The 57,671-nt window shown below is 52.4% G+C and carries 33 protein-coding genes (1 of these 33 only partly in view); 19 read left to right on the forward strand and 14 right to left on the reverse strand.

The genetic code is table 11. The features are described from left to right. Together ACP5D4_RS00825 and ACP5D4_RS00830 are read right to left on the reverse strand one after the other, a co-directional pair. The coding region (locus ACP5D4_RS00825; RefSeq protein WP_428009713.1) for a transposase at window positions 1-829 on the reverse strand (829 nt) is incomplete at its 3' end. 58 nt (window positions 830-887) lie between these two features. Beyond that, entirely contained in the window at window positions 888-1,550 is a 663-nt protein-coding gene (locus ACP5D4_RS00830) for a class I SAM-dependent methyltransferase (protein ID WP_428009714.1), read from the reverse strand. A 77-nt stretch (window positions 1,551-1,627) separates the two neighbouring features. Between ACP5D4_RS00830 and ACP5D4_RS00835 the strand changes: the two genes are divergently transcribed. Next, window positions 1,628-2,380, forward strand: a complete 753-nt coding sequence (locus tag ACP5D4_RS00835; RefSeq protein ID WP_428009715.1) for a DUF1995 family protein — start codon at window positions 1,628-1,630, stop codon at window positions 2,378-2,380. A 33-nt stretch (window positions 2,381-2,413) separates the two neighbouring features. Beyond that, window positions 2,414-3,160: a metallophosphoesterase family protein gene (locus ACP5D4_RS00840; protein WP_428009716.1), complete on the forward strand. Its 747-nt coding sequence runs from the start codon at window positions 2,414-2,416 to the stop codon at window positions 3,158-3,160. A 95-nt stretch (window positions 3,161-3,255) separates the two neighbouring features. Here the strand turns inward: ACP5D4_RS00840 and ACP5D4_RS00845 are convergent, their stop codons facing one another. Both ACP5D4_RS00845 and ACP5D4_RS00850 read right to left on the reverse strand, forming a co-directional pair. Then, window positions 3,256-3,861: an SRPBCC family protein gene (locus ACP5D4_RS00845; RefSeq protein WP_428009717.1), complete on the reverse strand. Its 606-nt coding sequence runs from the start codon at window positions 3,859-3,861 to the stop codon at window positions 3,256-3,258. Window positions 3,862-3,869: 8 nt separating this feature from the next. Continuing rightward, on the reverse strand, window positions 3,870-6,038 hold the full coding sequence (locus ACP5D4_RS00850; protein WP_428009718.1) for a type I polyketide synthase: 2,169 nt from the start codon (window positions 6,036-6,038) through the stop codon (window positions 3,870-3,872). A 60-nt stretch (window positions 6,039-6,098) separates the two neighbouring features. On the opposite strand from ACP5D4_RS00850, the gene ACP5D4_RS00855 reads away from it, so the two are divergent. The 4 genes from ACP5D4_RS00855 (at window position 6,099) to ACP5D4_RS00870 (ending at window position 10,955) form a co-directional block, all read left to right on the forward strand. Beyond that, complete coding sequence (locus ACP5D4_RS00855) at window positions 6,099-7,676, forward strand: alpha/beta hydrolase (protein WP_428009719.1); 1,578 nt, start codon at window positions 6,099-6,101, stop codon at window positions 7,674-7,676. A 4-nt stretch (window positions 7,677-7,680) separates the two neighbouring features. After that, a complete protein-coding gene (locus ACP5D4_RS00860; RefSeq protein ID WP_428009720.1) occupies window positions 7,681-8,523 on the forward strand; it encodes an alpha/beta hydrolase in 843 nt (280 codons plus the stop codon). Between the two features lie 6 nt (window positions 8,524-8,529). After that, on the forward strand, window positions 8,530-10,134 hold the full coding sequence (locus ACP5D4_RS00865) for a glycosyltransferase family 39 protein (protein ID WP_428009721.1): 1,605 nt from the start codon (window positions 8,530-8,532) through the stop codon (window positions 10,132-10,134). 74 nt (window positions 10,135-10,208) lie between these two features. After that, on the forward strand, window positions 10,209-10,955 hold the full coding sequence (locus ACP5D4_RS00870) for an aspartyl/asparaginyl beta-hydroxylase domain-containing protein (RefSeq protein WP_428009722.1): 747 nt from the start codon (window positions 10,209-10,211) through the stop codon (window positions 10,953-10,955). A 41-nt stretch (window positions 10,956-10,996) separates the two neighbouring features. Here ACP5D4_RS00870 and ACP5D4_RS00875 read toward each other — a convergent pair whose 3' ends face one another. Then, on the reverse strand, window positions 10,997-12,196 hold the full coding sequence (locus ACP5D4_RS00875; RefSeq protein WP_428009723.1) for a glycosyltransferase: 1,200 nt from the start codon (window positions 12,194-12,196) through the stop codon (window positions 10,997-10,999). Between the two features lie 204 nt (window positions 12,197-12,400). Between ACP5D4_RS00875 and ACP5D4_RS00880 the strand changes: the two genes are divergently transcribed. Continuing rightward, the gene (locus ACP5D4_RS00880; protein ID WP_428009724.1) at window positions 12,401-13,054 is read left to right on the forward strand and encodes an acyloxyacyl hydrolase; all 654 of its coding nucleotides are present in this window, start codon (window positions 12,401-12,403) and stop codon (window positions 13,052-13,054) included. Window positions 13,055-13,244: 190 nt separating this feature from the next. Then, window positions 13,245-20,759, forward strand: a complete 7,515-nt coding sequence (locus ACP5D4_RS00885) for an aminotransferase class I/II-fold pyridoxal phosphate-dependent enzyme (protein WP_428009725.1) — start codon at window positions 13,245-13,247, stop codon at window positions 20,757-20,759. Window positions 20,760-20,822: 63 nt separating this feature from the next. Here ACP5D4_RS00885 and ACP5D4_RS00890 read toward each other — a convergent pair whose 3' ends face one another. The 3 genes from ACP5D4_RS00890 to ACP5D4_RS00900 form a co-directional block, all read right to left on the reverse strand. Beyond that, entirely contained in the window at window positions 20,823-29,033 is an 8,211-nt protein-coding gene (locus ACP5D4_RS00890) for an SDR family NAD(P)-dependent oxidoreductase (RefSeq protein WP_428009726.1), read from the reverse strand. Between the two features lie 276 nt (window positions 29,034-29,309). Continuing rightward, window positions 29,310-29,711 carry a hypothetical protein gene (locus tag ACP5D4_RS00895; protein WP_428009727.1) on the reverse strand — a complete coding sequence of 134 codons (402 nt, stop codon included), beginning with the start codon at window positions 29,709-29,711 and terminating at the stop codon, window positions 29,310-29,312. 495 nt (window positions 29,712-30,206) lie between these two features. Then, on the reverse strand, window positions 30,207-30,647 hold the full coding sequence (locus ACP5D4_RS00900) for a hypothetical protein (protein WP_428009728.1): 441 nt from the start codon (window positions 30,645-30,647) through the stop codon (window positions 30,207-30,209). Between the two features lie 418 nt (window positions 30,648-31,065). Here ACP5D4_RS00900 and ACP5D4_RS00905 point away from each other — a divergent pair, with 418 nt between their 5' ends. The 3 genes from ACP5D4_RS00905 (at window position 31,066) to ACP5D4_RS00915 (ending at window position 35,065) form a co-directional block, all read left to right on the forward strand. Then, complete coding sequence (locus ACP5D4_RS00905) at window positions 31,066-33,036, forward strand: AMP-dependent synthetase/ligase (protein WP_428009729.1); 1,971 nt, start codon at window positions 31,066-31,068, stop codon at window positions 33,034-33,036. Window positions 33,037-33,100: 64 nt separating this feature from the next. Beyond that, a complete protein-coding gene (locus ACP5D4_RS00910) occupies window positions 33,101-33,550 on the forward strand; it encodes a YlqD family protein (RefSeq protein ID WP_428009730.1) in 450 nt (149 codons plus the stop codon). Window positions 33,551-33,742: 192 nt separating this feature from the next. Continuing rightward, entirely contained in the window at window positions 33,743-35,065 is a 1,323-nt protein-coding gene (locus tag ACP5D4_RS00915) for a dihydrolipoamide acetyltransferase family protein (protein ID WP_428009731.1), read from the forward strand. Between the two features lie 170 nt (window positions 35,066-35,235). Here the strand turns inward: ACP5D4_RS00915 and psb32 are convergent, their stop codons facing one another. Together psb32 and ACP5D4_RS00925 are read right to left on the reverse strand one after the other, a co-directional pair. After that, window positions 35,236-35,955, reverse strand: a complete 720-nt coding sequence (psb32, locus tag ACP5D4_RS00920) for a photosystem II repair protein Psb32 (RefSeq protein WP_428009732.1) — start codon at window positions 35,953-35,955, stop codon at window positions 35,236-35,238. 80 nt (window positions 35,956-36,035) lie between these two features. Then, the gene (locus ACP5D4_RS00925; protein ID WP_428009733.1) at window positions 36,036-37,238 is read right to left on the reverse strand and encodes an RNA-guided endonuclease InsQ/TnpB family protein; all 1,203 of its coding nucleotides are present in this window, start codon (window positions 37,236-37,238) and stop codon (window positions 36,036-36,038) included. Window positions 37,239-37,494: 256 nt separating this feature from the next. Here ACP5D4_RS00925 and serS point away from each other — a divergent pair, with 256 nt between their 5' ends. Further along, window positions 37,495-38,775: a serine--tRNA ligase gene (gene serS, locus ACP5D4_RS00930; protein ID WP_428009734.1), complete on the forward strand. Its 1,281-nt coding sequence runs from the start codon at window positions 37,495-37,497 to the stop codon at window positions 38,773-38,775. A gap of 73 nt (window positions 38,776-38,848) precedes the next feature. Here the strand turns inward: serS and ACP5D4_RS00935 are convergent, their stop codons facing one another. Beyond that, window positions 38,849-40,444, reverse strand: coding sequence for an MBL fold metallo-hydrolase (locus tag ACP5D4_RS00935; RefSeq protein WP_428009735.1), 1,596 nt, complete (start codon window positions 40,442-40,444; stop codon window positions 38,849-38,851). Window positions 40,445-41,049: 605 nt separating this feature from the next. Between ACP5D4_RS00935 and ACP5D4_RS00940 the strand changes: the two genes are divergently transcribed. The 4 genes from ACP5D4_RS00940 (at window position 41,050) to ACP5D4_RS00955 (ending at window position 47,380) form a co-directional block, all read left to right on the forward strand. Next, entirely contained in the window at window positions 41,050-42,600 is a 1,551-nt protein-coding gene (locus tag ACP5D4_RS00940; protein ID WP_428009736.1) for an efflux RND transporter periplasmic adaptor subunit, read from the forward strand. 278 nt (window positions 42,601-42,878) lie between these two features. After that, complete coding sequence (psb28, locus tag ACP5D4_RS00945; protein ID WP_428009737.1) at window positions 42,879-43,214, forward strand: photosystem II reaction center protein Psb28; 336 nt, start codon at window positions 42,879-42,881, stop codon at window positions 43,212-43,214. 373 nt (window positions 43,215-43,587) lie between these two features. Further along, entirely contained in the window at window positions 43,588-46,404 is a 2,817-nt protein-coding gene (locus ACP5D4_RS00950; RefSeq protein WP_428009738.1) for an ATP-binding protein, read from the forward strand. Between the two features lie 49 nt (window positions 46,405-46,453). Beyond that, entirely contained in the window at window positions 46,454-47,380 is a 927-nt protein-coding gene (locus tag ACP5D4_RS00955) for a diguanylate cyclase (RefSeq protein ID WP_428009739.1), read from the forward strand. A 704-nt stretch (window positions 47,381-48,084) separates the two neighbouring features. Here the strand turns inward: ACP5D4_RS00955 and ctpB are convergent. Next, the gene (ctpB, locus tag ACP5D4_RS00960) at window positions 48,085-49,368 is read right to left on the reverse strand and encodes a carboxyl-terminal processing protease CtpB (RefSeq protein WP_428009740.1); all 1,284 of its coding nucleotides are present in this window, start codon (window positions 49,366-49,368) and stop codon (window positions 48,085-48,087) included. A 384-nt stretch (window positions 49,369-49,752) separates the two neighbouring features. On the opposite strand from ctpB, the gene ACP5D4_RS00965 reads away from it, so the two are divergent. Beyond that, window positions 49,753-50,529: a hypothetical protein gene (locus ACP5D4_RS00965; protein WP_428009741.1), complete on the forward strand. Its 777-nt coding sequence runs from the start codon at window positions 49,753-49,755 to the stop codon at window positions 50,527-50,529. A gap of 23 nt (window positions 50,530-50,552) precedes the next feature. Next, the gene (locus ACP5D4_RS00970) at window positions 50,553-51,230 is read left to right on the forward strand and encodes a YdcF family protein (protein WP_428009742.1); all 678 of its coding nucleotides are present in this window, start codon (window positions 50,553-50,555) and stop codon (window positions 51,228-51,230) included. Window positions 51,231-51,350: 120 nt separating this feature from the next. Here ACP5D4_RS00970 and psaB read toward each other — a convergent pair whose 3' ends face one another. After that, on the reverse strand, window positions 51,351-53,582 hold the full coding sequence (gene psaB / locus ACP5D4_RS00975; protein ID WP_428009743.1) for a photosystem I core protein PsaB: 2,232 nt from the start codon (window positions 53,580-53,582) through the stop codon (window positions 51,351-51,353). A gap of 28 nt (window positions 53,583-53,610) precedes the next feature. Further along, entirely contained in the window at window positions 53,611-55,866 is a 2,256-nt protein-coding gene (psaA, locus tag ACP5D4_RS00980) for a photosystem I core protein PsaA (RefSeq protein WP_428009744.1), read from the reverse strand. Window positions 55,867-56,454: 588 nt separating this feature from the next. On the opposite strand from psaA, the gene ACP5D4_RS00985 reads away from it, so the two are divergent. Next, window positions 56,455-57,671, forward strand: the 5' portion of a protein-coding gene (locus ACP5D4_RS00985) for a hypothetical protein (RefSeq protein WP_428009745.1). 232 nt of this gene lie beyond the right edge of the window; only the first 1,217 of its 1,449 coding nucleotides appear in the window; its start codon is at window positions 56,455-56,457; the stop codon falls past the right edge of the window.

The following is a 57,671-nucleotide window of genomic DNA, read 5'->3' on the forward strand; positions in this document are numbered from 1 at the left end:
CTTCTTCACGTCCTTCTTCACGTCCTTCTTCACGTCCTTCTTCACGTCCTTCTTCACGTCCTTCTTCTTGAGCGAAGCGTTCGAGTGGTGTGATGTATGGCATTTTAGTTTCCTCCTCGTATCTGGTAATTTCCGTGTTAAAAGAGCGTTCCAGTTCGTCGGGAAGCATCATTATCCAATTAATCAGCCGGAAGAGTTCGAGAATATCTTGGCGGCTGTATCCCCGCTGATACAAGCTTTTGGTGACTTCGATTTTCCATCGCAGGCGTTCGTTTGGCTGTTGTCGAGTTGCTTGAGTTTTTAAATGTGCGATCGCGACGACGGCGAAGGGATTGGTTTCACGTTCGAGACGCTCCCACTGTTGCCGATCGGCCGATAGATCGAGTAGTTTAACCGTGGGAAACTGAAAACGGGTTTCGCTTCCCCAGAGTTGGTAGGAAAAGCGATCGGGAAGCCAAGAGGGGCGATCGTCGGCTAAAACCACTAACGTGGCGACGGGTAACTCGTAGCAATCGAATATCCGATAATTATAAACGAACATTCTCTGGGCGAAGTTCGTCTCGTATTGACTCTGGACTTCGATATGTGCCAAAACGAGAGCGGGTTGGTTGTCTTTTCGCCAAACTTTGACCAATTTATCGGCGAGTCGTTTTCCGAGTTCGGCATCGCGGACGATTTGCTGGAATTCTGTATCTAGAAATTCGTAATCTCGCGTCCAATCGATATTTGCATGAGCTTCGGGGAAAAAGAACGCCATAAATTCCGGGAAATATCGGTCTAAGGCTTCTTTCCACGGGCTATCGTATTCAAAACGCTCGGGTTGGTTCATAGGTCGATCGCACCGTTTTTCTTGATGATAACTCCGACGGAGTTTCCGCGCGATCGCCCTAACGCTTCAAGGCTAACGTCACGCCGTCGGCGATGGGAACTAAACTCAACATCACGCGATCGTCCCCGTAGAGTTTTTGATTGAAATCGCGAATCGCCTGCGTCCGTTTGTCCGTCTCGTCAGGATCGGCAACTCGTCCGTTCCAAAGCACGTTATCGATGGCAATTAACCCACCCCGACGGACAAGTTGTAGGGATTTTTCGTAATAATTGGCATAGTTGCGTTTGTCCGCGTCGATAAAGGCGAAATCGAAGGTTTCTGCTTGTCCGTCTTCGAGGAGTCGATCGAGGGTGTCCAACGCCGGCGCCAGGTGAAGGTCTATTTTTCCCGCAACTCCCGCTTGTTCCCAATACCGACGGGCGATCGCCGTATATTCCTTATCTACATCGCAGGCGACGAGTTTTCCGTCCTCCGGTAACGCCAACGCCACCGCCAGGGAACTGTACCCGGTAAACACGCCGATTTCCAAGGCTTTTTTCGCTCCCATCAACTGCACCAGCAACGCCATAAACTGACCCTGTTCCGGTGCGATTTGCATTCGCGACATGGGGAGTTTCGCCGTTTCCTCTCGCAACTGAGTTAAGAGTTCCGGTTCGCGAACTGAGACAGAAGTGAGGTAATCGTGGAGTTGGGGACTGAGTCCGAGGGTTTTGTTGGACATCGCAATTCCTTCGGGAGACTTCCCAACCATCTTAAAATAGTGACAAGTCGTCTATTTTACCCCTCATCACTGGCTGCATGACTGAACTACCGCAGGATCTCGAAACCGCCATCGCTCAAGCCCAAGCCGCCACCCAAGCCGCGATCGAAGACGGTTACCGCTTGATTCAAGTGGAAATCGTCTATCCGGAATTGAAGGCGCAACCCATCGCCGAACAGTTTATTCCTGTCCTCACGGAACTGGGATATCAACTGAAAGTCTTTTTCCCCGATACGGGCGCCGCTGCTTTAGCCCGCCGCGACTGGGGCGAGACGCCCTTCCGCATCGCCGATTTGGGGAGTCGTCGCATTTCAATCACGAGTCAGATGGAAGAGGATGATGAATGTTTTCTCCTCATCGAACCCTCGGACGTGGAAATTGAGAAAGTCGAGCAACTGTGCAACGAAGCAGGCGATCGCCCCGTGGTTTTGTTACTTCCCCGCCTCGAAAGTGTCGCCACGGTGGGAATTGGCTATGCAGCCCGACAGTTGCGGGAACGATTTCTCAGTAAACTCACGTCCTGTTATTACGTGCGCCCCCTTCCCGGTGCGGCGGTGTATCGCTGCTATCCCTCCCTTTGGCAAGTTTGGGTGGAAGGGGAAGATGGCGATTACACTATTTTAACGGAAATGTCAAGTAAGCCGGCCGGGGAAGCGTTAGAACGGTTGTTGATGGGTGAAGAGGAAGAGTCGAAAGACGAAGATAATGCCGAGTCTACATCTGCACCCCCCCGTCAACGTCCCGGTTTCTTAACAGAAGTTCAGCGATTTATTCGTGCGCTCACTCGATAGGAAATTTTAGGAGGGGAATATTAGGAGAAATGTATGTCTCGACAAATTGTCATCGGCGACGTTCACGGTCATTATGAGACGTTAATGCGGCTGTTAGAGGCGATCGCACCGGAAACGGACGATCGCGTGAATTTCCTCGGTGACTTGATCGATCGCGGCCCCGACAGTGCCAAAGTCCTCGATTTGGTAATGAACGAACCCTCTTATTCCACGATTCGAGGAAACCATGAAGAAATGATGCTCGCCGCCTTTCCTGATGGAGAAATTAACGAGCATAATTTACAATATTGGCTAATGGCTGGCGGACGCCAAACCATCGACAGCTACCACAATCCATCGGATATTTACGTTCACTTAGACTGGTTGAAAACTGTTCCTCTCTATCGCGATTTAGGGACAGTTTGGCTGGTTCACGCCGGAATCGATCCGCGAATTCCTATCGAAAAACAATCGGCGGAACAGTTTTGTTGGATTCGCGATTTATTTCACCGCCAGCGACAACCCTATTTTCAAGACAAACTCATCGTAACCGGTCATACGATTTCTTTTACGTTTCCTGGCGTCCAACCGGGACAATTGGCGAAAGGAATCGGTTGGTTAGATATCGATACGGGGGTTTATACCCTCGAAAGCGGTTGGCTGACGGCTCTCGATGTGACGTACCATCGCATTTATCAAGCTAATGTTTGGCAAGAAACGGTTCGATCGACCGATTGGGACGATTTAATTGTGGACATCGATCCCAAACAAGTCAAACCCAGACGCTTCGACGTGAAATGAGATGGGGAGAGGGGGAGAAATTGTCAATTATCAATTGTCTTTCCTCTTCACATCATCATCCCATCATCCCATCATCCCATCATCTCATCATCCCATCATCTCCCTTCGATTTCCCGTCGATACCCCCGCAGCGAGTCTTCGATTCCGTTGCGGTAGAGGCGGAAAAAGAGGGAACGGTTCTCCTCGGAACCGGGATCGACGGAAACGCGGTGGGAAATTAAGACGCGATTCTCCTTGGGGAGGGGTTCGATCGACCACACGCCATCGAGTCCCCCGAGATCTCCTTCAACTAGGTGAAACTCGATGGTTCGCAGGTAGGTTTCGACGACGCCGATGCTGACGGTGGCGGTTTGGTTGAAAATAATGCGGTTGACTTGCTGGAAGACGCGGCGATTTCCCTCGCTTTCGAGGAGTTGACTCGCTTTGACGTTGGAGAGAAATTCGCCGAAACGGTTGTAATCCGTTAACACTTCCCAAGCGGTGACGAGGGAACCCTCCGCAACAATCCAGGCTTGATAGTTTCCGTTTTCTCCGAGGATGACGGGTTTTCCGTCGTCGAGAAGTTGGCGTTCTTCGTCCGAGAGGGCGTCGCGGGAATCGATCGCTTTCCCCGACGCGGCGAGAACGCTGAGGGTGGTGTAGTAGGAAAGGGCGGTGAGTTGGGTGGTGAGAGAGGGGGGCGGAATGTCGGGTACAAACATCGGTGAAGTCAGTCTAAGCCGAAGTAGCGGCGTTGGAAGGGATAGGTGGGTAACACTAATTTTGCGCGATCGAACCCGGAATCGAAACCGTTCCAATCGACGGAGACGCCGAAAACGTAAAGTTGCGCCAAGCTGCTGAGGAGTTGTCCCCAGTCGCCGCAACCTTGAAGGCTGCGATCGCCAATTTCGATGGTAAATCCTGGGTGAGATAGGGCGGGTTGGGAGGGTTGACGCAAGGCGGTTTCGAGATTTTCCGAGACTTCTGCGAGGATGGGGTTTCCGAGGATTTGGCTGGGTTCGATTCCCCAGCGTTTCCACAGTTCTATCGTGGCGTAGGTGACGGGGAGGGCTGCATCTGGGGAAGTCAATCGATCGACGAGGGGCGTTTCGAGAATCTCGCAACAGCGATCGATGGCCTGTCGAAAGGTCGGTTCGGTGTCGTAGAGTTCTCTGGCGGGGACAACGGCCGAGTTTTCGCTTCTATATATTTGGCATCTATATATAATGTCAGTTTTTTCGAGGCTGCGCGATCGCCCGCTAAAGACGCCCTCGCTTGAATTCCCCTCTCGCCACTGTTGGAGTTTCTGGCCAAGTTCTTCGAGGGAGGCGGCGACAACCGCCAGACGGTGGTTGAAGTGGGCGCGTCCGCTGTTGGCACTGTAGCAGACATCGCCGAGGTTCAGGTGAGGGCGATCGCCCAAATATTGCAGATAACGATCGACCAGTTCCGCCAACGCCCCGGAACTTTTGGCGGAGAGGGTCAAAATATGCAGGGGGCGATGGCGATGAGAGTCCCGAGATGGCGGTATCGGGGCTTCTTCGAGGATGGCGTGGGCGTTGGTTCCGCTGAAGCCAAAGGAACTGACCCCCGCCCGTCGGGGTCGATCGCTGCGCCTCCAAGGTTGCAGCGTCGTGGGAACCCGGAAGGGGAGATCGTCCCAGGAAACATGAGGATTGAGGCGTTTGAGATGGAGGTTTCCCGGTATCGCCTCCTGCTGTAGCGACAACACCACCGCCACCAATCCCGCAATTCCCGCCGCCGCTTCGCTATGTCCGATGTGGCTTTTCACCGACGCCAGGGTGAGGGGAACGGGGCGAGTTTTTCCGAATACTTCCGCCAACGCCCCCACTTCCACAGGGTCGCCTAACGCCGTTCCCGTCCCGTGGGTTTCAATATAATCGATGTCGTCCGCTTCCAGTCGGCTGTCTTGGAGGGCGCGACGAATCACCCCTTGCTGGGCGGAACCGTTGGGAACCGTTAAGCCGCTGCTGCGTCCGTCGTGGTTGGTGGCGGTTCCGCGAATCAGGGCGAGGATGGAATCTCCGTCGCGGCGGGCGTCTCGGTAACGTTTGAGGACGACGACGCCGCATCCTTCCGCCCGTCCGAAGCCGTCGGCGTCGGCGTCGAAGGTTTTACAGCGTCCGTCGCGGGACAACATTCGCGATTTGGCGAAGTTGATGCTGGTTTCTGGGGAGAGGATGCGGTTGACGCCAGCGGCGACGGCGAGATCGCATTCCCCCTGACGCAAGCTGCGACAGGCTAGGTGAACCGCCACTAGGGAGGAGGAACAGGCGGTATCGACGGCTAGGGCGGGTCCGGTGAAGCCGAAGTGGTAGGCGAGGCGTCCGGCGGCGATGCTGTGGGCGTTTCCGGTGGCCACGTAGGCGTCGATGTGATCGAGATCGACTAAACAGCGGTTCCAGTAGTCGTTTCCGCAGATTCCGAGGAAGGTTCCCGTGGGGCTGTCTTCGAGGGAATCGGGGGCGATCGCGCCGCGTTCGAGGGCTTCCCAGACCACTTCTAGCAGGAGTCGTTGTTGGGGGTCGAGGTGGAGGGCTTCTCGGGGGGAAATGCGGAAAAACTGCGCGTCGAAGTGGTAGGGGTGGGGGACGAAACCGCCATAGCGGCTGTAGGTTTTTCCGGGGGCGTCGGGATCGGTATCGGTGAGGGCGTCGGCGTTCCAGCGATCGCTGGGGACTTCGGTAATGGCGTCTTGTCCGCTGCGTAGCAGTTCCCAAAAGGCTTCTGGGCTGTCCGCCCCGCCGGGAAAGCGACAGGCGAGGCTGATGATGGCGATGGGTTCGCTGCGATCGCCTTCGAGGGCGGCGACTTTGGCTTTGAGGGTTTCGATGGCGAGAAGCGCCCGTTGGGTGGGGGAAAGCGGATCGGAGGTCATTGGAACGGGGTTAATTCGATCGTATTTTAAGGAAACAACGCATTGCTTCTCATGGCAACTATGGCCAAACAAAATTTTAAATTTTTCCGGGTTCTCGCCGTTCTCATCAGCTTGTTGGTTCCCCATCGAACCCTCGCCGCAGAACGGGTTATTTTACGCTACGGGGCGTTTCAACGGTCAATTTCTGTCCGTAGCCTCGAAAATTTTATCGAGGGCGATCGACCCGATTCCGAACTGAAGCCCTACCTCGATGTGATTCTCGGGAATCCACAGCAAATCCAACGGTTCAGCCGTACCTCGTTTCAATTCGACCCGATTAAATTTTCTCAACTCAGCTACAGCTACGCTGGGGAAAATGTTTTAACCGCCGCCGGTCGAATTTTGAAATCTCCCGCAAGTCAAAACGGCTTTTATTCCCTGCGATCGACCTTAATTCAATGTACCCTACATCCGGACGGATTTAGCCTAAAAAATATCCTGAACTTCTTCCCCACTGACTTGGAAATCGACCTCAAAGCCGCCTTCACCGCTTTATCCGAACTGCGTACTCTTCAAGACACCACCCAAGACTTTATTCAAGCTATTCCCAAACCCAGCCGTGACATCGATATTTCCCAATTTCCCGACTTACGGAAACCGGGAGAATTCAACGTTGTTCAAGAAACCCGAGAATTTTACGATGTCGGGCGCGATCGAACTCTCGTTTTCGATTGGTATTTTCCCGAAATTTCTCCTGAAACCACCACCGAAACTCCCGTTCCCCTCATTGTCGTTTCCAACGGCTTAGGGGCGAAACGAAACCGCTTCCAACATCTCGCCCAACACCTCACCTCTCACGGCTATTCTGTCGCCATTCTCGATCATCCCGGTAGCAGCTACCAACGCCAACAAGCTTTTTACGATGGGGTATATTCTGAAAACTTCGACGCTACGGAATATATCGATCGCCCTTTGGATATTTCCTTTTTACTCGATCGCCTAGAAACCCTTTCTAATCCCCCCGTCACTCTCGACCTTCAAAACGTCGGTGTTTTCGGATATTCTATCGGCGGAACCACAGCTTTATCCCTCGCTGGGGGAAAACTCGACTTAGAGAATCTCCCGCAAAACTGCAACTATCAAGACACGCCGTTAAACCTCTCTATTTTATATCAATGTCGCGCTTTGGAACTGGAAAATAGACCCGTTTCCGATTTAGAAGACTCGCGAATTAAGGCAGTTTATTTATTATTTCCCAACGGAAATCGGCTGTTTGGAGAAACGGGGCTGCAATCTGTTAAATCTCCCGTCTTTATGCACGTAACAAATCGAGATTTAATTACGCCGTTACTTCTCGAACAATATCCCATGTTTCAAAAAATTCCCATCTCCGAGAAATACTTCGTCATCGCCGAAAACCTCCCCCATACCTATCTCACCGCCCGGTTCTTTTCTCAAACCGTCGATTCCGAGTTAGATGTCGATCGCCTCGTCGCCATCTCGAAAACCTACATTAACTTTTTAAGCCTCGCCTTTTTCGATCGCTACCTACAAAACAACGAACTCAAAACGAAAAATTCCCCCAACACTTACCTCAATCCCGCCTACCTTCGCAGCATCAGCGAACCGCCCCATTTTCTACATCTCACCCGACAATAACTCCATGTCTTCTATCTTGCTGAAATTATCCAAAGTGACAGCCGCCGTCGTTCTTTTCGCTTTCCTGATATTTCTCGGTTTGAGAGTCGGACAAACTCGTTTGATGTTTTTCCCCTCTCGCTATTTAAAAGCCACGCCGGAAACCGTCAATCTCGACTATCAATCCCTCTGGATTCCCGTTAAAAACCAACAGTTATATGGCTGGTTTATTCCCGCCCAAAATAGCGACGCGCCTGTAATTTTATATTTTAACGGAAATGCCAGTAATATCGGAGATGTTGTTAACAAAGCCGCTCGATTTCACGAGTGGGGCTGGTCAGTTATTTTAGTAGACTATCGCGGTTACGGAAAAAGTTCGCCCCCCTTTCCTAACGAAACGCGAGTGTATCGAGACGCCGAAGCCACTTGGCAATATTTAACGGAAACTCTGGAAATTGACCCCGCAAAAATTGTCATTTACGGTTGGTCGATCGGCGGTGCAGTGGCTATCGATTTAGCAGCGAAACATCCCGAGGCGGGTGCTTTAATTGTCGAAGCCTCTTTTACCTCTATGAAAGACATGACCGACTATAAATTTAAAACCATCAGTCCTTTGCTTCGTTTGGCGTTAACACAGGAATTTGATTCCCTTCAAAAGGTCGATCGCTTAGAAATTCCCGTGTTGTATCTTTGCGGAACCCAAGATAGCGTCGTTCCACCAGAAATGACACAGCAACTTTACGCCGCATCTCCCCAACCCAAAGAACTTCTCGTCATTCCCAACGCCACCCACACCAGCATTTCCCGCGAAGACGAAACCCTGTATCGTGAAACTGTGCGATCGTTCGTTCGTCAATGGGTTCCCTAAGCCTCTATGTTGAAATTCAAAGCCAATCCTTTTATCGGGTTAACCCTGGTTGTTTTAGCGTTCGGGATTCTATTTCGCTTATCCAATCTCGACAGTAAAGTGTATTGGGTGGATGAAGTCGCCACCTCCATTCGGATTGTAGGATATACCAAAACCGAGGTTATCGAAGAACTCTCTGGCGGCGAAATCCTCACGCCCCCAGATTTACAAACTTATCAAAAATTACAGCCTCAAAAAACCTTTCGCGACACCCTCAACGCCCTAGTTCAAAGTCCCGAACACGCCCCCTTATACTTCATTCTGGCACGATTTTGGGTGCAAATTTGGGGCGATTCCGTTTTATCCTTACGAAGCCTCTCCATATTATTCGCCTTTTTATCCTTCCCCGTTTTATACATCACCTATTGGGAACTATTTTCTATCTCATCATCTCGTCATCTCATTACCTCCCTTTCCCCCCTTCTCCTGTTCTCTCTGTCTCCCATCTTCGTCGCCTACGCCCAGGAAGCCCGCCCGTACAGTCTTTGGATATTTTTGTTATTACTGCTCCATTTGACCTGTTTGCGGGCGATTGGTCGCCCTTCCTGGGAACGTTGGGGACTGTATACCATCGTCGCTGTTTTGAACTTGTACACTTCGCTGTTATCGATTCCCGTGGTGGCCGCCCAGGGAATTTATGGAATCTGGCGGGGAAAAGAGGTGAGAAAACCGCTGTTTCGTTCCCTAGGAATTGCGGCGATCGCATTTCTTCCCTGGGTCGTTGTGATGTTCGATCGATGGCGTTTACTCCAAGACAACACCACCTGGACGCGGGAAAACATGGATGGTTTCGCCCGGGTGGCAATTTGGATTTACAACCTCTCGATTTTATTTATCGATTTAGTCGTTCCCCAAACTTTAACGGTTTATAAAACCATTGAAGGACTCACCATCGCCATCGCCACTATTGCTGTATTAGGGGTTTCTTTGCGGTTTTTAAAACAACAGGCTCAGAAAAGCGTTTCCGTCTATTTAGGACTCACCATCGCCGCCTTACCTGTTGTTACCATTAGCTGCGATTTTATGACGGGCGGTCAAATTTCTACCGCCGCCCGCTATTGGATTCCCAGTTACTTAGGATTGCAACTAATTCTCGCCTATTTCTTCAGTTTAGAAATGAGGAAACGGCCTGGGGTTCGCGGGATGTTTGCAGTGGTCTTATCGGCGGGTTTGGTGTCCGGTTGGCTGTATCTCGATCGCGCCCCGAAATACCAGAAAACTCGCAATCTTCACAATCCTGCGATCGCCGAAATTGTCAATCGATCGACCTCTCCTTTAGTCCTTATAGAACCGCGATCGATCCTCGATATGATATCCCTCAGTTACGACCTGGAATCCCACGTTAAAATCCTCGTCTCCGACGCTCCTCCTTCTGGGATTTCCTCAGAAATACTTCTTTTTAACCCTTCCCCAGAACAGCTCGATCGATTCCAACCTCTTAAACCCATTCCCCTCTATCAACCGCCGTTATTGTGGGACGGAGAAATTCATCTATCCTTGTGGAAATTGCGATGTGAAACCTGCGATCGCCCCGTTTCTCCTCCCCTCTCTTCCCTATCAACTCACCATTGACGATCGAACCGTCTGAGTCTATTTTAGAATTGACTTCAAATTCACTTAAAATCAACGATTGCGCCAGAAATACAATGACAACCCGTCCATCTACCTTTAAAGACAAATACTATAACTTTATCGTTCGTCGCGGCGAAGCCTTCGTCCGCGACATGGAAAGCTGTATCGGTCACTATTCCAAAATTGGCGATCGACCCTTTTTCGACTGCGATACCTTTCCTTGGATAGAAAACCTCGAAGCCAACTGGACGACAATTCGAGAAGAATTAGATAGGGTCTTAACGCGGGTCGATCGCATTCCCAATTTCCAAGATTTATCAGAAGACCAAGCCAGTTTGACCCAAGACAATCGCTGGAAAACATACTTTTTTTACGCCTTTGGCTTAAAAGCCGAAAAAAACTGTGAAAACTGTCCCCAAACCACCCAATTACTCCAATCAATTCCGGGGATGACGACAGCGTTTTTCTCGATTCTTCTCCCTCACAAACAGATTCCCGAACATCGCGGACTCTATAAAGGAGTGTTGCGGTATCACCTGGCCTTAAAAGTTCCCGATGTGGACAACTGCGGAATTCGCGTCGGGGAGGAAGTTCGACAGTGGGAAGAAGGGAAAAGTTTGCTGTTTGACGATACCTTTCCTCACGCAGCTTGGAACGACACAGACGAGATTCGCGTGGTCTTGTTTGTGGACGTAATTCGACCGATGCGGTTTCCGTGGTCTTGGTTGAATCGCGGCTTGATTCGGTTGATTTCGATTTCGCCTTACGTCCGTGACGGACAGCAGAAGTTTTTGGAATGGGAAAAACGCTTTTTGGATTGAGGGGTTCACCATATCAGAGATTGAGGATACAGAGGATTGAGTTACTGAAGTTTTCGCCATAGGTTGACGAGTTTAGTGACGGCGTTTTCCCAGGTTAAGGTTTCCACGCTTTTTCGTCCTCGCTGTCCGAGGGATTTTCGTAATTCTACATTGTTAGAAAGTTGTTGGAATTTAGTTAGAAAATCGGCGCGATCGCCCGGTTTAAATAACAATCCATTCCAACCGTCGCGGATGGTGTCGGGAATTCCCCCAGCGTTGGGGGCGAGAACGGGAAGTTCGCAGGCCAGGGCTTCGATAACGGTCAATCCTCGGGTTTCTTTGGTGGAGGTAGTTAGATAAATATCGCTGTTGGCTAGAAAGGCGGGAACCGCTTCGGGAGAAAGGCGACCTAATTGGTAAAAGTGGGGCGTAAATTGGGCGAATTTTTCGCGAATTGGGTCTCGAAGTTCGCCGTCTCCGCCGATGAGAAATACGATTCGGTTTAAATCTAGAATTTGGGACAGTTGGGGAAGAACTTTCAAGAAAAACGACCAACCTTTATCGGGGGTCAAGCGTCCGAGAAAGGCAATTTTAAGGTGGTTTTCTAGCTTAGGAAGTCCGTAGCGATGGGAGAAAAAATTAGGATTCCTCAATTTCTGGGGTTGGAAACGGTCTAAATCGAACCCGAGAAAATCGTCGCAAACAATATTTTTGATTCCCCGATTGTGCAGAGTTTCGGCGGTGATAGAACTGGCGGTCAGGGTGAGGTCATAACGGTTGTAAATTCGGGGAAGATTGGCGGTGAGGAGATATTGAATTCCTCGCAAGATTGGACGGGGAATGTCGAAATAGTCCTCGAGATATTCGATTAAGTTGCTGTGGAAAAAAGCTGTACAAGGGATGTGGTGGCGTCGGGCGAAGCGAAGGGCAGGATAGCGAAGAAATCCCAGCCACAAACGCTCGGGTTCGTCAACATGGATGATATCTGGCTGAAATTCTCCTAAAACCCGGTTTAAAACCCCGTTGGCGGCGGGGGTGACGTTGCGTTCGCCTTCGACGCCGAGAAAGGAGATACTGGGAAGGGGAACGCAAGTGACGCCAGGGAGTTGTAGGGTTGAGGCGTCGTTTCCCTGGGGGTAGTGGGGATGCAGCAGCAACACCCGATGTCCCTGTTGGCTGAGGTGGTGGAGGCGGTGGATTTGGCTGATGCTGACGCCATCGATGACGGGGAGAAAGCCAGAGGTTATGATGGCGACGTTCATGGGAGGTTGAGGCGGTGTCGATGGGAAATCTCGCGGTTATTATAGGGGATTCTGGTTCTGAACGGTTTGACAAATGGGTTTGACGGGAGGTCAAATCGGGGATTGGGGGAGTTATCAGTTTTCCTGAAGAATTCATGGGTGGGTTGTAGAAAATTGAGGAGTGATGAGTTTTTGGATATGAGAATATCGATCGCCTTGCGTTTTTTGAGGTCTATTTTTCCGTCTGCAACGCTTTTACTTTCTGCTAGTGCGATCGTCTGTCAATTCCCACCAAACGCCGCTGCGACTTCTTCTGTTAATTCTAGCTCAAAATCGAGTTTTTTAAAACAGGAATTAGACGAATTTGAAGAAACAGAATCTCCGCTTTCTGCTCCAGTCAACTTTGGAGAACGGGGCAGCGAACGCTGGTATTTCCATGGAGGCGGAGCGACTACGTTAGACGACGATCGCGCCAGACGATTGGGCATTCTCGGCGGCGGACTGTCTCACTTTTTCCTCAACGGTCATAGTATTAACGCGGAATTGAACGGCTTAGCCTTCGACCAAACGGGAGACGATGCTGTAGGCGTTAATCTCAATCTTTTACTGAGATGGCATTTAGTTCGTCAGGATAATTGGTCGCTCTATGTCGATGGTGGGGCGGGAATTTTAGGGACGACAAACGACGTTCCGGCGGCGGGGACGAGTTTTAATTTTACACCCCAGGCGGGCGGCGGTGCGACGATTGCACTAACTGATGAAAAACGCCTCATGCTGGGCTTGCGCTGGCATCATATTTCAAATGCCGATTTATACGAAGATAACCCCGGCCGCGATAGTTTGATGCTATATTTCGGTCTGAATTTTCCCCTCAAGTAAGCGGTTGTGGTTGCCAAGGGGGAAGGTTTGTGATTTGATATGAATTGCGACCCGAGCGACGGTAAAACCCTAAAGAGACCCAGAAGGACGAAGAGGGTTGTGACTGTTAAAACCCAGGAATTTGATGGGGTTGTCCGTCCGATGTTTAACCGTCTTTTTTGAGAGCGAAGTTCGTTTTTAACCCGTGTCGATGAACCGAGAACCCATTGCGATCGTCGGAATTGGATGCCGTTTCCCGGGAGCCAAAAATCCTCGAGAATTCTGGGAACTGTTACGGGAGGGAAGAGACGCGATCGCCGAAGTCCCCAAGTCACGATGGGATGTCGATCGATTCTACGACCCCAACCCCCAAACCCCCAATAAAACTCATACCCGTTGGGGGGGATTTGTCGAGGAGATCGATCGATTCGACGCCAAATTTTTCGGGATTTCGCCTCGAGAAGCGATGACGATGGACCCCCAACAACGGCTGCTGTTAGAAGTGGCTTGGGAAACCCTCGAAGATGCGGGAACGCCGATCGATCGCCTCGCGGGAACCCAAACCGGGGTGTTTGTGGGAATCGGATCTCACGATTACTCGATTCAATTGTGGCAACATCCCGTTAACAACCCCTACGCCACCACGGGGACGGGAAACTGTATCGCCGCCAACCGCTTATCTTACTTTTTCGACCTCAAGGGTCCGAGTCTCGCCGTAGATACCGCCTGTTCCTCCTCTCTGGTGGCGGTTCACTTGGCCTGTCAGAGTCTCTGGTGTGGCGAATCTAGCCAAGCCCTCGTCGGTGGGGCGAACCTGTTGCTGTTAGCCAACGCCAGCATCGGCTTTTCCAAGGGGGGCTACATGGCGGCGGACGGACGCTGTAAGAGTTTCGACGCCCAAGCTGACGGTTACGTTCGCAGCGAAGGGGCGGGGGCGGTGTTGCTGAAACCCCTCTGGAAAGCCCAAGCGGACGGCGATCGCATTTACGCGGTGATTCGCGGAACCGCCAGCAACCAAGACGGACGCAGCCAGGGACTGGCCGCCCCCAATGGAGAGGCTCAACAGGCGGTGTTGCAAGCAGCCTATCGCGAGGCGGGGATTTCGCCGTCGCGGGTTCAATATATTGAAGCCCACGGAACCGGGACGAAGTTAGGAGATCCCGTGGAACTGGAGGCTTTGGGGGCGGTGTTGCGGGAAAATCGCGAGGCGGGCGATCGCTGTTGGGTGGGTTCGGTGAAAACCCATATCGGCCATTTGGAAACTGCGGCGGGAATCGCGGGGTTGATTAAGACGGCGTTGTGTCTCCACCACCGCCAGATTCCCGGGAACTTGCATTTCAATACCCCCAATCGGGCGATCGATTTCGACTCGCTTCCGCTGCGGGTGGCGGTGGGATTGTCGGAGTGGGAAACGCCATCGGGGATGTCGCGGGTGGCGGGTGTCAACGCTTTCGGCTTCGGCGGAACCAACGCCCATGTGGTGTTGGAGGAAGCGGATGCGGCGGTTCGTTTTGAGAAAATCGCCCCATCTGAGGATCGCCCCTGTCGTCTGTTTACTCTCTCGGCGAAAAGCGAGGCGGCGTTGCAAAGGTTGGCGAACCGTTACGAGACGGCGTTGGCGGAGTTTGAGGAGACGGCGTTGGCGGCGATTTGTCGGACGGCGAACGCCGGGCGATCGCATTTTGACAAACGCCTGGCGGTGGTGGTTCGCAGCCTCGACGACTTACGCCAGCAGCTTCGCGGCTTCCTCGCCAACAGCCCCCATCGCGTGAAGGTGGGGCGGGGGAATCCGTCGAAATTGGCGTTTTTGTTTTCGGGACAGGGTTCGCAATATCCTGGGATGGGTCGATCGATCTATCAGACGAATTCCCGGTTTCGGGAGGCGATCGATTTTTGCGACGAACGCCTCGATTTTTCCCTCGTCGAAGTTCTCTTCCACGGCGACGCGGAACAGTTGCGGGATACGCGATACACCCAACCAGCCCTCTTCGCCCTCGAATACGCCCTCGCCCAATTGTGGATGTCTTGGGGCTTGGTTCCCGACGCGGTGACGGGCCATAGTTTGGGGGAATTCGTCGCCGCTTGCGTGGCGGGGGTTTTCAGCCTGGAAGACGGCTTGAAATTGGTGTCCGCCCGAGGAAAGTTGATGGCGGCGTTACCCGCGACGGGGGCGATGGCGGTGGCGTTTGCGGATGCGGAGACGGTGGAAGCGGCGTTAGTTGGAAGTGGCGTTTCTGTGGCGGCGTACAACGGTTCGGGGAATACGACGATTTCGGGAAGTCGCGACGCGGTGAAATCGATCGCCCGGAAGTTGGAAAGTCAAGGGGTTTCAATTCGGTTTTTGGAGGTGTCGCAAGCTTTTCATTCTGCTCTCGTAGAACCGATGTTAGCGGAATGGGAAACGGTGGCGAAGTCGGTGAGGTTTTCTCCGCCACAAATTCCCCTCGTCTCCAACGTTACGGGAGATTTTGTAACTGAAGAAATCGCCACGGCGGAGTATTGGGTTCGCCACGCCCGCCAGTCGGTTCGCTTTTTTCAAAGTGCGACGAGTTTGGTTCGCCAGGGCTATCGAACGGTTCTCGAAATTGGGGCGAAACCCGTGTTGTTGCCGATGCTGGGGGATTTCGAGATGGTGGGTTTGCCCAGTTTGCGCCCCGAGGCGGATTGGGAAACCCTCTCGGATTCGATCGCGCATTTATTTGTCTTAGGGTTCGAGTTAAATTGGCATTTGATTGAATCTCCGAGGCAATTTCCTCCGGTTTCGCTGCCTACTTATCCCTTTGAACGCAAGCGGTATTGGTGGGAACCGCCGATAGCGGTTGAAAAGGACGAAATTTTAAGGCAAAATCGGCGATCGCTCGAAAAAATTCCCTTAGCCGGAACTTCGGAACTTTGGTTTCAAACTGAGTTATCGAGTCAGGGAGAATTCGGCGACCATTGCGTGTTTGAAAATCCCGTATTTCCGGGGTCTGGCTATTTAGAACTGGCGAGGTTGGCGGGAACGGAGATTTTTGAAAATCGCGAGTTTTCTGTCATTGAAGCCAGGTTCGATCGCCCCCTACAACTCTCCGAAAACTCAATTCTCGTTCAAATTAAACTGACGCCAGAAGACAACAACCGCTATCGTTGGAGTCTCTTCAGCCTCGCAAACGACAACTCAACTTGTCACGCTCGCGGCAAATTGGTTTTAGAAGCATTTGAAAGATTTTTAAACTCAAAACCCCCGAAAATAAATAACAATTATATCACAAAAGAAACTCATTACGCAACTGCCCGAAAATCCGGGTTAGACTACGGCAAAAAATTCCAAGCCGTGCGAGAAATTTGGCGAAACCACACCGTTGCCATCGGCAAGATAGAACTCCCCCAAAACGTCGAATCCTCCGCCAGAATTCCCGTTTTACTCGATAACTGCTTCCAAGTCTTAGGGGCGATGGTTCCCGACACCGCCTCCTATCTGCCCGTAGCCGTCGAACGGCTGCAACTGACGCCAAATCTGCCCAACCGCCTGGAAAGCCGGGTGTTTCTCAAATCTTCCGACGCGCGAAAAATCGTCGCCGACATCGAAATTTACGACGACAACGACAACCCCGTGGGAACCGTTTCGGGATTCACCCTGAAAGCCGTTTCTTCTAACTTGTCAAAATCCAATTCTTCAACCCCCAATTCCTCAAAAAACGCTGAGTTCCCCAACGCCCATCTCTACGATTTACAATGGGACGCCAAGCCCCTCACCTCGAAACAACCGCTTCACCCCGGAACTTGGCTCGTTTTTGCCGATCGCACCCATTGGGGAATTCGACAATTAGAAGAATTGGGACATCGTTGTATCGTCGTTCGCCCCGGATTGAAATATCAAGAAGAAACTCAAGAAGAAACGGTCGATCGCTACCGCCTCAATCCCACCCATCCCGAGGATTTCCAAACATTACTCGATCGACTGAATTCCCAAAACATTTCATTAAACGGAATTTTGCATAGTTGGAGTTTCGACGCCACCACCGACGAACTCGACACCGCCCAACGCCTCACCTGTGGCAGCGTTCTGCACTTACTGCAAGCCCTCACCCAACCCCTTCCCCTGTGGTTGCTGACGCGAGGTTCCCAAGCCGTAGGCACTTCGCCGATTCGCGTCGCCGCTTCCGCCCTCTGGGGATTCGCCAACGTCATCGCCCTGGAACGCCCCGACATCGCCTGTCGTTGCATCGACTTCGACGCCATCCATCCCCAACCCAAACATCTCCTCGAAGAACTCGCCAACCCCGACAGCGAAACCCGCATCGCCTACCGCCAGGGAAGCCGCTACGTCGCCCGATTGCGTTCTCACAAGCCGCCGCCGCCAACGCCTTACCCCTGTCAACTGCAAATCGCCGAAGCCGGAATCCTCGACAACCTGCAACAGGTTCCCCAAACCCGGCGTTCCCCTAACCCCGATGAAGTCGAAATCCAAGTTCGGGCGGCGGGGGTGAACTTCCGCGACGTTCTCAACGCCCTGGGAATGTTGCAACCCTTCCTCGAAAAACTGGGAATCCGCGACAGTCGCGAGTTACCCTTCGGCGGAGAATGTGCCGGAATCGTCGCCGCCGTGGGGGAAAACGTTCGCGGCGTCAGCGTCGGAGATGCCGTTATCGCCGCCTTCGCCTTGGGGAGTTTGGGCAGTTTCGCCACCGTTGCTTCCGAGTTCGTCGTCGCCAAACCCCCCTCCCTGACGTTCGCCGAAGCCGCCACCTTACCGATGGCGTTCCTTACCGCCGAGTACGGCTTGCGGGAACTGGCAAAATTGAAAGCGGGCGATCGAGTTTTGATTCACGCCGCCGCCGGAGGTGTGGGGTTCGCCGCCGTCAAACTCGCCCAGCAAGTGGGGGCGGAAGTCTTCGCCACCGCCAGCCCTGGAAAATGGGAATTTCTCCAATCGATGGGCGTTCGTCACCTCGCCAACTCCCGCAGTTTGGATTTCGGGGAAACCGTGAAACGCCAAACGGTCGGGCGAGGCGTGGATGTGGTTCTTAACAGTCTCAACGGCGACTTCATCCCCAAAAGTCTCGCCCTGTTAGCGGAAGGGGGGCGATTTGTGGAATTGGGCAAAATCGGCATTTGGGATGAGGAACGAGTTCGCCAATTCCGCGACGACATTTCCTATTTCGCCTTCGATTTATTGGAAATTTCCCGAGACACACCGTCCGTCATCGCCAATTTACTGTCTCGCCTGATGCCGCAATTTGCATCTGGGGCGTTACAACCGCTGCCCTATCGCGTTTTTCCCCTCCAAGCTGCCCCCGCTGTCTTCCGCGAAATGGCAAAAGGCGGACATATCGGCAAAGTCGTTTTATCTCCCCATCATCCCATCACGCCATCTTCTACTCTCTGCTTCCGCCCCAACGCCAGTTATCTCATTGCTGGTGGCTGGGGGGCGTTGGGGTTGCAGGTGGCGAAATGGGCGATCGATCTCGGGGCGAAATACCTCGTTTTAACGGGGCGAACTCAGCCGACAGCCGACGCCCTGAGAGAGATTCAGGTGTTGAAACAACGGGCAAACATCGAACTGAAATCGATCGATTTAACGCAACTCGACGAAGTAACCGCCCTCTTCTCCCAACCGCGTCCCCCCTTACGGGGTGTCGTTCAAGCGGCGGGAATTCTCGATGACGGTGTGTTGCAACAAATGCCCTGGCAGAAGTTTCAACGGGTTCTCGCCCCCAAAGTTACCGGAACTTGGAACCTGCATCGGGCAACATTTCATTGTGATTTAGACTTCTTCGTGGCGTTCTCCTCCGCTGCGGGGGTTATCGGTTCGCCGGGACAGGGAAATTATGCCGCCGCCAATGTTTTCCTCGATACTTTGATGCACTTTCGCCGCCAACTCGGACTCCCGGGAACGGCGATGGATTGGGGAACTTGGGCGATTTCGGGAATGGCTACCCGGTTAAACGAGGTCGATCGCGATCGACTTTCCCGCCAAGGGATTCAACCCATCGAACCGGATTGGGGATTGCAGGTATTGGGGGAAGCTTTGGCGAAGGATGTCACGCAACAGGTGGCGTTTCCCGTGGATTGGCAGAAATTCCCCATCGACTCGCCGCTATTACAAGAAATAATAAGTGGAGAGGTGAAATTGCAAGCGGTGACAACGCCCCCTATCCCCCCTTCGCCCCCTATCCCCCCTTCGCCCCCCTTTCAAAGGGGGGTTGGGGGGGATGTTGGGGGGATGCAAGCTGACGATCGCGAAACTGAAGTGCGATCGCAGGTGTTGACGCAACTGGCGGCGGTGTTGGGGTTCGAGAGTCAGGATGCCATCGAAACGGAAGATGCTTTTCAAGATTTAGGGATGGATTCCTTGATGGCGGTGGAGTTTAAAAACCGCTTGCAACGCAGTTTCGGCAGTTCTCTATCTCTAGCGTCGGTGTTTGAATACGAAAGCATCGAAGCTTTTTTAAATGCCTTCTTTTTAGAGGTGGAAAATGCTATTTCTCAAGGTAAAATTCCGCAAGTTAAAAATGGAAAAACTGCCGAATCTTTGCCTTCAGAAACTATCGATAACTCTGCCTACGAATTCGATCGACTTCCTGAAATTCAAGACTTACAACGAGAATTAGAACAAGCCAAAACTACCGGAAACCCCTTTTTCCGCGTGTATGACGGTACCGCCCGCCATGCGATCGAAACCCAAAACCGCCGTCTGCTCGATTTTTCTAACTATAATTACCTGGGATTATCCGGCGATCCTCGCGTCACCGAAGCGGCGAAAGCGGCGATCGATCGCTACGGAACCTCCGTTTCCGCCAGTCGCGTCGTTTCCGGAGAACGCCCCCTTCACGGAGAATTAGAACGCCGCATCGCCGCATTTCTGGGAACCGAAGCCTGTTTGACGTTCGTTAGCGGACATCCCACCAATGTCACCACCATCGGACATCTGATGCGTCGGGGGGACTTAATTCTCTACGACGCTCTCAGCCACGATAGCATCCGCCAAGGCTGCAAACTCTCCGGGGCGACGGCGATCGAATTCCCTCACAACGACTGGAAAGAGATCGATCGAATTCTCGCCGAACGTCGATCGTCCTACCGCCGCGTTCTCATCGTCGTCGAAGGCGTCTATAGTACCGATGGCGATGTCTGTCCGCTACCGGAACTCGTCAGCATCAAACAGCGTCACCGCGTCTGGCTGATGGTGGACGAAGCCCACTCCATCGGGGTTTTGGGAAGTACCGGGCGAGGCGTTGGCGAACATTTTAACCTCGATCGATCCGCCGTCGATATTTGGATGGGAACCCTCAGCAAATCCTTCGCCAGTTGCGGCGGCTATATCGCAGGGCGTCAAGTGTTAGTGGAATATTTGAAGTATACCGCCCCCGGTTTCGTGTTCAGCGTGGGGATGTCGCCCCCCAACGCCGCCGCCGCCCTCGCTGCGTTGGAGATTTTGCAACAGGAACCGGAACGGGTAACGCAACTGCGAGATCGATCGAGTCAATTTTTACAACTCGCCCGAGAACGGGGGTTCGACACGGGAGACAGCCACGATTCGGCGATTGTTCCCGTCATCGTCGGTTCCTCTGAGGCGGCGGTTCGCCTGTCGCAAACGCTGTTTCAGCAGGGGATTAATGCCTTACCGATGATTTATCCTTCGGTGCCTCAGAATAAAGCCAGGGTTCGTTTTTTCCTCAACTGTACTCACCCCATCGTTGATTTGCAGCGGGTAATTGAGGCGATCGATCGGGCTTTGGCCTAATTGTAGAGATCGATCTTATTCGACCCGTCTATTGATGGTCGATCGCAGACAATTTTCCCAGCCTCACTCCAAATCCCCAAACTCCTCCAACGCTTCCAACAACTGGGCTTCCGCCTCTTCCGCCGACAACTGACGAATACGCGCCTCCTGGTCCGATACCCTCTCCGACGCCTCCGCTGGCGACGCCTCCAACCGACGGTTGAGATAGACCACCAACTTCGCCGGCGTGGGACAATCGAAGGTGATCGTCGCGGGTAACGCCACCCCCAACTGAATTTGTAAGCGGTTGCGAAACTCCACCGCCGCCAGAGAATCCAATCCCATTTCCGTCCAACCCCGACTCATCTCCAAATCCTCCGTCGCAACCATCCCCAACACCGTCGCCAACTGCTGTTTCACTACTTCCAACAGGCGAGATTGACGGAGTTGAGAACCCATCGCCGTCCATCCCTCCTTCGTCCCTATCCCCCCTTCGCCCCCCTTTGAAAGGGGGGTTGGGGGGGATGGTTGGGGGGATAATTGCGCCTGCGTTTCCCAGGGAACGACACCGATTTGAGTCTCGGGTTGAAATAACAGCCAATCGAGAACCGCCAACCCTTGCGACGGGGGAATCGTCCCCAATCCCCGCCGCCGGAAGCGTTTCCCCAACTCCGGCGTGGCGGCGAGTCCCACCTCCGCCCAGGGTCCCCAGTTGATGCTGGTGGCGGGGAGTCCTCGCCCCCGTCGATAGCGGGCTAAGCCGTCGAGGAAAGCGTTGGCGGCGGCGTAGTGGGCTTGTCCGGCGGACCCCCAAGCGGCCATGGAGGAAAACAGCCAGAAGAAATCGAGGTTTTGGGTGAGTCGGTGTAGGTTCCACGCCCCTCGCACTTTGGGGGAAAATACGCGATCGAACTGTGCGTCTGTCAACCGTCGTATTACGGCGTCATCGAGAACCCCGGCGGCGTGAACCACGCCCCGTAACGGCGGTTGCGCGGCTTCGATGTCTCGCAATACCGCCGCCAGTTCCTCGTATTGAGCGACATCGACGCAGTAGGAACGCAAGTCAATCCCCAAGGCTTCCGGGGGTTGGTGGCGTCGCGAGTTGACGACGGCGAGATGTTGCGCCCCCCGACGAACCAGCCAACGCACCACTTCCCAGCCCAAACCGCCGAAACCGCCGACGACGAGATAAGTGGCGTCGGGACGGATTTCTAGGGCGTGAGGGGGGGTAATGGCGATTTTTCCGATATGTTGGGCGTTTTGCAGGATGCGGAAGGCGTCGGAGGTGCGATCGCTCGTCATTGTTTTCACCGGAAGCGGTTGTATCCGTTCCGACCCCAGCAGGGCGGCGATTTCCCGTAACATCGATCGAACGAGGTTCGGTTGTCGCTGCATGACCTCCAGCAAATCCATCGTCAACACCGAGGAAGTGGCGGCGTGGGAAACATCCCGTTTTCCCAATTCCACGAACCGCCCCCCTTCTCGCAACAGAGACAGACTTTCCTCGACGAACGCCCCAGACAGGGAGTTCAACACCACATCGACCCCTTCCCCTCCGGTGTATTGGCGAACTCTGTCCGCGAAATCCAGACTTCGAGAACTGGCGACGCATTCAATTCCCAGAGACTTGAGAAACCCCTGTTTCGGCGGCGAAGCGGTGGCGAGAACCTCCGCCCCCAAGTGTTGGGCGAGTCTAACGGCGGCCAGTCCCACCCCTCCAGCTGCACTGTGGACGAGGATGCGTTCGGACGGCTGCAACTGGGCCAGGTGGTGGAGGGCGTAGAAGGCGGTGAGGAACGCACCGGGGACGGTGGCGGCGGCTTCGATTCCCAGGTTAGGGGGTTTGGACACCGCCCAGGCTGCGTTGAGGGTGACGTATTGGGAAAAGGCTCCGGTGGCGACGGCGCAAACCGCTTCGCCCCGCTGGAATTCCGTCACGTGGGTACCGACGGCGACCACTTCTCCAGCGCATTCCCAGCCGAGTTCTCCGGCGTTTCCGGGGTATTCGCCCAGGACGTTGAGAACGTCGCGGAAGTTCAACCCGGTGGCTTGGACGCGGATTTCGATTTCATCGGGGTTGGGGGGACGCCGTTGAATGTCTCGCCAGGTGAGGTTGTCGAGGGTTCCCCGTTGGGTGATTTGCAGGTGTTGCGGTGAGGTGGGGGGGGCGGTGGGGGGTTGGCGATGGCGGATGTGCGCAGTCCAGCGTTCTCCTTCGCGCAAGGCGATCGCATGTAACGTCTGCGACGACTCGAACGCGGTGTTCGTCTCGTCTGGGGGTTGCGCGAGTTCTGCAACCAGGGGGGAAATTTCTCGATCGAAGGGATCTAAATCGATCGTGCAAGGTTGCAGTTGAGGATGTTCGATGGCCAGGGTTTCGATAAATCCTGCAATATAAGATAACGAGACATTGCCAATACCGGGATATCGCCCCACCGCTTGCACTCCTCGCGTCACTACCCAGAGGCGAGGCGGGGTTTCCGAGATGTCGATGAGTTGTTGGCTGAGGTGCAGAAGACGGCGACGGGTTCGATCGATGGCCGTTTCAAAGCTGTCGGGATTGGGGATATAGACGACGCCGCCAACTTCCCGCAATGGGGAGTTGAGGGCGTTGGGAATATCGAGGCGGGTTGCAGGTTCGATCGCACTTTCGGGTAAGGTGCCAACCAGTTTCTCACCCAAAATCTCGTCTTCGGAAATCACGAGAATTTTACCGATTTCAGCGGTTTGAAAGTCAGGTTTCGGCGTTTTCTGCCAGCCCACTTCGTACAGCCAATCCCCCCTTAGCCCCCTATCCCCCCTTCGCCCCCTATCCCCACTTCGCCCCCCTTTCAAAGGGGGGTTGGGGGGGATGTTGGGGGGGATGTTGGGGGGCGCGATCGACTGAGACGCCAATCCTTCGATTTTTGCCACTAAAACGCCGTGACTGTCGTAAATATCTAAATTTCCATAAAATCTGTTTTGATTTGCTTTATGGCTTAATTTGGCATCGCAAAACAGACGTTCGGGCAGGGGTTGGTATATGGCGATTCGATCGATACCCACGGGAACCTGTAAACCGCCGTCGGGAATCGCCGCGAGAAGGGTTTGGAAACAGCCATCGAGAAGAACGGTATTTCGATTTTGAACCCCAGAATCGGGGAGTTTAATTTCAGCAAACGCGCGATTTGAGGAAATTTGAATCGCTTCAACGGATTGGAAGGTTTCGCCGTAGGTTAAACCGCGAGTTTGACAGTGAGAAATCCACTCGTTTCGAGACAGAGTATTTTGAAATTGCTCTCGCAACTTCGTCAAATCCACAGATTGAGAATTCGGAAGTTGAAGCGGTTGAATTTTTCCCGAAGCCTGTAAAATCCAGGTTTCAGAATCCGTTTGGCTGTAAATTGAAAATTCGCCGTTGGGTTCGAGAATAGTTTGAATTATCCGAGGAGACAAAGAGAGCGAAAGGGGGCGATCGAACCGTAGATTTTCTAAGACAATATCCTGACTTAACTCCGATTGCAGCTCTAACCCAATTTCTACATAACCCGCACCAGGAAAAATAACCTCACCGTTAACGGTGTGATCTTCAAAAAACCGATGAGTTTCCAGACTTAGAGAATTTTGAAAAATTCGAGACGCCAACGGCGAAGACAGGCGATTTCCCAACAGCGAAGAATTTCCAGATACAGCAACCGTAGAAATCGGAGATCGAGAACCGGAAGACGGCGCATCCAGCCAATGACGTTTTCGTTCAAACGGGTACGTCGGAAGCGGTAAACGGCGGTAATTCCCAGAAGATTCAATAGCGTTCCAATTCAGCGAAACCCCATTTCGGTAGAGTTGGGCGACCGTTTTTAACAGCGTTTTCCAAGGTGTTTTAGGATGCAAGCTCGCCAATTTCACCCCTTCAAACTCCGAAAGCATCGGTAACAGAACGGGTTTCGCTCCCACCTCCAAAATACAGCAATAGCCTTGACGAGAAAGAGAGTCAATCCCTTGTTGAAAGCGGACAGGTTGGCGGAGATGGCGCACCCAGTAATCCGGATTCGCGATATCAGCATCGATAAAATCTCCCGTCACCATAGAAAGAAGTTTTCGTCGCGGCGGACGGTAGGCGATCGATCGAGCAATTTCCGCAAACTCCTCTAAAATCGGTTCCACCAGAGCCGAGTGAAAACCGTGAGACACCCTTAAAACAGTGCTAGAAATTCCCGATTCCTCCAAATCTCGAGCAAGCGATGCAATTTCCTCCCGACTTCCCGAAACCACCGTATTCCGAGAACCATTAAACGCCGCGATTTCCAGTCTCGTATTCACCAAAAACCCTCGCAGCCGTTCCGCCCCAGCAAACACCGCCAACAAACCCCCCCTCGCCGGAAGTTTCGCGAAACATTTTCCCCTCGCCGCTACCAACCGCAACCCATCTTCCAAACTGAAGACATCCGCCAAACAAGCCGCCACATATTCCCCCAAACTGTGACCCCCCATCACCTCGGGAACCACCCCCCAAGACATCCACAACTTCGCCAAGGCGTATTCCACCGCAAACAAAGCCGGTTGAACATAGGGAGTTTCCAGGTTTCCCGTTTCCCGTTCCCCATTTCCATAGAGAACCTCCACCAAAGAAAAATCGAGAAGCTCGTCGCAGAGATCGATCGCCTCTCGAAAGATAGAATACCTATCATAGAGCGGTTTTCCCATCCCCGGATATTGCGAACCCTGACCCGGAAACAGAAACACCCATTTCCCAGCCTTCACCGAAGTTCGAGAAATTCCCCCACCGACAAACTCTCCCAGTTGGCGACGCAACCCTTCAACATTGTCCGACACCGCCGCAAAACGCTTCTCAAAATGAGTTCGTCCCGTATTCGCCGTAAAACAGATATCCCCCAACACCGCATCCGGAAAATCCCCCAACGCCGCCTCATATCTCTTCGCCAGTTCCCGCAACGCCGTATCCGTTTTCGCCGAAAGCGTCAAAATCGAAACCGGGCGAGAGTTCGCCGAATCCCGATTCTCATCAAAATCCCGAGACGGCGATTCCTCCAAAACAACATGAACGTTGGTTCCTCCAACACCCAACGAATTCACCCCCGCCCGTCGCGGCTGTTTCCCAGAATTCCAATCCCGAAGTTTCGTATTCACAAAAAAGGGAGAATTCGCGAAATCGATTTGCGGATTCGGGGTGTCACAGTGGAGACTGGGGGGAATTTTCCCGTGATGAAGCATTAACACCGTTTTAATCAAGCCCACAATTCCCGAAGCAATTTGCAGGTGTCCGACATTGGTTTTCACCGAACCCACCGCACAAAAGCCTCGATTTTGCGTAAACTGACGAAACGCCCGCGTCAACCCTGCAATTTCAATAGGGTCGCCGAGAACTGTTCCCGTACCGTGAGTTTCGATATACTCGATCGAATCTGCTGAAACCCCCGACCGTTGCAAAGCGTCGAACACCACCCTCGCCTGTCCGTCGCCATTGGGAGCCAGATAGCCCACCTTCTGACCGCCATCGTTGGCGATCGCAGACCCTTTCACCACAGCATAAATTCTATCCCCATCCGCGATCGCCCGTTCCAGGGGTTTCAACGCCACCAACCCCACCCCGCTCCCGAAGATCGTCCCCCCAGCCTTCTCATCGAACGCCCGACAGCATCCGTCCGGCGACACGATCGATCCTTCTCTATATAGATAACCAACTTTTTGCGGAACCCGAACCGACACCCCACCCGCCAAGGCGATGTCGCATTCCCCCCGTAGCAAACTCTGACAGGCCAAATGAACCGCCACCAGCGAAGTCGAACAGGCCGTTTGAACGTTCACACTCGGACCCGTGAAATTGAGCTTATAAGAAACCCGCGTCGGGAGATAATCCTTATCATTCGCCACCATCAACTGAAATCCCCCCACCGAATCCAGCGTCACCACCCCCAAATCGTCGATATCGTCGAGGCGATGGCGATTGGGGTAAACATTATTGAGGAGATAAGTATTCGTCACCCCTCCCGCAAACATCCCCACCGAACCCGGATAGCCGTTCGGGGCGTAACCCGCATTTTCCAGCGTTTCCCACGCACATTCCAATAACAGCCGTTGTTGGGGGTCGAGAAGAGCCGCCTCTTTCGGAGAGTAGCCGAAAAATTCCGCATCAAACCCTTCCACATCCGAAAGAATCGGACTGGCTTTCACATAATCAGGATGGTTCAGTAAGTCCGGCGAAATCCCCGACGCCAAAATCTCCGCCTCCGACAGTTGCGAAATCGATTCGACGCCATCACAGAGATTTTCCCAAAACCTTTTCAGGTCGTCCGAACCGGGAAACCGCCCCGCCAAACCAATCACCGCAATATCAGCGGTGTCGCGAGGGAGACGAGACGCAGACGCAGAAACTTGCAAACCCAAAACCGCAGACTCAGGAGACTCCGCCAACCACCCCGCTAACGTGGCGACAGTCGGATAGCGAAACAACTCCGCCACCGGAATCTCGCGATGAAACCGACCTTGAAGCTGCTGCTGAACCTGTAGCAATTTCAGCGAATTTCCCCCCAACTCAAAGAAATTATCCGTCACGCCGAAACGATCGATCCCCAGAACCGCTTTCCAAACCTCCGCAATATCCCGTTCCCCATCGTTACTCACTCGAACCGGGGGAATCGCCGACAGCAACCCCTCGATTCGCCCCACAATCTCGTCAAAATTCCCCGCCTCGAACAATTGAGTGAGTTGGCGGCGTTGAATTTTCCCAATCGCCGTTTTAGGAATCGCAGCCTTCTCCACAGGAATCACGAAATCCGGCGTCACCCCCACTTCCAGCGAAACCCTTTTGCGAATTTGTCGAATCAGAGACAGTTCCTGAGAAGACTCATCAAGATGGACGAAAATCGCCAGTTGTTCCCCCACCGCCTCAGAAACGCAAACCGGACAAGCCGCAGTATAAGAAGCCTCCACCCCCTCGAGTTCTTCCACCACCGCCTCAATTTCACTACAGGCGAAATTGACACCGCGAACGATGGCCGTTTCGCTGTCTCTCCCCACCAGAACCAATCGCCCCTCGTGGAGAAACGCCAAATCTCCCGTCTCGAACCAGCCCTCTCGCATCACCTTCGCCGTCGCCTCCGGGTTGCGGTGGTAGCCATCAAACACCACCTCGCCGCCAACCTGCAACCGTCCGACCGTATCCTCGGGGAGTTCGCTTCCATCCTCGGCGACAATTCTCAAACGAACCCCAGAAATCGGCGTTCCCAAGTCGGCGACGGTCAAATGATTGGAAGAGGAGGACCCAGAAGCAGAAGGGGAGACCGAACCCGCGAGACGGTTTTTCTCGATGGCGTAAAACTGAAGGGGGGCGTCGGGAGTGGGTTGATAGTAAGTGACGCCGGAGGCGAGTTCCGCCATTCCGAAAGCGGGGCGAATCGCGTCGGGGCGGACACCGTAGGGAGCGAGTCGCCTCAGACAGTCGCCGATGGCGGATTGGGAGAGGGTTTCGCCAGCAGCGAGAAGAAATTTAACGCAGGATAAATCCCAAGTTTTCTCAGACTGAGTTTCTAAAGCGTTGGCGAGAAGGCGATAGGCGAAGTTCGGCGCCCAGCTATGGGTGATGCGATAGCGATCGATCGTCTCTAACCAGAATAACGGATCGCGCAACACGGCATCTTTGGAGGTGTAGACCACGGAACACCCGGCGAGAATACAGCGAATATGCCAGTCTGATAGACTGCCGATGTGGTCGAAGGGAAGCCAGTTGAAGGCGATATCATCGGAGCGATGTCCGTTGAGGCGGTTGGTGGCCATCGCCCTAGCGATGACGTTGCGATGGGTGAGTCTCACGCATTTGGGGAGTCCCGTACTTCCTGAGGTGAGGGTTAGAAAGGCCACGTCGTCCGGTTGACTGGGATAGAGGGTCGTGGCGGCGTCGAAGTCCCGAAGTGAAGCGATGTCGTAGACGGGGGCGAACTGGCGAAAGGGTTTTGCCTCGGGGGAATCGATAAGAATCGGCGGTTTTTCCAGAAATTCCCAGATTTTTTCGAGTTTGGCGAGGGCGGGGTTGGGGCTGTCGGTGGTGGGGGGAACTTCCACAATCAGGGGAATCCAACCGCTGAAGAGACAGCCCCAAAAGGCCGGCAAAAGGTTAGAAAGCTGGTCGCAGGCTAGGATTATCGGCGTTCTGGGGGGATGTCCGGTGTCTCGCAGTCCGCTGCAAATTTGTCGCCCCTCTCGCCAGAGTTGAGGGTAGGAACTGAGGATTTCTCGATCGCCCTCGAGATAGGCGATCGACCCTTTCGTATCATTTTTTGATAAATTTGTCAATAGCATCGCGGTGTTTTTTTTTGAAAAACCACAGAGACCCGGAAGACGTTAAAGCCAGTGGTGTCAAATTACCGCAAGATGGGTCACTATAGCATCACCCGGTTGGATGTCCTGCCAAGTGGCGTATCTCAACTATCGGTTTGAGGTATCGGAAGCAGCGGAAGCGCAGTTTTGGGAAGCGTTGGAAGAGTGTAGGGATTTGGGGGAATAAAAAAAGCGAGCTTATGGCTAAACTGGCGCGTTTGGCTCGCTTTTTCCTAAAACGTTCAATTCAGCTAGATTTTAGTGGGCAAATGCTTTAATTCCTTTTCCTACAAGGTTAGAACTCCCACTCGCTGCACTTAAACTCGCTACACCTGCTGTACTACAAACTGGTGCTAAAGCTGCTGCTGGAGGAAATACAGCACTAGCTAAGGCATCTGCTGCATAGCAAATCCCCACGGCGACTCCTGCCGAACCTAACATCACTGCTCCCCCTTCGATCGATTCACACACAATTTTTTCTAGCATATTTTTAGGCTCTCCGTTCCAGCAATTTTGCAAAATGTTCGAGGATGTCTCGTAGTTCTCTATATAGTAGTTGCTTGGATAATTTTGATTCAATTCACCTGCATAGCTCGCTCGTGGTGTAGCTACAAAGAGACTTGTGACAACTAATGCAATAGCTAGGAATTGCCGTAACATTTGGATAAACCTACTTACAATTTATTTACCTTCTTTTTTTATAGCAACAAACATGACTCTATCGCAAGAGATCCAGCAATTTTTTGTGACACTTGTGTAACTGTCTGCTTGAAGCCATTAAGGGTGAAGCCGTATTTTTTTGGAATTGATTTGTTTTGTATTGATTTCAGAGTCTTCTGAGATTAGGGTGTAATTTATTAATTGGAATACAAAATCTGGGTGTCGATCGCCTCAAACTCAGAAAGCCCTAATTTATACAATTTATACTCTTTATTTGTATTTTGTTAATTTCTTGGAAATCCAAGCAGTAAGCAGTTAATTGGTGCGTAAAAGCACGCAAGGTCTGGGCGTATAATACTGATATTTTGATTAAAGAGTACAGCCATTTGAAAGCGGATTTATAACTCGCAGCCTGGCGTCCCCCGGACGGGTGTACTACTGCTAACGGTGACGCGAGGGTAAACAGAGCGAATCATGTAGGAATTTCTGGAAAATTTAGCGTGTTTGCGGGCATAATTCATCAAAATAATAGCCTCGCCCTGCATTGACCGTGGCATAGTCCGAGTCGTCCCCTCTCAGTTGCATCCACCAGTCGGGATTGGGAACGAAATCTTCTCCTAAGTTAGACCCCACCCTACGCCTCGAACAGTCTGCAAAAAAACGCGGGGTTTGAGTGTACGCAACGTATTGACTCGGGGTTCCGTAGTCTCGAATCTGTTCGGTTTGAAAGAGTGCGGTGTTGACGGTACTACCGTCGGACAAGCGAATCGTTTCCACATCGCTGATTCGAGTAGCGTTCACGCGACATCCCGTCCCGCAACCGTGAGTGATTGTATTTCCTTGAGAGTCTTGAGCCACAGCACTGGTAGTCAGACTGCTAAGACTCACAAGGCTGAGAAAACCAATAATCCCCAAACCCACTCGTTTTTTCAACATGACCTTTCCCCAATTCACAACAGCCCGTGACGGCTTCTATAATTCTCTCGCCTTCCCCACCCGGTTTTTTACGGCAAATGCCTCACATTGTCATATTTCTTTACAGCTAGGGTTGGAAAGTTGGGTTTCGTTCCCTAGTGACAACCTATAGCTTTTTGAAGTATAATTATTTTTTATTTGCAATAATTGGGTGATTTTTGTTCAAAAAATTATGAAAAGCTTTTTTGTAAGTAAAAATTATTGCAAGCATTTAATTTTGAGTTCCAAAAAAATATAATCTAAGGTTATCATTCTCGATCGCCCCCTGCCCCTCCCCCCAACATCGATCGATCTCACGGCTGTCACACCCGCCCCAGAGTTTCCGTAAAACCCCGCAGATATTAAAGTTGAAAGAAATTCGCAATCATTCCCATCTACTATGAATCGAGCCGTTGCCTCTCACCGAGAACTGACCGATCGCGAACAGGTCAACTACAACAAAGGCAGTGACTACAGCCAAGCCCATACCCTAACCGAAGTCTGGTCGATCGCCGCCGATCGCTTCGGCCAACTCACCGCCTTACACGACCCCCACCACCCCGAGGACCTGCGCCTCAGTTACCGTCAACTGTGGCAGCAAATTCGCCAGTTTGCCGCCGGACTGCAAACATTAGGCGTACAGTTCGCCGAAGAACCGCCCCGAATCGCCTTATTCGCCGAAAATAGCTCCCGTTGGTTCGTCGCCGACCAAGGCATCCTGGCCGCAGGCGCGGCGAACGTGGTGCGATCGAGCCAAGCCGATCGCGACGAACTCCTCTATATCTTCCAACACAGCCAAAGTTCCGGCCTCGTCGTCGAAGACCTCGCCACCCTAAAAAAACTCCAATCCGCCACCGACGACAGCCTCAAACTCAGCGACAGCCTAACCTGGGTCGTCTTACTCTCCGACGAATCCCCCACCGAAGACAGCCCCTTACAACTCCTCAACTTCAACCAACTCATGGAACGGGGCGCCTCCGGAGAATTCCACCCTTCCAGCACAACTCGCGAAACCCTCGCCACCCTCATCTACACCTCCGGAACCACCGGACGACCCAAAGGTGCAATGCTGACCCACGGCAACTTCTTGCATCAAATTAACGCCTTTCGCAGCATTTTCCCCCCCAACCCCGGCGATCGCGCCCTCAGCATCCTCCCCAGTTGGCACGCCTACGAACGCACCTGTGAATATTACCTCCTCTCCCAAGGTTGCACGGTGCTTTACACCAGCATTCGCCATTTCAAAAAAGACCTCAAACAGCACAAACCCCATGTCATGGTCGGCGTTCCGCGACTCTGGGAATCCATCTATGAAGGAGTTCAAAAAACTTTCCGCGAACAGCCTCCCAACAAACAAAAACTCGCCAACTTCTTCATCGACATCAGCCAACGCTACATCGAAGCCAAACATCTCAGCCAAGGCTTGACCTTAGACGCCACGCCCCCCTCCAAACTGCAACGCCTCAAAGCCAAAGCCAAAAAAGCCGCCCTGTCTCCCCTCCACCGCCTCGCAAGTAAATTAGTCTATTCCAAAGTTCGCGCCGCCACCGGGGGAAACGTCAAATATCTCATTAGCGGCGGCGGTTCCCTAGCCCGCCATATCGATGTCTTTTTCGAGGCGATCGGTATTAACCTCCTCGTCGGCTACGGCTTAACCGAAACCTCCCCCGTCTTGACCGTGCGGCGGGCGTGGGAAAATTTACAGGGTTCCTCGGGTCCCCCGGTCATCGACACTGAAATCTGCATCGTCAATCCTGAAACGCGGCAGGTTTTACCCGAAGGCGAAACGGGTTTGGTGTTGGCACGCGGTCCGCAAATTATGAAAGAATACTACCGCAACCCGGAAGCCACCCAAAAGGCGATCGATCCGCAAGGTTGGTTCGACACGGGAGATTTGGGGCGTTTAGTCCCCGGAAAATACCTGGTATTGACGGGACGGGCGAAAGATACCATCGTTCTCAGTAACGGCGAGAATATCGAACCCCAACCCATCGAAGACGCCTGCGTTCGCAGTGCTTACATCGACCAAATTATGTTGGTGGGACAGGATCGCAAACAACTCGGCGCCTTAATTGTCCCCAACTGGAAAGCTTTGTCTCAATGGGCGACAGAACAGGGGATGTCCGCCAACGACGAAGGAACGCCGCCTGTGAATATCGAGGACGATCGCGTGACGAAACTGTTCCGCAGCGAACTCAACCGCGAAGTGAAGAACCGCCCCGGTTATCGCGCCGACGATCGCATCGGCCCCTTTCGGCTGATTCTCGACTCGTTTTCCATCGAAAACGGAACCATGACGCAGACGTTAAAAATCAAACGGCCTGTCGTTCGGGAACGTTACCGCGATACGATTGACAAGATGTTCGAGTGAGCCGCACCGCTGCCCGCCTCGAACCCATTTTCGACCTTTTGCACAGGACAGCCTTTAAAGATTCATGGAACTGGATAACTCGAAATTACTCCTGAAACGGAACGTGACGATTAAGGCGATCGTCACGCCCCGCTGGAAAGAAGAAGCCCAAGAACAACTGCAAAGGCAGATCGCTCAACTCGACAGTCAGCTTCAACAGCTTGAAATGCAAGCTCAAAAAGCCGTCACGGAACTGAAAAGTAAAGGACTGCAACCCCCCGGACCCCAAGTCCAACAACAAATCGACAACCTGCAAATTCAAGTCAACCAGCGTAAAAGCCAGTTGCTAGAGCAGAAAAACCAAGTTTTACAACAATTGCAACAAGTCGAAACCGTCGAACTCGATCGTGAGGTCAACCAAGGACAAATTGAAAGTCTGTTTTATGCCGGACAAGGCGATAACTTGATTCAAAAACTACAAACTGAAATCCTAATTAAAGACGGAGAAATCATCGAAGTTCGCGGAGAACTTTAGGGGATGAGGGGATGATGGGATGAGGGGATGATGGGATGAGGGGATGATGAGGAGAGACAATTTCTTCCTATCTCCCCATCTCCCTTTCTCCCCCTCTCCCCGGCTCCCCATCACCTCGCCCCCGCAACATGGTATCTTTGGGTATTTGCAAACGGTAGTTTTCCTCAAGTGTAGAGCGCGGGAAGTCCCCTTATGATCCACGAAATTTTTATGCCTGCCTTAAGTTCCACCATGACTGAAGGCAAAATCGTCTCTTGGACGAAATCCCCAGGGGACAAGGTGGAAAAAGGCGAAACGGTGGTTGTCGTCGAATCGGATAAAGCTGACATGGATGTGGAGTCCTTTTACGAAGGGATTCTAGCGACCATCGTTGTCGGAGAAGGCGAAGTCGCCCCCGTTGGCGGTACTATCGCCCTGTTAGCGGAAACGGAAGCGGAAATCGAAGAAGCTAAGCAAAAAGCCCAGCAACAGCAACAAGGGCAATCCTCCACGGCGGCCGCTTCGGAAACGCCGTCAACTCCCGAACCGACGCCGGCCGCAGCCACGGCACAAAACGGCGCCTCTCAAGCGGCGGCTAGCGGTCAAAACGGCGGCCGCGTGGTGGCTTCTCCTCGCGCCCGGAAGTTGGCGAAAGAGTTGAAAGTCGATTTGAAAGGACTGCAAGGAAGCGGTCCTTACGGTCGGATTGTGGCTGAAGACGTGCAAGCGGCGGCCGGACAACCTGTCCAGCCGGCTGCAACGGCTGTGGCTCAGATGCCTTCGGCTCCGGCGCCGTCGGCGGTTCCGGCGGTTCCGGCGCAAGCCCCTACGACGACGGCTCCGGCGGCTACTAGCGCCCCCTTGGGTCAGGTGGTTCCGTTCAACACGCTCCAAGGGGCTGTGGTGCGGAATATGACGGCCAGCTTGCAAATTCCGTCTTTCCGTGTGGGATACACTATCACCACGGACAATTTAGATGCCCTCTACAAGCAAATTAAATCGAAGGGCGTGACGATGACGGGGCTACTGGCGAAAGCGGTGGCGGTGACGTTGCAGAAACACCCGTTACTTTATGCTCGTTATACGGAACAGGGCGTTCAGTACAACGGCAACATTAATGTGGCGGTGGCGGTGGCTATGCCCGGAGGCGGTTTGATTACGCCAGTGATGCGCGATGCCGACCAGATGGATATTTATTCGCTGTCTCGGTCGTGGAAGGATCTCGTGGCGCGGGCGCGATCGAAACAACTGCAACCGGACGAATATAGCACTGGGACTTTTACTTTATCGAATTTGGGAATGTTTGGGGTCGATCGCTTTGATGCCATCGTTCCCCCCGGACAGGGTTCGATTCTCGCCATCGGTGCCTCTCGTCCGCAAGTGGTCGCGACGGACGACGGCTTGATGGGGGTCAAACGTCAAATGCAAGTGAACATCTCCTGCGACCACCGCATTATTTACGGTGCGGACGCGGCGGCGTTCTTGAAAGATTTGGCCGACCTCATTGAAAACAACCCGCAATCTCTCACGCTGTAGGGGGTTTTCTCCTTCTGCCTTGTCTCCCGTAGCTGCCTTTTAAACAAGGCGGTTGCGGGATTTTTAAATATCGTTTTTTTAATCTAGATAATTAGAGGTAATTTAAGCATTAATAACAACCATAAAACCTCGAGGTTTTATGGTTGTTATTAACTTTTAATGGCGAGTATTTACTGATATAAAACAAAATACGTCACCATCGGAATCACCGTCGCAGCAATCAACAACACGATAACAACGGTAGTAGAATTGCTTTTCTGCGCTTCTGTTTCTTCCGCCGTGGCGAAGGTTCCTTCCACTTGAACGTTGTTGTTTAACTCGGGCGCTCCGGGGTCGGTTTCGCCGGACAATACGGCAACTAAACGGTCTTTTGCTCCCACAAATGCCTCGTTATATTTATCCCCTTCAATGAGCGGATATAACAGCGTTTCTTGGGCGACACTTTCGGCAATTTCCGGGTTGAGGGTTTCTGCCGCCGCCTCTCCCACGCGAATGGCGGCGTTGTTCGTCACCACGTCGAGGGTGAGTAAGACTTGGTTGGCTTGGGCTTCTGGGGTGGGAAACCATTTTTCAAACAGTGCGTCGGTGAAACTTTGCATGGTTTCGCCGTAATCTACATGGCGAATCGTCACGACGCGAACTTCGGTTCCGGTGTCTTGGCTGAGTTCGTCGAAGGCTTGGCTGAGTTGGCTTTCGTTGATGCGACTGATGGCGTTTCCGTCGTCGATAACCCAGGTGGAATCGCCGGGAGAGAGGAAGGGCATATCGTAAACCCCCGTGGCGTAGGCGGGGGTGGCGATCGCAAACAGGGCGATCGCTGCCAATATTGCCAACGCCATACCTCGGAGGTAGCGTTTAGCGAGTTCGATCGATTGGAGGAGCTGTTTCATAGCCTGTATTCAAAAACTCTCGAGCAATAATTGACATCCTCCCACGCTAATTCAAAGAATATAGCGTGGGATTCCCACCATCACTGATGAGGTTTCCTCTTTCCACGACTCAACTTACCTTGAGGAGTTTCCCCACCAAGGCAGAGGTCGATATCTCCAGAGGCGTTAGTTCCCGTATGCCCTACGGTACGCAATCCTAATTCAAGGATATTGATGGCTGCATTCCAATCTCTATCAATGACCAAACCACAATGAGGACAGCGGTGGGTTCTCGTTGATAGAGACTTTTGAACGTTCTCCCCACAGTTAGAGCAATTCTGGCTCGTGTACTGGGGAGCAACAGCAACCGTTGCTACCCCGAACACCTTACCGAAATACTCCACCCACTGGCGGAACGTTGACCAGGCAGCATCGGAGATCGATTTAGCGAGATTATGGTTTTTTACCATGTTTCGCACGTTCAAGTCCTCATAGGCGACCAAGTCGTTAGACCGGACGACGCACAATGCCGTTTTGACGGCAAAGTCTTTACGCTGCCGACTTACCTTGAGATGCTTTCTCGCGAATCGATTTCTAGCTTTCTGTCGATTCTTAGACCCTTTCTGGGTTTTAGATAATCGACGTTGAAGGCGTTTGAGAGCTTTCTCAGACTTTCTTAGGTTTCTGGGATTTTCCACGGTCTGACCGTCTGAGTCGGTGTAGAAATGATTCAGTCCGACATCTAACCCGACCGTTTTTCCGGTCGCTTCTCGTTTCTCCAGGCGCTCTTGGTCGATACAGAACTGAACGTAGTATCCATCAGCGCGACGGACCACTCTCACCCGCTTAATCTGCTTTAACTGGTAGAAATGTAAGTCACGAGTCCCCCACATTTTGAAGCTGCCCACCTGGAATCCGTCAGTAAAGGTAATCGTCCTTCTATCCTCTGACAGCTTCCAACCTGAGGTTTTGTACTCAACTGAATCGCGAGTTTTATGCTTCTTGAATTTAGGGAACCCTTTTTTGCCGGGATGGTTTTTCTTGCAGTTCTCGTAGAAGCGAGCTATAGCTGACCCGGCTCGTTCCGCCAAGGCTTGACGAGCCATTGAGTTCAGCTTTTTTGCCCAAGGAAACTCTTGGGCAAGAACCGCACAATAGGCGCTTAGTTCATACCGTCCAACTCCCTTGTTGTCCATCCAATATCTCAGGCAACTGTTACGAACAAACCGAGCCGTCCGAATAGCCTCATCTAGCCGTTCGTACTGGTCTTTGGCTCCTTCTAGCTTGGCCTCAAATACCAGCATGACACCATTGAGTCACTTGGCGCGATTGTACCACAGGTGTTGCCGCGATTCATCTCAACGTTGAATCAAAGATTACAACGTGAGCCTTCTCGCGGATTAAGGTAATACTAGGATACCGAGCGGCTTTCTGATTTCTCGTCGGCGATCGCGCCAACTTTACAAATCCAGGCGATCGAACAGATGCGGAACGAGTGCAAAACCTGATAGCTTAACTTTTATCGGCAATTGAAAGATTTTATTTACCTCTTCGCGAATCGTGCTAGACATCAAACTCATCCGAGACAACCCTGAAGCCGTCCGAGACCAACTCGCTCTGCGCGGTAACGGCTACGATATTACGGAGATCGTCGAACTCGATCGCCAACAACGGGACTTAGAAACGCAGCGATCGCAACTGCAAGCCCGCAGCAACGAAATCGGGAAAGCGATCGGACAAAAAATCAAATCCGGAAGCGACCCCAAAGGCGAAGAGATTCAAAACCTCAAAGCAGAAGGAAACCAGGTTAAAACGCAACTCGGCGCCCTCGAACCTCAAGAGAAGGAACTCAAAAGCCAACTCGAAACCCTGTTGCTAAACCTTCCCAACCTTCCCAGCGATTCCACGCCAGCCGGAAAAGACGAAACGGAAAACGTGGAAATTCGCCGTTGGGGAGACCAACACAAACCCGACAACGAGAAAATTCTGCCCCATTGGGATATCGCGGAAAAAATGGGGATTCTAGCGGTCGATCGCGCCGTAAAAGTCGCCCAAAGTCGCTTCGTCGCCCTTCTCGGCGCTGGCGCAGCCTTAGAACGGGCGCTGATTAGCTTCATGCTAGACCGACAAATCGCCGCCGGATACACGGAAGTCATTCCCCCCTTCCTCATCAACAGCGCCTCGTTACAAGCCACGGGACAATTGCCCAAATTCGCCGAAGAAAGCTTCAAATGCGACTCAGACGACCTTTGGTTAACGCCGACGGCGGAGGTTCCCCTCACTAACCTCTATCGCGACGAAATCCTCTCCTCTGACGAGTTACCCATTTACCACTGCGCCTATACCCCCTGTTTCCGTCGCGAAGCCGGAAGCTACGGGAAAGACACTCGAGGATTGATTCGACTGCACCAGTTCAATAAAGTGGAATTGGTGAAAGTGGTGCGTCCGGAAACCTCCCAAGAGGAACATCAATCGTTAGTTCGAGATGCTGAGGCGATTTTACAGGCGTTGAAACTGCCCTATCGCGTCATCGAACTCTGTACGGGAGATTTGGGCTTCGGCGCCAACAAGTGTTATGACTTAGAGGTATGGTTGCCCGCCTCGGGAACCTATCGCGAAATTTCCAGTTGCTCGAATTTCGGTGATTTCCAAGCGCGACGGGGTAATATCCGCTTCAAGGAAAAAGGGAAAAAGGGAACCCAATACGCCCACACTCTCAACGGTTCGGGACTTGCGATCGGTCGCACGATGGCGGCAATTTTGGAAAACTACCAGTTACCGGACAACACGATTCGCGTTCCCGAGGTGCTGCAACCCTATTTAGGGCGCGAGGTGCTTTAAGAAGTGATGAGGAGATGATGTGATGACCGGATGATGTGAAATCTCCCCTTCTCCCCTTCTCCCCATCATCCCCTCAATCCATCTCCTCCTCAACGGGCTGAAACACCGGACAACTCCCGTCGGGAGTGACTTTAAACCCGTGAAGGGGAGAGTCGGGGTTGAAACATCGCTGTCCCCGGTAGTAGCGACAGTTGGCACAACAGGCGAGATGGGGCGGAACGTATCGATCGCGATCGAGCAGTTCCCGCTGCGATAACCCCCGCAGTACCAGTTCGTCCCCCTGCCAGCGCGTTTCCACGAGTCCGGTGTCGGCGAAGGTTTGCCAGCGACGATCGCGAGCCAATGACGGGGGTAAGGTGATGGTAATATAAGCCTCCTGTTCGGTCAGTTCTCCTTCGTAGTGACTATCGGGGAGTTCGGCTTGGGGACGCTGTTCTCGTAAGGGCAGTTCCACCAGTTTGCCCACGGAGGGATAGTGGAGTTGGTAGCGGTTTCGCAGTTCTTCGAGGTTGGTGAGATCGGCGAGATAGTTGGCGGAACCGTGGACGAAAACGACGTGCTGGGGACGCAGGTTGTGGATGAGTTGGGTGGTGCCGGAGCGATCGCAATGTTCGCTGAGAAGGTAGGTTTCGACGCGCAGGTTGGGCAGTTCGTCGATGCTGCTTTCGGGGATGGGATAGCCGGGAGTGAGGGGACGCAGTACCAGCCAGTTTCGATCGATCGCCTCACAGTAAGGGGTTAAGTCAGTATCGAGATCGGTTAAGACGATACAAGGGGCGTCGCGGAGTTGGGGTAGATCGATCGCGGTTAGACGCTTCATGTGCGGACGCACGCGATCGTCCCAAAATAGGGGTTGGTGACGGGCGAAGTTCTGTACGGAGGTGGGCAGGTGGGGCAAAATTTCGAGATAGGCATCGCACCCCGCCGCCACGCTCTCCTCAACCCACAAATCGATCTCTCGCCCGGTAAAGTGGTGGTGCGATCGCAGTAACATTAACAGTTCTTGTCCCAAGCCCAGCCTCGGAACGGGCATGAGAATCCCGTAACCTTCGTTGAGAGCGCGATCGATCCGCTCTGCTAGTTGGTTTTCCTGGGTGCGCCGTTTGGGATAGCGGGCGGTGCCGTAGCTCCCTTCGCTGATGAGAACGTCGGGATGCCAACCTCGCAACTCTTCTAGGGGCAACCCGTCTACTAAGCGAGAGTTGGACAGGAGAAAGTCTCCTGTATACACCACTGAATAGGTGCGATCGCGACCGTGATAGGTCAACCGTACCACCGACGCCCCCGGAAGATGTCCGGCGGGAAACAGTTCTACCCACAAATCCTCTGCAATCTCGACTGGGGTTCGCCAAGGCAATCCCTGACAAAAGGACGGCACTTTTTCCTCCTCCAGCCAGTTCAGCGGCAACAACTCCGCCGTGATTTCGCTGGCGTAGATGGGGAGGTGCGGCGCGATGCGATGCAGGGGCAACAGTCCCTGGGCGTGGTCAGCATGGGCGTGGGTACAGATAACAGAGTCGGCTACGCGCAGGCGGCCGTCTTCTGAAATGAGAGGGTCTAAGGTTTCCAGTCCACAATCGAGCAGGACGCGATGGGGGCCGATTCGCACCCACAAACTAATACCTTCGTTTGTATGACCGACGCCATAGGGCAGACATTCGATCTCCATGTTTTCGATCGCCCCCTTCTCGGGCGCTCGCCTTATCGTTCGAGATTCTTACGATGCTATCAAGTCGGGTTTGCCTTCTACCAGCATCCGGGGATCGCTCGTAACGAAGCGAAACATATCGAAAAAACTATTGACTTAATATGTGTTTTGTGGTAAAAAATCTTTTCGATCGAGGGCGTGGAAAGTCGATCGAGCGTTCGTCAAAGACCGAAATCGCAGAATCGATCGCCTCTCGTCGTTCGAGAAACTTAAAAAATCAGTATATTTTTAAGACAAGGAAACGCTATCGTTTTGGACGTAAATTTTAAAAGTTTCCAGCCAAAAACTATCCGTTAGACAAGAATTAAACTCAACGAGATCGCCGTCTTGGCCGCAAGGTTGCCCCGTTCGGAAAACCCGTCTCCTTCGCGGGTTTTTGCCCTTGGAGATGGCGAGATGCCTTATCTACAATGGAATAGAAAACGATAGCACGTCGAACTCAGCCAGTTGAAAAACTGACACATCCCTCCCACTCGCCTTACCAGTTTTCGCTCGAAACCCTCTCTTTGAGAATTTGGTATACCAAGATCGAGAAGGTCTATTTCGTTGAATTGGTTCGTCCACAGATGTCCGGTATATTTATGCAGCTTCCGATCGTTGGAAAACTCAACAATCCTACCCCTTGGATCGCCGGACTCGTCACTGCGGGCGTTCTCGGTGTCGGTACAGTCGCCATCGTCTCGCGGCGAAACCCCACCGCTCAAATCGAAAATCTCACAGAACTCACGGTTCCCGTAGAAGCCGCCGACGTGACGGTACAAATTGAAGCCACCGGAGAAGTACAACCGGAACAGCGCGTCAACCTCAGCCCGAAAGTACAAGGGCGCCTCGAACGTCTGTTCGTCGAACAGGGCGATCGCGTTTCTCGAGGAGAAGTCGTCGCCCAAATGGAAAGCCAGGAAGTCGCCGCACAACTGGCGCAAGCCCAAGCCCGACTCGATCGCGCCCGGGCGAACTTAGCGGAATTGGAAAACGGCGCCCGCCCCGAAGAGATCGATCGCGCCCGGGCGGGGGTGCGTCAAGCGCGATCGCAGTTACAGCGATCGCAAGCACAACTGGCGGAACTTCGCGCCGGAAGTCGCCGCGAAGACATCGCCGAAGCTGAAGCCGCCGTCGAACGCGCCGACGCCGCTGTTGCGGAAGTCGAATCGCGCCTGGCGTTGGCTCAACAAGACGTGCGCCGCAACCAACAACTGTATCGAGACGGCGCGATTTCTCGACAGGATCTCGATCGCGCTATCGACGAAGAACGCCGCGCCCGCGCCAGTTTGCAACAGGTTCGCGCCTCCGCCCAAGAAGCCCGACGGCGATTAGAACGGTTGCGAAACGGCGCCCGAACCGAAGAGATCGATCGCGCCGAAGCCGAAGTCACCTCCGCCAGAGCCTCCCTCGAAGAAGCCCAAAGCCGCCTCGACGAATTACTTAACGGAACTCGCCCCGAAGACATCGCCGCCGCCCAAGCTGATGTCATGGAAGCCGAAGCCCAAGTGCAATATTACGAAGTGCAGTTGGAAGACACGCGAGTTCGAGCACCCTTTCCGGGGATTATCGCCCAACGCTACGCCGACGAAGGCGCCTTCGTCACCCCAGCCACCTCCGCCTCTAACGTGAGTTCCGCTACTTCCACCTCCATCGTCGCCTTAGCCAAGGGGTTGGAAGTCTTGGCGAAGGTTCCCGAAGCGGATATCAGCCAAGTCTACACCGGCCAGTCCGTGGAAATCGTCGCCGACGCTTATCCAGACGAGGTATTTGAAGGACGAGTTAAGATTATTGCCCCGGAAGCCATCGAAGAACGAGACGTGACGCTATTTCAGGTGCGTTTGGACGTTCTCACGGGCGAAGACCAACTGCGATCGGGGATGAACGTGGATTTGACCTTTCTCGGCGATCGACTCTCCGACGCCTTAGTGTTACCCATTCGCGCCATCGTCACCCGTCGCGGCGAAACTGGGGTGTTGGTTCCCGAGGAGGGCGATCGCGCCGAATTTCAACCCGTCACCATCGGACCCACCCTCGGCGATCGCGTACAAATTCTCGACGGCGTTCGAGCCGGCGATCGCGTCTTCGTCGAACTCCCCGAAGGTCAAGAACTCGACGATATTCTAGAGGGATCGTAGAGAATTTGCCCTTGGGTTGCCGTTAACGATGCGATAATTCCAGAAACAGCAGATTACTCAAGTCCTTCCTCGCCACCTTTCAACGACCTATCGTCAAGGCCGCCGACTGTGTTAACTTGAAGTTTGCGGGAGTTACGCCGTCGCAGGAGATTGCAGGTCGATCGATCGCACAATTGCATTATCCATAAACGGCTCGATCGAACCGTTGCAGTTGACGATCGATCTCGATGTTATAGCCCGATTGCGTTCTTCCTCACAGAGTTGTTTATGGTGGCTTTATGGCTCATATCGAGTTTGCAAGAGGTGTTAAAGAAGAAATCGTTCCCGACGTGCGTTTGACGCGATCGAAAGACGGAACCAACGGACGCGCGATTTTTTATTTTGAAAAACCCAACGCCCTCGAACAAGATTTCGCAGAAGAAATCACGGGGATGTATATGATCGACGAAGAAGGCGAACTGGTGACGAGAGAAGTTAAAGGAAAGTTCGTCAACGGTCAACCCGAAGCCCTCGAAGCTATTTTGGCGATCAAGTCTGTAGCGGAATGGGATCGCTTCATGCGCTTTATGGAACGTTACGCCCAGGAAAACGGATTGGGCTTTACAAAAGCGTAAGCCCCCTTTCCGCGAACGGAGTAGTCTCGAGACTACTCCGTTTCAAACACAGCTAAAAATCCTGAAACCTTTATTTCAGTGCGCCTTTACCGTTTCCCAGTTTCCTTTTTACCCGCCGGCGATCGCACAACCTATTTGATATTGCCAGACCATCCATCCGAAACCAGCTCCTTTTGGGAAAACTTGATTTATTTAAACGTTGTTTCTTGTTTGAGATAGGTATTAAAGAAGCCAGAATTTTACTATATCATAAAATTCCCACTCAAAAAATCCATTCAGTCGATTAAATTTTAGTCAAAAAGTCAACTTAAAACGAAACCACAGGGGCGAACGACCGTTCGCCTCTATAGGCGATTGACTCCGCAACACTAAAATGGCTGACACGAAACCCGACAAACGGTCAATCTTTCCTAAACTGTCGATTTGCACAGTATTAGTCATTCCCTTCCTGTTGCAACTCCTCGGAAGCGTTGGCTTAGTCGGTTATTTATCCTATCGCAGTGGCAAGCAGGCGGTCGAAAACCTCTCAGATAGCTTGATGACCGAAGTAGCTGCGCGAGTAACCTTATATATTCAACAAGAGCTTCAGGTCGCCATCGAAATTAATAAACTGAACCTTGAAGCCGTTCGCCGTGAAGAAATTCCTTTAAACAATCAAGAGAAAATCAAACAACTCCTCTGGAGACGCCTGAAGCAATTTGAAACCATAAGTTCCGTTCTCTTGGGTTTACCAGATGGAACGTTTCAAGTCGTTCACCGCTTGAGTCTAACAGGATATTCGCAATATCCAGATGGAGACTACATTCAATATTCCTATAACGATCCGAACCTCATCGATCGCTTGATTATCACCTTTTTGGACGAAGAAGGCCATCCCAGCGAAGAGGTATTTTCGATCGAAAAATTCCCCGTTCGAGAGCGTCCGTGGTATCGCGGTGCAGTGCGCGATCGAACCCTCGGTTGGACGAACCCCTTTCAAATTGGAAAAACCCCAACATTAGGCGTGAGTAACTACGCCCCATTTTTCGATGAAGAAGGCAAGTTACAGGGCGTTTTGGCCGTCAACGTAGACTTGACACTACTACAGGATTTTTTGCAATCTCTAAACATTTGCGAAGGTTGTCGAATTGTTCTAATTGACGAAGCCGGAAAACTTATCGCAAACTCAGTTGACGAGCCGCTATTTCTCCTTCCTGAATACACAAAGGGCGACATCGAAAACTATTATGGAACGTTCCAGCGGTTGAAACCGAGCCAAAGCCGCGATTCAGTCATCGCATTTGCAAGCCATCACTGGCAAAACCTCCCTCCAGATAACAATCGATCGGGACGCTTGCAATTCAGCCTAAATCACCAAAAATACTGGATGCGAACAATTCCCTTAAAATCCTCAAATCCTGAAATCCCCAGCCCCAACTGGACGATTGTGATTATCGTCCCTAAAATCGCCTTTATGGGAGAAATGTATAGGAACATAAGAATCACTATTGCCCTATGTCTTTTAGCTTTAATTATCGCCACAACTTTAGGTATCTTGACCGCACGTTGGCTTACCCGTCCGATTTCAAAATTAAACCAAGCCGCCAAAAATATGAGTCAAGGACAATGGGAACAAAATCAAACCGTAGATATCGATCGAACCGATGAAGTCGGAGAATTGGCTCAATCTTTCAATCGCATGGCTAACGATTTGCAAACCCTATTTAGCACCTTAGAACAACGAGTTGAAGAGCGAACCGCCGAATTGTTAATTGCTAAAGAAAAAGCCGAAGTTGCTAATCAAGCCAAAAGTACGTTTTTGTCCAATATGAGCCACGAACTTCGCACTCCTCTCAACGGCATTCTCGGTTACGCACAAATCCTCAAACACAAACCCGACCTAGACAGGACTCAAAAAGATGGTTTAAACATTATTTATCACAGCGGACAGCATTTATTAACCCTCATCAACGATGTTCTCGACCTAGCCAAAATTGAAGCCGGCAAAATCGAACTTTATCCCCAAGATGTCAATTTTCCAGAGTTTCTCAACAACCTCGTGGGTGTCATGAGAATAGCCGCCCATCAAAAAGATATTCAATTAGTCTTTGAAAAAGAAAAAGGATTGCCTCTTGGCGTTGAAGTCGATGAAAAACGCCTGCGTCAAGTTTTACTCAATCTGTTAAGCAATGCTGTGAAGTTTACACCCCATGGAACTGTTACCCTAAAAGTTAAAAATATCGACCGCCAAACCAAAAGCGATCGTCAATATTTAAAACTTCGCTTTGAAATCACAGATACCGGAGTTGGCATTCCTCCCGAAGAAATCGATACAATTTTCAAACCCTTCGAGCAGGTGGGCGAGGCCAACCAACGAGCCGAAGGAACGGGGTTAGGATTGACGATTACTCGACAACTCGTCAACCTTATGGGAGGAGAAATTGAGGTTCAAAGCGAACTCGGAAAAGGTTCGACCTTTTGCTTTGAAATTACCTTACCTGCCGCATTATGCAAAACCACGAATCCCACCGCACAACTCGACCTTCATCAAATCGTCGGTTATCAAGGAAAACGCCGTAAAATTTTAGTAGTAGACGATCGCATAGAAAATCGCATGGTTTTACTCGATCTGCTCGACCCCCTTGGCTTTGAAATTATCTTAGCTAAAGACGGAAAAGAAGGTCTAGAAAAAGTAAAATCTATGCCTCCCGATTTTGTTTTGACCGATTTAGTTATGCCTGTAATCAATGGCTTTGAAATGGTAAAAACAATTCGCGAAATCCCAGAATTAAAAAACGTACCGATCGGCGTAGTGTCCGCGAGCGTTTTTGAACTCGATCGAGAAAAAACGTTAAATCTAGGATGTCAAGCCTTTTTGTCTAAACCCATCGATTCCGAACAATTGCTTTCAGTTCTAGAAGACGCTTTAAATCTCGAGTGGGTTTACGCAACAACAGAACCCGAACGAGATATATCGGAATCCTTCGAGGCCATTTATACTGAATCTATCGTTCCACCTCCCCAAGCCGAATTAAAAGCCCTTTATGAATTAACCATGTTTGGAGATATGGAGAGAGTACAAGCCAAAGTTAATGAAATAGAACAGATCGATCGTCAGTATGGTGCTTTTGTTCGGACGGTTCGAAAATACGCTCTCAAATTAGAAGACGAGCCAATTTTAGACTTGTTGAATGAATATATCGATCGATGATGCTATCATAGATAACCGGCGCAGTGCCAAGGCATTCAGGGATTGTATCATGGAAAACGATAAAGAAAATGATATCGTATTAGTCGTTGATGACGATAGCACGAATATCAAAGTTATCATTGATGCCTTAAAACAAGAAGGTTTTACTATTATTTCTGCCCGCAACGGGGAAATGGGAATTAAGCGAGCTATGTTTTCCAAGCCCGACCTAATTTTATTAGATGTAATGATGCCTGATATGAATGGGTTTGAAACTTGTTACCGCTTGAAATCAGAACCCTCGACTCGCAACATTCCCATTCTCTTCATGACAGCCTTGAACGATGAAGATAGTAAAGTGAAAGGCTTTAATTCTGGAGGGGTCGATTATATCACCAAACCCGTCGGACATCGAGAATTATTAGCCCGAGTAAAAACTCACCTCAGCCTGAAGCGAAAACAAGAACTGTTAGAACGTCTTGTGGCAATTGACGGATTAACCGAAATTCCCAACCGTCGCCAGTTTGATACCGTTATAGAGAAAGAATGGAGGCGAGCGCAACGTGCGACAGAATCCCTGTCGTTAATCCTAATCGATATCGATTATTTTAAAAAATTTAACGATTATTACGGTCACGTCTCGGGGGATGAATGTCTGAGGCGAGTGGCTCAAACTTTGGCTCGTTCGGTGAAACGCGCCTCAGATTTTGTAGCGCGATACGGAGGCGAAGAATTCACCGCCATACTCCCCAACACATCGAGATATCCCGCTGTGAATATTGCCGAGCGAATGCGAAAAAATGTTGAGTCGTTACAAATTTCCCATGCGGTTTCGCCGGTGTCCGATTTTGTGACTTTAAGCTTGGGCGTCGCCACGGTGATTCCCCGTCACGATATCTCTCCCAACCATTTAATTGAGCTGGCTGATAATGCTTTGTATGAAGCGAAAGACAGCGGACGCAATCAGGTAAAATATGCCATAGATGGCGATGAGTAATCCATAGAGCCATTGTTTCCGTAAATTCGACTCTCAAAAATTTTTCCGGTTTAGTTTTTAATAGGATTGACCCACTCGTAACTCAAGAAACCTGATTTTTCGTTCCGGCTTTTGCACTGAAATAACGGAATTTTGTTAAAAACCCGAGGGTGCATCTCACTTTTGTAAAAATATGCGTTTGCGGTAGGTTGGGTGGAGCGATAGCGAAACCCAACAAAAGCTCAATTCAGTGCAGAGACAGTGCAGAGACTCCGATCTGATAAATTTACATTTTTGAGATGCACCCAAAACCCGATTTCTCTGTAAGTCCTGGTAAAGTTTAGTTTTAAGGTTGTTCGATCGAGTCTCTAATTTGTTTCATATCGAATCCACGTCTCAAATTATCATTTGAAATGACCGGGGGTTCAGGCTTACCAAAACACAGTTGGGACATCGGATCGAAGAGAATTCGCGTATACAATCGCCTCGAGACGATATCATACGGAATCCGAATTTCAAATACTGGTTTTGCCTAACCTGACAATCCCAACCCTTCTTGAAACCCAGCTTGTCGAAAACGGATTCCGTATAAACAGGAAAAAGCCCCCGCCACCGAACAACGCAACACCTTTGAGGGCGAGGGCAAAACTCAAACATTAAATTTTGTTGATTAGACTTGACAAAATCAAATTTGAGCCTAAATCAATTTTCTACCTCAATTGTAATTAATGATTCGAGGCGATGGGAACTTGCGTTTGCAGCAAGTCGATCGCCCGAGCGTAACAGGGATCGGAATGAGTGCCGAGCAACTCGGGATCGACGCTCAGCAGCAATTCTTGCTCTCCCGTCATGTCAACTCGAAGATCGGGGGAGATGCCGCGATGGCTGATATCCGTCCCCTGGGGCGTGTAGTAGTGGGCTACAGTAACGGCGAGTCCTGACCCGTCAGAGAGGGAATTAACCGATTGCACCAGGGCTTTACCAAACGTCTGAGTGCCGATGACGGTGGCGCGACCGTTATCCTGCAACGCCCCGGCTAGAATTTCGCTGGCACTGGCGGAATGACCGTCCACGAGAACCGCCAGCGGGCGTTCCGTCAACGCGGTACGAGTCGCTTCGATATTTTCGCGGTTGCCGTAGCGATCGACCGTCTGCACGATCGAGCCGCGATCGAGCCACATCCGGGCAATTTGCACGCTCACGTCGAGGAGTCCGCCGGGATTGCCTCGCAAATCGAGAACGAAGGCATCCACGTTCTCCGCTTTCAGATCCTCGATCGCCCGATACATTTGTTCGTGAGCGTGAGAACTAAACTCGCTCAGACGGATGTAACCGATGCGAGTGTCCCCTTCCAAACGAAGCGTATGGGTCACAGCCGGGAGTTCGATGCGACTGCGCACCAGCGTCAGATCGAATTGCCGCCCGTTGCGGGAGATGCTGAGGGTGACAGGAGTTCCCACCGCCCCGCGAATCAGTTCCGCCGCGCGATCGACCGTCATCTCGCTGGTCGTGTCGCCGTCGATGGCAATAATACGATCCCCCGGACGCAGCCCTTCCCGACTGGCAGGAGAGTTCGGCAGGGGTTCGATGACCGTCAGAGTCCCCTCGCGATCGTTGCGTTCGAGACGCAATCCCACCCCGGACAGTTCGCCCGAGGTTTGGTTGTTGAGCGCCTCGAATTCTTCAGGATCGAGAAAGCGCGTATAGGGATCGTCGAGTCGCGACAACGCCCGACGCAACGCCGCGTAAGCCTGTTCGCGAGAAGTATACTCGCGAGCGAGCAAATCTTGGCGAACGGCGTGCCAATCGTTTTGATTGAACTCGCCATCGACGTAATCGCGGTTGACGATTTGCCAAGCTTCGTCGAGGACGGCTTTCGGACTGGTTTCGAGGGCCGCGTAACTGCTGCGGCTCCAGGTGGGACTGAGAAGAGACAGGGTGGTGGTGACGATCGCGCCGCCGATCGCGGCAGCTTTATTCCAAGAAGACAGGTCTGATAGGCGGTTCATGCAGGATCGCGTGGAGTAACGGGGTCTACAAATCGGTCAAACCGAACGAGCGCGAGTAGAGCTATCTTGACCTACAGGGTAAGTGCGTCAAATTCCCGAATCTCAGAAGGGGGAATTGGCGCGAATCCACTGTCACCTGAGTTCGAGGGCAGTTGTCGGAGGTTCGACAACTCCTTCGAGGGTGCCGATTTCCCACTCGAGGAAACGATAGGCGTCGGCACAACCGAGGGATCGATGCAATCGCGAACGTAGGCTCTCGAAAGAAAAATTTTTCTAGAGTATTTCGGCTCTCTTGTTCAATGTATCAATTCTGTAGCGGTTCGCCCAGTGTCCTCGATCGCAATCTCGCGATCTATTCTGGAAGAAGTGCTTTGGTGTTCGGTCATGAAACAAGGTCAGCAGCAATTTCGGTTTCCCATCGAGCTGGTCGTTGCGGGGGTTGCTGCCGCTGGAGCGATCGCTATGCAGTGGACTCGTCTCGATGGCGTTTCGAGTCGGGATATCGATCCGGTACGAGCGGAACGACAGGCGGAGATTCACTTGGAACTACTCGATCGATCGCCAACTTTGGGATTCGACAATCTCGTAGCGGATTGGGTATTTTTACGATATTTACAATATTTCGGCGACGAGAAAGCCCGACAACAAACGGGATGCAATTTGAGCGATCGCTATTTCGAGATCGTCACGAAACGCGATCCCCGGTTTTTGATACCGTATATTTTTATTCCGTCAGGGGTCTCTTACTGTCAAGGTCAACCCGAAAAAACTGTCGAACTCCTCGATCGAGGAATCGACGCTATATCGCCAGAAATTCACGACAACGCCTTTATCGTGCCGTTACTACAGGGGTTAGATCGGTTTTTGTTGTTAAGCGATATTGACGGGGCGATCGAGTCTTACAAACTTGCTGCTGAATGGGCGAAAGAGGCAGGTTCCTCCTCCTCAGCGGAACGGTTCGGGCAAATGGCACAATACTTACAGGACAACCCCGATAGCGTCCAAGCTCTCTTTGTCGGATGGCAAGAAGTCTACAAGAACGCCGTTGACGATCGCGTGCGCCAGCGTGCGATAACGGAATTGGAAAACTTGGGAGCGCGTGTCGAACAACAACCCAACGGGGACATTCGCTTCGTCCCACCGCCCTCTCTAAGAAACTAAGCCTTTAACCATACCTCATTTGGATGTCTTTGCCCTATCTCGATCGATCGCGTCGATGCTGGTTGTTTGCTGTCGGCCTGGGATTGTTGTTGGCGTTACTCCTCGTCGTCGGGAAAGGATTTATCCGAGCCTACCAACAGGCCAAGTCTCCCGTCGATGCGGTATTCGTTCTCGGCGGCAGTATTAAACGAGAACTCTATATTTCACGATACGCGCGATCGCACCCCGAAATGCCGATATTAATTTCCTCCGGCTCGAAACCGCCCTGTATTTATCTCATTTTCCAACGAGACAACGCCCCGATGGATAATGTCTGGTTAGAAAACTGCGCGCGATCGACCTTCGGCAATTTTTACTACGGCGTCCCGATATTAAAACGATGGGGGGTTGGCAAAGTCAGCCTCGTGACCTCTGCCAGTCACTTACCGCGATCGCTTTGGCTGGCGCAAATCCTCCTCGGCGCCCACGGAATCTGGGTCGAACCCGATATCGTCCCCGAAATCGGCGTTCCCGGCAATACGGAATTATTTATAAAAACAATTTTAGACGTAACGCGCAGTCTACTTTGGGCAGTCATCAGTCAAATCTATACCCCTTCCTGCCAACAAGAAACCCCCCTCACTGACATCAATATCGAAGCCTGGCAAGTTAGGGGCTTTCACTGCGAACACCAAGCCCAAATCGAAAGCGACAGCAATTAGAAATAAAGTGACGTACTCCCAACTGAAACACTGCTAACTGTTCGCTGTTCGCTTAAAAAACCCCCTCGCTCCCGAAGGAGCAAAGGGGGCTTTTTCAATCACCTAACGGAGGGGTTCAGATTAACCGAACTTACCAGCCGTCGAAGCAATCAGGAACGCAGCGTAGGTGAAGATGTAACCCACAGTGAAGTGAGCCAGACCCACGAGGCGAGCTTGCACGATGGACAGAGCCACCGGCTTGTCTTTCCAGCGAACCAGGTTCGCCAGAGGCGTGCGCTCGTGCGCCCACACCAGCGTTTCGATGAGTTCTTGCCAGTACCCACGCCAGGAGATGAGGAACATGAAGCCCGTTGCCCAAACCAGGTGAGCGAACAAGAACATCCAAGCCCAAACCGACAGGTTATTGACACCAAACGGGTTGTAACCGTTGATGAGCTGAGACGAGTTCAGCCACAGATAGTCGCGGAACCATCCCATCAAGTAGGTGGACGACTCGTTGAACTGAGCCACGTTACCTTGCCACACAGCCAGGTGTTTCCAGTGCCAGTAGAAGGTCAGCCAGCCCAGAGTGTTGAGCATCCAGAACATTGCCAGGTAGAAAGCATCCCAGGCGGAGATGTCGCAGGTACCGCCACGGCCGGGACCGTCGCAGGGGAAGCTGTAACCGAAGTCTTTTTTGTCCGGCATCAGCTTGGAACCGCGAGCATCTAAAGCACCTTTGACCAGAATCAAGGTCGTGGTGTGCAGACCCAGTGCGATCGCGTGGTGGACTAAGAAGTCTCCAGGGCCGATGGTCAGGAAGGGAGTACTCGCACCCGCGCTGTTGATGGCATCGAGCCAACCGGGCAGCCAAACGTTGCCGTTGTTGGGCCAAGCGGTGGTTGCAATGCTGTCGGCGTTGGAAAGCAGCACGTCGAAGCCGTAGAGGGCTTTACCGTGAGCCGCTTGAATCCATTGTGCGAATACGGGTTCGATGAGGATTTGCTTCTCGGGGGTGCCGAAAGCAACCACTACATCGTTGTGAACGTACAGACCCAGGGTGTGGAAGCCCAGGAACAGAGACACCCAGCTCAGGTGAGAGATCAGCGCCTCTTTGTGTTCCAGCATGCGAGCCAGAACGTTGTTTTTGTTAGCTTCGGGGTCGTAGTCACGGACGAAGAAGATCGCGCCGTGAGCGAACGCACCGACCATCAGGAAACCAGCGATGTACTGGTGGTGGGTGTACAGCGCCGCCATCGTCGTGTAGTCCTTCGCCATGAAAGCGTAGGGAGGCAGCGAGTACATATGTTGTGCGACCAAGGAGGTGATGACCCCCAGAGACGCCAGCGCCAGACCGAGCTGGAAGTGCAGAGAGTTGTTGATGGTGTCGTACAGACCTTTGTGTCCGGCACCGAGGGCTCCACCGAAAGGCGTACCTTGCGGGGGATTGTGAGCGCCCAGAATCTCTTTGATGCTGTGACCGATTCCGAAGTTCGTCCGGTACATGTGACCCGCCACGATGAAGATGACGGCGATCGCCAAGTGGTGGTGAGCCATGTCCGTGAGCCACAGGGACTCGGTCTGCGGGTGGAAGCCACCCAAGAAGGTCAAGATTGCGGTTCCCGCACCCTCAGACGTACCGAAAATGTGGTTCGCCGTGTCGGGGTTTTGGGCGTACACGCCCCAGTTTCCGGTGAAGAAGGGCGCTAAGCCCGCCGGGTGAGGCAGCGTCGTCAGGAAGTTATCCCAACCCACGTGTTGACCGCGAGATTCGGGAATTGCAACGTGTACCAGGTGACCGGTCCAAGCCAGAGAGCTGACACCGAACAGACCTGCCAGGTGGTGGTTCAGGCGAGATTCGGCGTTTTTGAACCAGGAAAGGCTGGGACGATATTTCGGTTGCAGGTGCAACCAACCTGCGAACAGCATCACGGCTGCTAACAGGAGTAAGAAGATCGACCCTTGATAGAGGTCGGCGTTCGTCCGCATGCCGATGGTGTACCACCAGTGATACACGCCCGAGTAGGCAATGTTCACGGGGTTGGACGCACCGGCTTGCGTGAAGGCGTCAACGGCACCTTGACCGAACTGGGGGTCCCAGATCGCGTGAGCGATGGGACGGACGTTGAGGGGATCTTTAATCCACTGCTCGAAGTTGCCTTGCCAAGCGACGTGGAACAGGTTGCCCGAGGTCCACAGAAAGATGATGGCGATGTGGCCGAAGTGGGAAGCGAAAATCTTTTGATAAAGATTTTCCTCCGTCATGCCATCGTGACTTTCAAAATCGTGAGCCGTGGCAATCCCATACCAGATCCGCCGTGTGGTCGGATCTTGCGCCAAATCTTGGCTAAACTTTGGGAATTTCGTTGCCATAAGTCCTACAAGGAGATGCGTTCCAGTATCATCCTACCGAAATGATCCGTGCCAGGAAGAACGCCCAAGTGGTGGCGATACCTCCTAACAGGTAGTGGGCGACGCCAACCGCGCGACCTTGAATGATGCTCAAAGCACGGGGTTGAATCGCAGGAGCGACTTTCAGTTTGTTGTGCGCCCAAACGATCGATTCGATCAGCTCTTGCCAGTAGCCGCGTCCGCTGAACAGGAACATCAGGCTGAAGGCCCACACGAAGTGAGCGCCCAGGAACATCAGACCGTATGCAGACAGGGCAGAACCGTAAGAACCGATGACTTGCGATGCTTGCGCCCACAGGAAGTCACGCAGCCATCCGTTAATGGTGATGGCACTTTGGGCGAAGTTGCCGTAGGTGATGTGAGATACCGAACCATCAGCAGCAACGGTACCCCAAACGTCCGACTGCATCTTCCAACTGAAGTGGAAAATCACAATCGAAAGGCTGTTGTACATCCAGAACAGACCCAGGAAGACGTGGTCCCAACCAGAAACTTGGCAGGTACCGCCGCGACCGGGACCGTCGCAGGGGAAGCGGAAGCCCAGCTCGGATTTGTCCGGAATCAGACGAGAGCTACGGGCGAACAGAACGCCTTTGAGCAGGATCAGCACCGTCACGTGAATCGTGAAGGCGTGGATGTGGTGAACCATGAAGTCCGCCGTACCCAAGGTGATGGGCATCATGGCGACTTTACCGCCGACGGCGACGACATCGCCTCCAAAGGCAGGACTCACGCTCGCTAAAGCGTTGGGAGCCGTGTTACCCGGCGCCAAGGTATGAAGGTGTTGAACCCACTGCGCGAAAATCGGTTGCAGTTGGATTCCCGTGTCGGAGAACATATCCTGGGGACGTCCGAAGGCACGCATGGTGTCGTTGTGGACGTACAGACCGAAGCTGTGGAAGCCCAGGAAAATACAGACCCAGTTGAGGTGAGAGATGATGGCATCCCGGTGGCGGATTACCCGATCGAGCAGGTTATCCACGTTTTTCGCCGGGTCGTAGTCGCGCACCATGAAGATGGCAGCGTGTGCGCCCGCACCCACGACGAGGAAGCCTCCAATCCACATATGGTGCGTGAACAGAGACAACTGAGTCGGGTAGTCCGTCGCAATGTACGGATACGGGGGCATCGCATACATGTGATGCGCCACGATGATGCTCAGCGATCCCATCATGGCGAGGTTGATCGCCAGTTGCGCGTGCCAAGAGGTGGTCAGAATCTCGTAGAGACCTTTGTGTCCTTCACCGGTGAAGGGGCCTTTGTGAGCTTCCAGCAGTTCTTTCATGCTGTGACCGATACCCCAGTTGGTGCGGTACATGTGTCCGGCAATGATGAACAGCACGGCGATCGCCAAGTGGTGGTGTGCCGTGTCGCTCAGCCAGAGACCGCCCGTTTGAGGGTTCAAGCCACCTTTGAAAGTCAGGAAGTCTGCGTATTCGCCCCAGTTCAGGGTGAAGAAGGGGGTCAGCCCTTTGGCAAAGCTGGGGTACAACTCGGCCATTTTGCTGCTATCGAGAATGAATTCGTGCGGCAGGGGAATGTCCTGCGGCGCCACGCCTGCATCCAGCAGCTTGTTGATGGGCAGCGAAACGTGGATTTGGTGACCGGCCCACGCCAGAGAACCCAATCCCAGCAGACCTGCCAGGTGGTGGTTCAGCATGGACTCCACGTTTTGGAACCACTCCAGCTTCGGAGCTTTTACGTGGTAGTGGAACCAACCCGCAAACAACATCAGTGCCGCCATGACTAAGGCACCGATGGCCGTGCAGTACAGTTGGAATTCGTTGGTAATCCCACTAGCCCGCCACAGTTGGAACAGACCAGAGGTGATTTGAATGCCGTGAAATCCACCGCCGACGTCGGCGTTCAGGATTTCTTGACCGAAAACCGGCCAGACGACTTGAGCGCTGGGCTTGATGCCCGTCGGATCGCTCAGCCAGGCTTCGTAGTTGGAAAAGCGAGCGCCGTGGAAGTACGCACCGCTCAGCCAGATGAAAATGACTGCCAGTTGACCGAAGTGCGCGCTGAAAATTTTGCGCGAAACTTCTTGTAAGTCACTGGTTTGACTGTCGAAATCATGAGCGTCAGCATGGAGGTTCCAAATCCAGGTGGTGGTTTTGGGACCTCGAGACAAAGTTCGATCGAAGTGTCCGGGTTTGCCCCACTTCTCGAAGGAAGTCGGAACCGGGTTCGTATCAACCGAAACCTTGACTTTTGCCTCCCGCTCCGGGGGACTAATCGTCATCGAGTCTCTCCTCTCTCTAGACCAGTAACGAGGACAGCAATATCCTCAGCTATCTTCACGGAAGATTCTCCCGTCTCTCTATAATTGGATACCGAAATGTTGGGATTTGTTAACCCCATGTTGAGTTTTTTATCTTTTACGTCGCTTGCAGTCAGCTTCATGTTAGAGAGACGGGGATTGCCTCGAGTCTAAACCTCTGTTTAGAGCCGATTTGAATCCCCTGAAGTCATAGCTAAGAATGTATGTTTGTGATTATAGGTCTTCTGTTGGAATAATTCAAACGAAAATTTTAATAAATTTCGGAAGTTTGACTAACGATGTCAGCCCCAAAAGTCAAGCTGAATTGCTAGATGTTTACAAAAATTAAATTGATTTAATAAAACGAAATAATAATCGAGAGAAGTCGATCTTCATCATTATATATAAGCGTATATATAATCGTTCCCCCCGAGTTAGCGTCCGATCGCAGTGGAGCCGGGGGCAGATTTCCCCAAACCTGCGACGGGACGGACATTTTCCGGTATAGTGTCTGACAAGTCCGTTCGGTCGATCTGACGGGTATTGTCGTGTTGAGGGAGCGTGTAAGGCGTGCAAAATCAAAGCCATCGCCGATCCGTTTGGAAAAGTCTGCTGGCGTTCCAACTCTCTATCCTGTTGGCGCTAGGTCTGGCCAGTTGCGGAGAACCGGAACTCGTGGTGGAAACGGGAACTCGCCCCAGAGCGACGTCTGAGGCAGTCGAGCGAACGCCGCAAGTGGCAGAAGTGTCGCCGCCGAAAAGCATCCAAAGACTGCGCCCGCTCCTCGATCGCTACCGTCCCCAAGTTTCTATCGAAAGCCCCCGTGCCGACAGTATCGTTGACGACGATACCGTCACCGTGCGCCTGAACGTACAAGATCTTCCGGTCTTCAAAAACGAAACCTTCGGCTTGGGACCCTACGTCCAACTGTTCCTCGACGACAAACCGGAACGAGCCGTTTACGACCTCGACACCCCCATCACCCTCGAGGGACTCTCGCCGGGAACCCATACTCTGAGAGCCTTCGCCGTGCGTCCCTGGCACGAAAGCTTCAAAAACGAAGGCGCTTACGCTCAAACGACCTTCCATATTTATACGAAAACGGGAACCCGCGCCCCCGAACCGGACGCGCCGCTGCTGACGTATAACCGCCCTCGCGGCACTTACGGCGCCGAACCGATTCTGCTCGACTTCTATTTAACGAACGCTCCCCTTCACATTGTCGCGCAAGAATCTGAGGAAGACGACATCGCCGATTGGCGGGTCAAAGCGACCGTCAACGGCTACAGTTTCGTCACCGATCGATGGCAACCTTTTTATCTAACCGGCTTCAAACGGGGTAAAAACTGGGTCAAACTCGAATTCATTGACGAAAAAGGCGATCCCGTTCAAAAAACATTTAATACAACTGCCGAACTAATTATTTACGATCCCGATCGTATCGATACGTTATCCAAATTAGTCACGGGAGAACTGTCGGCTGAAGACGCACTCGCGATTGTCGATCCGAACGTCGTCGTCGAACCCGAAAAACCGGAAATCGAAGAACCCGAACCGTTACGTCCGCCGACAGAACCCCTTCCCGAAATTATCGAACCCTCCCCCGAAGAACAGGAAAAACTGGAACTTCCTCCCAGTGCTGAAGACCTCGAACCCGAGGCTGAAAACGTGACGCCGACGGAGGAACCGAATCTCCCCGAACCCGCATCCGAAGCGGAATCCGAAGCGGAACCCGAGGTGGAAGAAGTTCCGACTGAAGCCGTTCCCGAAGTTCCCGAGGAGCAAGC

Origin of the sequence: Baaleninema sp. (genome assembly GCF_049974805.1) — a bacterium.
Taxonomy (GTDB): domain Bacteria; phylum Cyanobacteriota; class Cyanobacteriia; order Cyanobacteriales; family Geitlerinemataceae; genus Baaleninema.

Excerpts from the sequence above, each read along its gene's own strand:
- ACP5D4_RS00905 (WP_428009729.1), top strand. The coding sequence starts at position 31,066 with ATGAATCGAGCCGTTGCCTCTCACCGAGAACTGACCGATCGCGAACAG.
- ACP5D4_RS00855 (WP_428009719.1), top strand. The coding sequence starts at position 6,099 with ATGGCCAAACAAAATTTTAAATTTTTCCGGGTTCTCGCCGTTCTCATC.
- ACP5D4_RS00885 (WP_428009725.1), top strand. The coding sequence starts at position 13,245 with ATGAACCGAGAACCCATTGCGATCGTCGGAATTGGATGCCGTTTCCCG.
- ctpB (WP_428009740.1), bottom strand. The coding sequence starts at position 49,368 with ATGAACCGCCTATCAGACCTGTCTTCTTGGAATAAAGCTGCCGCGATC.
- ACP5D4_RS00925 (WP_428009733.1), bottom strand. The coding sequence starts at position 37,238 with ATGCTGGTATTTGAGGCCAAGCTAGAAGGAGCCAAAGACCAGTACGAA.
- psb28 (WP_428009737.1), top strand. The coding sequence starts at position 42,879 with ATGGCTCATATCGAGTTTGCAAGAGGTGTTAAAGAAGAAATCGTTCCC.
- ACP5D4_RS00970 (WP_428009742.1), top strand. The coding sequence starts at position 50,553 with ATGTCTTTGCCCTATCTCGATCGATCGCGTCGATGCTGGTTGTTTGCT.
- ACP5D4_RS00845 (WP_428009717.1), bottom strand. The coding sequence starts at position 3,861 with ATGTTTGTACCCGACATTCCGCCCCCCTCTCTCACCACCCAACTCACC.
- ACP5D4_RS00910 (WP_428009730.1), top strand. The coding sequence starts at position 33,101 with ATGGAACTGGATAACTCGAAATTACTCCTGAAACGGAACGTGACGATT.
- ACP5D4_RS00955 (WP_428009739.1), top strand. The coding sequence starts at position 46,454 with ATGGAAAACGATAAAGAAAATGATATCGTATTAGTCGTTGATGACGAT.
- psaB (WP_428009743.1), bottom strand. The coding sequence starts at position 53,582 with ATGGCAACGAAATTCCCAAAGTTTAGCCAAGATTTGGCGCAAGATCCG.
- ACP5D4_RS00895 (WP_428009727.1), bottom strand. The coding sequence starts at position 29,711 with ATGTTACGGCAATTCCTAGCTATTGCATTAGTTGTCACAAGTCTCTTT.
- ACP5D4_RS00850 (WP_428009718.1), bottom strand. The coding sequence starts at position 6,038 with ATGACCTCCGATCCGCTTTCCCCCACCCAACGGGCGCTTCTCGCCATC.
- ACP5D4_RS00830 (WP_428009714.1), bottom strand. The coding sequence starts at position 1,550 with ATGTCCAACAAAACCCTCGGACTCAGTCCCCAACTCCACGATTACCTC.
- ACP5D4_RS00870 (WP_428009722.1), top strand. The coding sequence starts at position 10,209 with ATGACAACCCGTCCATCTACCTTTAAAGACAAATACTATAACTTTATC.
- ACP5D4_RS00890 (WP_428009726.1), bottom strand. The coding sequence starts at position 29,033 with ATGCTATTGACAAATTTATCAAAAAATGATACGAAAGGGTCGATCGCC.
- ACP5D4_RS00950 (WP_428009738.1), top strand. The coding sequence starts at position 43,588 with ATGGCTGACACGAAACCCGACAAACGGTCAATCTTTCCTAAACTGTCG.
- ACP5D4_RS00915 (WP_428009731.1), top strand. The coding sequence starts at position 33,743 with ATGATCCACGAAATTTTTATGCCTGCCTTAAGTTCCACCATGACTGAA.
- ACP5D4_RS00875 (WP_428009723.1), bottom strand. The coding sequence starts at position 12,196 with ATGAACGTCGCCATCATAACCTCTGGCTTTCTCCCCGTCATCGATGGC.
- ACP5D4_RS00860 (WP_428009720.1), top strand. The coding sequence starts at position 7,681 with ATGTCTTCTATCTTGCTGAAATTATCCAAAGTGACAGCCGCCGTCGTT.
- ACP5D4_RS00940 (WP_428009736.1), top strand. The coding sequence starts at position 41,050 with ATGTCCGGTATATTTATGCAGCTTCCGATCGTTGGAAAACTCAACAAT.
- ACP5D4_RS00935 (WP_428009735.1), bottom strand. The coding sequence starts at position 40,444 with ATGGAGATCGAATGTCTGCCCTATGGCGTCGGTCATACAAACGAAGGT.
- ACP5D4_RS00900 (WP_428009728.1), bottom strand. The coding sequence starts at position 30,647 with ATGTTGAAAAAACGAGTGGGTTTGGGGATTATTGGTTTTCTCAGCCTT.
- ACP5D4_RS00835 (WP_428009715.1), top strand. The coding sequence starts at position 1,628 with ATGACTGAACTACCGCAGGATCTCGAAACCGCCATCGCTCAAGCCCAA.
- ACP5D4_RS00840 (WP_428009716.1), top strand. The coding sequence starts at position 2,414 with ATGTCTCGACAAATTGTCATCGGCGACGTTCACGGTCATTATGAGACG.
- ACP5D4_RS00865 (WP_428009721.1), top strand. The coding sequence starts at position 8,530 with ATGTTGAAATTCAAAGCCAATCCTTTTATCGGGTTAACCCTGGTTGTT.
- psb32 (WP_428009732.1), bottom strand. The coding sequence starts at position 35,955 with ATGAAACAGCTCCTCCAATCGATCGAACTCGCTAAACGCTACCTCCGA.
- ACP5D4_RS00965 (WP_428009741.1), top strand. The coding sequence starts at position 49,753 with ATGAAACAAGGTCAGCAGCAATTTCGGTTTCCCATCGAGCTGGTCGTT.
- psaA (WP_428009744.1), bottom strand. The coding sequence starts at position 55,866 with ATGACGATTAGTCCCCCGGAGCGGGAGGCAAAAGTCAAGGTTTCGGTT.